Below are 54,817 nucleotides of genomic sequence, written 5' to 3' on the forward strand. Positions count from 1 at the left end.
CGGCGGTAAAGGCCACCTCAAAGTCGTGAAATGAAGTAGAATCGCCGACTCACGCCGGCTTAGCTCATCTGGTAGAGCAGTTGATTTGTAATCATCAGGTGGCGGGTTCGAGTCCTGCAGCCGGCACCAATACCGAAGCGGATCCCAGAGATGGGGTCCGCTTTTTTTTGTTCTACAAATACTCGTTTGTTCTACAATTGCCAGCACGGCGGCACTTCGGAATTTTCCGAAAGCCGTTTCGCTCCGGTCGGACGGGGGTAGGCATGGCGACCGGGGACGGTTCAATCGCTCCAACAATACCTACAACGCAATGTCTGCCACGATCCAACTTACGCTTGACGGCTCGCTCGTGCGCGAGCGCCACCAAGTCTCGCTCCGTGTTCTCGGCCGGTCTATGGTTTCGATACAGGCCGCCGTTGATCGAGCCTACCTCGATGTGAGGTACGGGAACGTCTGGAAGCACGCCCGCCTGCCAATTGCCTTTTATGACGCTGCCGACTTCCTCGTCGGCGACCCCGAGGAAGGTAGCTACGTCATCGAATTCCTCTCGGCACAGGGGGCGGCAATTGTTAAGCGACTCAGAGAAGCCATCTCAGACCCCTACCGGCAAGCGGTTGAGGGAGGCGAGCAAGAGATCTTTGCAATCAACCGGCAAATAGAAGCTCGAAAAAATCAGATCGAAAATGAAATTTTGATTCCGCAGCCGTTTCAAGAATTTCTTGAGACGCCTGACCAACTAGCAACACGTGCGTATGGCGACAAGTCGATCAACAAAAATATCGATCAAATGCTGAGTCCTGTGAGAAAGGACGGTGAGGCGATTCTGAAGTTGGCGTTGAAGCCTAGCTACCATGAACGAACGGAGACGTTTGTTTTCACCAAGCGTGAAGCCGTGGCATTCAAGAAGGTGATCGGTCAACGACAATTGGGGAATCCAGTCATTTATCGTGGCAAGCTTCGCGCGCTCGATAGAGGGCATAATCAGAGGGCAAATTTTCGGGGGAAGTTCATAAATGCGGAAAACGATCGGGATTTGAATATATTTATTCAGAGTGAAGATGATTACTCCGATCTTGTTCCCTACATGGATCGTGATGAGATGACTATCGTTGCGTGCCCCATTATCGAATACGACTCCTTTGATCCGATGGCGGGCGATATTCAGTTCGTGAAGATCGTTGGTGATGGCTGAGAATACTCTCGATAAGGTGAAGGAGCAATGCCTAGAACTGGTCCTGAACATCATCCCGATGAGTCAGGTGGGATTCGTATTTGTGACTGCTGTTGTCGTGAAACGGATGAGCGAACAACATGCTCGATCGGCATTCGATGCGCTTACCAATCTTGGCATAAGGAACATGTTTGGTCCAGATAGTGGCATGTTCTGGACTGTTGATATTTTGAACATCGGCGCGTGCTTCTTTCTCGCTCTGCTCAATGCCCGCGTTATAAAGGCGGCTCTCCGTCATTCATTCAAATCTAGCAGGATATCGGGCAAACTTGAGCACTGGATAGGTGCTGCCACCAGCGCGATAACAGACCTAGATAAAGATGAGCGGGCGCCGTTGCGCGAATCAATTGCAGCGGAGCTCGAAAAAAGGATGAAAAGGTATTACGCAAAGCGTCTCTTGTGTGAAGTGCTTTTTTCTATACCGGCTGTCCTTGTCTATACGTCCGCATATTTGGTGGCGTTGTGCCATTTTAAGATTGCAATTTTAAATATATCGTGGATCGAATGTATTGTCGGTGCAATCGGCGCAATTCTTTGTTTCGTTAGCCATCGTGACTCTGTGCGATATGCACTCGCAAAAATAGTGCCGTTGCAAGTTTATTTGACGGCAACAACCGGGCAGGTTGCGTTTTTTATCGATGCGGATTAATCGGGTGACGAAATGTCCACGGCAATACTATGAAATCTAAGCATAATGCAGTCGAAGCCAACGATTGTGCGAAATATGAAGCGGAGATTCTGAAGACGGGCTTTCCGCTGGAATATGAGACTGCCCGTATGCTGAGAGAGGCTGGTTGGTCCTATATCAGCAATAAGTTCTATATCGACGACTTAGAAGAGAACGTCCGCGAGATCGATATTGTGGCTTATAAGGTTACTCACACTTCGAACTTCGACGTTTATACGGTATTGGTGGTTAGCTGCAAGAAAAACGATATGAATGCGTGGGCTGTCCTTTCGCGTAATCTGGATCGTGCCTCGCCGAACAATAATCTCACGCCGGTGCATGCCTGGACCAACGACAGGGCATTGAAATACATGATGCAGCCTATTGCTAAGTGGGAGAAAGTCTACCATGATCGCGTCAGAGGCCTGGGGGTAAAAGAAGTTTTATCTGAGCCAACGTCAGATATCTTTGCTTTCCAAGAAATGAGAAAGTCGTCCGGGGCTCCAGATAACGATAAGCAAATTTTTTCGTCAATTACGTCTTTGATGAAGGCTCAGGCGTATGAAATAGATTCGCTTGGTGTTCGAAAAACTACGCCCTGTGTTTATCAATTCAATCTTGTCTCGGTTATCGATACTGATCTGGTTAAGTTGAATTTCTCAGATCAAGGTATAAAGGCCTCATCTGTAGAATATGAGCATTATATTGCTCGTTACATAATAAAAAAGCGTGAAATTTTTTCGAGAATAATATTTTCTCGGGTTGGCGCTTTTCCTGCTCTGCTAGAGGATTATGGACGGCTCCATGCGGCGAATACGAAAATGCTGTCGGAGACTTGCAGTAGTTTCTATGATGGAGTGCTCAAAGATTATTATCGGCGAAAGGTGTTCTTGAAGGATTTCATAAATGCTGCTGGGTGGGAGCTTCGTTGGGAGGTGAGAATTGGAATGGGGCATGAAATCGATGTTGAAAAGATTACTTTGAGCTTTAATGAGAGTGATGATTGCGCAATCGTCGGGGTTGATGCGCCCGACGCGGCTGTCGACATTCTCAATAAGAGTGATCGCGCTAAAAAACAAGTGAAAGAGGTGCTGCTTAAATTATATCGATATGATGGTCCTTTCCGTTTTGAGGTGGACGATATTCCGTTTTGAGTCGTTGAGGCGAAACGCCTATCGTGTAGGAGTTGCCGTTTTCCCGCGCTTCCGAACATAGTGCTCGGTCATCGAGACGCTTCCATGTCCGAGCAGCGACTGTGCCCCCCTTAGGTCACTGACGCTCTCCTTGTCGGTACCTGCTTTTGCCCGCAAATCGCGAAACTGAAAGTCGTCTTTCGCAATACCTGCCTCTTCACGAGCCCGGTCGAACCGGAACCGTAACGCTGCACGTCCCAGCGGCCTTCCGTGCTCGTCAACAATCAGACGCGTCGAGCGCGGGTTATGCGTCGCTTTCCTCCGTACCAACCGATCGAGGAGCTGTGCAAGCTCTCCAACGACCTCGATCCGAAGCCGCGTCCCCGTCTTGTTTTGCTTAACCGAAACAACACCGTCTCGAACGTCGCGCTCGTCCATCTTCAACACGTCTGCCGGCCGTTGTCCGGTTAGGTACGCAAGATCCATCGCCTCTCGTAACGGTGTATCGGCCTTTTCCCAAACTGCTTTGTATGCGTCATCGCCCACGTACACGTCGCGGCCTGATTCTCGATGCTTACGCACACCGACGCACGGGTTGGGCCGGTCGGTTGCGCCCCACTCTCTAGCCTTATTGAAGATGTGAGAAAACAAGGCAATTTCACGGTTGGCCGCAACTGGCGATGCTTTCCGCCAGTCCAGATACTTTCGAATATGGATAGGTTTGATCGCATCCAAAGGCGCGGGTGGAGAGTCGAAGAAGGAGTACAGCTTCTCTAGCTGCAAGACATTGGTCCGTCGTGTTTCAGCGGCCTTGCTCGGCAACACTTCTGCCAGGTAGCGTTGCGCTACGTGGCGAAACGTTACGAGGGCACCCGCCGTGCCGCTGCACTGCTCCAAGTCAACGTATAGACGCAATGCCTCCACAAAATCGCCGCCAAGCGCTTTCCATCGACGCGGCTTGCCGCCCATGTCGTAGTAGTAGTACGTCTTCCCGCGCAAAGTCTTCTTGATCCGCATTCTCGGCGGCAAATGCAGATTCTTCGTCGGCTTGCGTCCCATCTCTCACCCTCCCAGGACTGCGGGATTCCAATGCGAACGCGCACCAGTTGGCGTGCCACGCTCGAGCTGCGCACGACCCTCGACGACAGCACGAGTAACGACGGCGCGACCGCAGGCGTTGACAAAGAACGGCACCCCCATTCTTCGAAGCGCCTCGACTTGCTTAGACTTGACCTTTCGACCGGTAAGCACCGCCAGCTCGACCGGAGACAGAAACATGTCCACCACGTTCAGGCCTCCCGAGTTGATAACCAAAAGCACCCCAACGCCTCATTCCAGTATGTTTGGCAACGATCCAGCGAGGAACCGACCTTGAGTGCCGCATCGAACACGCGCTTGATCGCCTCAACAGGGTTGTTTTCCAACAGATGGTCGATTGGCTGTTCCTCGGGCACGACGATCCCCCTACTGGTCCAGTACCGCTTCTCGTTAATCGCGTGCTCTGCAAAGTCCTTCGTCATGTACTTGCACAGATACGACGCTAGCTTGTGCCGTAGCCCTTTTTCCTTGAACGGATTCCGAACGTCGATGTTGCCGTTGTCGTGGCCGACAATGCTGCGCCAGATTGCTCGCAGGACACGATAGTTCTGGCGCCCCTTGACTGCGACATGAAGGTGCCATGCACCGCGCTTTTGCCGCTCTGCGACCGCGACGTAGTGAAAATTTCCCAACTTGCCGAGCCGTCGGCGAAGTGCATCGTAGTCCTTCTTCAATCGCATTTTGTCCACCATGTTCTCGCGATAAGTAAGCGTGATCATTCGATCTGCGCCGATCGCCTTGCATCGAAGACGGACCTGCTTCTTGGCCCGCTTCGCGGCATCCATCTGGTTTTGCTCCGTGTTTTCTGACTCACCCCGCTTCGCACGTGGAAATGCGCTGAGAGCCAGAGCGCCCATGTACCGATCGAACCGAGTGGCCGTGACCTCAACCTGACCGTCGCCGAAGTTCCGTCCACGGATGACCCACTCTCTTCGGAAGCTCGCGAAATCGCCTATACTGTCGTCGTGCATTGCAACTGTCCTTGTAATGCTGTTGTGCAAAGCCTCGAACCGCTGCAACGGTCGGGGCTTTTTCTTTTCCTCGGCGGTTATGCCGTACGCCTGTGGTGCTGTGTTCCGCTCCTCTTCCGTTAAGTGTCCCTGATATAAATCTAGGCGCGCTGCGCGCGCCCGGCTGTCCTCGCTAACGCTGCGGGCAGGCGGTCGCACGCGCGGTGGACTTGCGCGCCTAAATCCGCGATACCTGCAAGACAAGCACGATGTCCGAGCGCGAGCCCGATACGTTGCGCCCGTCCATAAACGACGGGAGCCAGCGAATACCGCTGGTTACGATCGAGTCTTTGTCTTGGCTCAGTCCGCCCATTACTACAACTTCGCCGTCATGAAGCGCCATGCTTGTCTCCGACTTCCGCGTGTTCTTTGTCGGCGAGTTATTGACGCCAGTACTGGTCTTCTGGAAGTCCGAAATCTCGACAGTCACGTCGGTGTCGATCACGTCATCCTTAACGCTTGGAGCGACGTCGAAAATCACACCAGCGTCCTCGTACGTTACCGCCTGCACAGGCGCAGCGCTCGTGCTCGGATACGACACCGAGCCGATCACCGGCACGGATTGCCCGACATTCAAACGCCCATGCTTGCCGGACTCGACACGCAGGTTTGCGGAAGTCACGACATGAAAACGGCTGTCCGAATCCAGCGCTGCGATCGCCGCGTCAAGGAAGCTGGTATGCAATCGAAGGGCGTTAGCGCTCTGGTCCACCGTGCCGCTACCGAGGGATATGCCGAATCGCCCGCCTAAGATGCCAGCCGCGAGCTGAAACCCCGTTGTGCGATCGTTCTCGGTCGACACCTCATACACCCACGCGCGGATCGCTACCTCACCAGTTTTCGTGTCGACCTCGGGCAACACGGACTTGAGCAGCGCGATTTCTTTGGTCGAGCCGACAAATACCAAAGTGTCCGACGACTGATCGACCATTGCTGCGGCCGACGTTGGCGGTGCATCCGAACGTGAGCGAGCACCGGAAGGCGCGGCCACGGTGCGATTCATCGTGAACTTTCCATCGAAAAGCGGCTGAACGAGCCGCGCTAGATAGTCCGCCGTCCGATACTTTGGTACGTACACGAACACTTGCTTGTCCAACTCCTTCTGCTCGTCATCCTTGCGCTTGAACACATAGTCAACACCGTTTCTCGTCACCACCCCAAACCCGAGGGACGCCAGGAAATCGCTCAGTTCTCCGCGAATATCGCCTTTGGAGCGGTCGAACCGGAACGACACCATGCGCGTATCGGCCAGCACCTCGGGGGCGATTACGTACTGCGACTGGAGCATGTCGGCATACACAAGGTCGATCACCTGCGCGACGTTCACGAAGCGAAGATCCACGGACTTCGCGTTACCCATCTTTAGCGGTACAACCGGAGGCGCGGCCAGCGGAGCAGCCGGTACCGCGCCCAGCGATGACCCCGACGCAAACGTCGGCAGCGGCGGCAAATTTAGTGTCGCCGCTGGGACGGACGAGCCAGCGGCACTAGCCAAGCAGGGCACTAAAAGCATGACAAGGGCAGCCCGTCTCATTTCGCCGCTCCGCCAAGTACGGGGCCAACGCTGTTTGCACCGGGCTTCTCGCCAGAAAACGTTGACACACGCTCTCCATCGACAGTGCCAACGCGTACGACCCCAGTGTTTTGGAACATCGAGGGACTTTCCATGCGCAGTTGCCCAGCGTTGTCTGCCAGCACAACCCACGAACGGCCCGGTGCGGTGTAGCTGCCAACGATGCGCCAACGTTCCGAAAACGATGGCTTCACCGCGACACCGGCGGGTTCCGACGATGGTGACGATACCGGCGCGTGGGCAGTTGCTGTCGAGGTGGAATCGACCGCCGTCGTTCCATGTGACGCGCGATGAAAAAACGACCAGAGAAAGCGCAACGAAACGATCGGCATCACAGCCATAACGGCAACCACGAGCCACAGCCGCTTATTTCTGAGAACGTTCTGACGCTTGTCCACCACCGCCTCGTTGCCGCCGACACCGGCATAGCTCTTGTACAGCGGGAAAATCTCTTTGCTGTACTTGCGGACATACGTTCCTACTCGCGTCTTGCCGTTTTGTTTCCAGCCTTCGTACTGCTCGACTCGATAGCCCGATGACAGACCCAGCGATTTGAGCTTGTGCATGCGGAACGACAGCTCAACGACCTCCTTGAGCTTGCGGTGAAGATCGCCGATGCCCTGAATCATGAGCACTACATCGCACGCAACGCCGGTCTGCTGATGCGTAAAGTGCCTATGCATCCGAAAGAAGGCCATGTGCTCGTCGGAAATCTTCTTGTCCGATGCCCATAGCTTCCACGCCTCATCAACTACCAACAGATCGCCGGGCTGGACGAAACCAGGCGTGATCGACGCTCCGTCCGACGACTCGCGCTCGATCGGAAAGAAGCCAGCCTTCGGTATGTCCTCCGTGCGGACATGCACTACTGCCCCAAACTTTGATCGCTCTCCGCGCCCCTTGCGAAGAAGGTAATCGTAAATGCGGTCCTCGTTGATGCCGTCCACGTTCGTAACGACGCGGCGTCCATTGGCAATCGCATCGAGCAGCGGGCCTTGCACCACCTCGTACGACTTGCCCGAGCCCATGACGCCGCAATAGGCATTGATCGCCATGTTTCACCCGATGATCGGCAATCGCCGGATGATGAATCGAGTCACGTAGGCCGACACCAACAGCGGCGCACCGTAGCTGAACGCACACAGGTCAAGGAAGTACCACACGTCGCTACCGATCGAACCAAATGCGCCCGCGAGCGACGCCGCCGATGGCAAGATGTTCGCCGACTGCAATAGAGACACGGCCTCGGTGACGAAGAAGTAAAGGCCGAAGTACAGCAAGAACTTCGCGATCACGGAGCGCACCAGGAAGCCAAGTGCAACGTTCGCGGCAGATACCAGAATCGCAAACATAGGGACTCCTTAAGCCCGCAGTACGACGAACAGCGCCGCGAGCGTGAACATCGCGGCGAACGCTGTGTAGATAGCCGTACGGTTCGACTCCGCCAAGTCGCATTGCGTGGTCAGCGTGAACGAATGACCAAAGGCAGTAAACGACGGCTCCGGACAAACCGAACTGTGGGCTGGCACCGCCCAATGCCTCAGGTCGGGTAACAGGTTCAGAAGCGGCGACAGGATCATCGAAATCGTTGGCGTCGCCTCAAGCGCTGGCGACTGGACGCCCGGATCGCTACCAAGGTCGACCGACACCTTGTTCACCACATTGACGTTCGGCGTGTTGACGACATTCACGTCGTTACCAGCGCTCGTCGTAGGGCTACTGCTTGGATTTGGCGACGACGCTTGCCCAGGCTGGACCGTTGGGCTGATCGTCACTGTCGACGTACCGGGGGCCGCAGCAGGGGTGAAAAGATCGCCAACGTTCGGCATATCACCAGGATTCGACAACGCCCACGGCTGCACATCCTGCGGGCTGACCGGCTGCGTGACCGAATACGGCAAGCCTTGATAGTCGGGCTGTTGCGCCGCCTGTTGCCATGTTTGGTTGGTCAACTGCGCAAGGGTGCTCGGGTCCAAAGGCTGGTTGAGCGACGCCTGGGTGAGTTGCGGGTACACCTGCGACAAGTCACCGCCACTAATAGGTTTCACCGCAGGCCCAGCCGCCCACCATGTGACCGGCTGGGTCCCCGTGTCCGTGGATTTATAGAGATTTCCGTTTAGATCGGTCTTCCAAGTAGTCAAAGTCCGACTTTCCATCAACGTGTAATTCGTATGGTCGGCGTTCGGCTGCCAGCTCACCGACACGTCTACTACGTCGTATCCGAGGCCGCTCGTCGCCGTGCCCCCACCAATCACTCCGCCAGCGCCGTTGTACTGCTGCTCATACAGGTCATATGCCTGCACAGCAGCGAGTGATGGCAGAACCAACATCGCCGTTTCTGAGTCGCGCACAAAATTCAAACCGGGCGTGGTCAGCGACGGCATTGGCGGATACTTGGAACATCCGGCATCGGTAGCCATGCACGCGCTTGTCCGATATACCTGCATCCCGAGAGTGCCGACGCCGTACTCAAACGGCGTCTGCATTTGTCCTGCGGCCGGAGCAGTCGGTTGATCTACCGGTCCGGTATATGACGGCAACGCTGGCATCGGTTGTTGCGCTGAAATCGTCTTGCCATCGGACGACCGCGCCAACGAAACGCCACCCGCGTATAGCGCGGACCCAGCCGCGAGAATTCCCAATCCAGCAGCAATCGTTAGCCAAACCGGCGCACCGGCGAATCCAAGTCCCACGGCAGTCCCCGTACTCACAATGTTAAGCGCCGTCGAAGCCTCGCCCATACCGGTCAACGTCGCTGCAATTCGCGGATCGTTGGCCGCAAAACCGCGTGAAATTGCCACGCGCGTGATGATGGCCGCCTCCGCTCGATTGATGACAAAGCTTTCCGCCGGTGCGAGCAACGCCTGCGCATGCACAACCTGCGCCCCCAGCAAGCAACTTAGCGAGACGAACAAAACGAGTTTTCTGATGCGCATCACGACTCCTTAAAGCCGACGATCACGGCCCACGCACAGACCATCCCGAAGACAAACATCACCAGATACCAAGCGCTGTTTGTATCCATGAAACCTCCGCAAATAAAAGCGGGGGCCGCGGCCCCCGTGCGAAATCGCCGCGAACGGTTTCGTTACGCTCCGCGAACCATGCCCATCAGGATCTTTGCGCCCTTAATAGCGACGTAGACCGTGATGAGCGTGGCCGCGACTGCAAGCACGCCGGTCGTGACCGTCGAAAAATCGATGCCAGTCGTCAGGGTCGAGAAGTCCGTACCGGCTGCATGCGCTTGCATAGCCGCCGCAGCGGCTCCTACGGCGACCGACCGCGTACCGATCTTCTTGAGTTGTTGCAGCTTCATCTTCAATGCTCCTAAAAGTGCGGTTTGATCCGCGAAAAATCAGGCGCGACGTACGAAATTGACGATCGCGCCCGCTCCATGGCTCACCAACCACAAAGAGATCACGGTGGTGAATGCCAATCCCCAAAAGCCAGCCGCCTGCACATAATCGAAAGGCTGAGCTATGGCATCGATGTACGAAGCGCTCGACGGCGTGAGCACATACGCTTGCATCGTCGTTACGTAGAGCGGGTTGCCGCTCGCATCGGTGCCGCACGAAATGGAACGTCCTGCCGTATTGATTGGCCCAATCGCAGGGCCACAGATCGCGATGGTCTGAACGGAACCCGCAGCCATGTCCGATCAGGCCGCCTTAGCGTCAGCCTTAGGCTGCGCACGCGGGAGTCCAAATGGCAAAAGAGAGACGATGCGCGGCACGAGGCGACCGGCGTCTTGGCCGTTGCCTTGCGCAAGCGCGAATTCCGCGAGGTACTCGCCAGCGGGGCGGTCAGCCAGCGATTCGGGCAAGTTGATGACACCGACGACAACGTTTTGCAGCCCGTCCACCGTTTGTTCCAAGATGCATTGCGCTTCGCGGATGGTGTACTGGCGCTGCGTCTTCTGAGAGACGCCGCTGCGCACGTTGATTGAAAGAATTGTTAGTTTTTGCTTGCTCATGTGTGACAGCCCTTAGCGAAATTGGTGATCCGGTGGATAATCAGCGTGCAGAAGCAATTTGAGCGCTTCACGTTGCGCGCTTAAATATAAGCGCGCAACGTGAAGCGAATGTAGAACAAGGAGAGGCCCATGTCAACACCCGATCAGCTGTCGATACGAGAGCGCGTCCTACTAGTGATCCGCGCCGTGACCACGGACGCGCGGAGGTTCAAAGAGATGGAAGAGCGGACCAGGGTTCCGGCTCAGACCTGGCGCAGCTTTTTTAACCGGGACGGCGCGTTGCCGAGCGGAGTAATGCTTGAAGAGCTGGGCCGCGAATGGCCGCAGTTTGCTTTTTGGACCATGACCGGCATCGACGACTGGGAGGCGGGACATGTCGCCCCGCCAACAGCGCTCCACCTTGCTCTGGAACGTCGATCTGAGTCGACTGCCGCGACCGCATACTTCGCTGCACGGGTGAAATTGGAAAACGGTCGTCGCTCGAACCTTCCCGCCGACGTATCGCAAGCGTTGAGCGCTCACGCTCTGAGGCACAAAGCTGCGGAGCTGTTGGGCGGCCACGTAGCCGTTGACGAGGTACGGAGGGAGCTTGAAGAGCGTGGGGTGATAGAAGCAACAGAAAGGAAGCTGCCGTCACGTTTGAGCGACCTATTGAAGCACAGGGCCGATCCTGTTTTAGATCGCGCCGTAGCAGCATTGGAACGCGAACTTGAGCAGCAGACGGCAACCGAGCTTGCCTCCTTGAAAGCCGCCCGTGACTCAGAATTGCTCGGTCGTAGAAGCACCCGGACCAGTAGAGGGACCGAGAAATGAAGTGCCCCGATTGTGGAACTGCTGAGTTGAAACAGGACACCCGCGACGTGCCCTTTTCCTACAAGGGCAAGACCACCGTCGTTCCGCGGCTAACGGGCCAATTTTGCGATGCGTGTGGGAACAGTGTTCTAACGAAGGCAGACCAAGATCGATACGCCGCAGAGGCTACCCGCTTCAGGCAGGTAGTCGACAAACTACCTGTGCGCTGAAAGCCTTCGGAGGCGTTGATATGCGCCGTTCTACAAACGCAAGAGGGTTCCAGCACTGGCGGCCCTCAACGAGCAGCTCCCAGATCGGGTTTGTAGACCACATTTCCATCTAAGCCCTTGTTTTTGCTTGCGATCAACGAAGCTTTGTAATCATCAGGTGGCGGGTTCGAGTCCTGCAGCCGGCACCAAATAAGACAAGGGCTTAGCTTCGGCTAAGCCCTTGTTGCATTTTGGGGCTATGAGTCGAACGTCAGCGGTGGCATTTGCCGCCCTAGCCGGGACCATCGCTCGCAGCGGCTAAAAGTGGGACGACGAGATCGCTGATCGGCGTAGGGACCCCGTGCAATCGACCATATCGCTGCACGACCCCGTTGCGGATGTCCCATTCGAGCGGGCGACCCGCCTCGCGGTCGGCGAGAATCGAAGTGCCGAGATCGGCCGGGTAACTTTGGAGCGCGTCGAGAATCTGGTGCGGGACCTCGTCGCCGAGCGCCGCTCCCTCTGCCCGGGCAACCTGCAGACATTCGTTTAAATAAGCCAAAGCCAGCTCGGCGATGTCGGCTCGAGCGTACATGCCGGCGCGGCGGCCGGTCAGAACCATCAGCCCCGCCACTGCATTTTGCAGGAGCTTGCGCCACGCGACCGAGGCGAAATCCGCCGCGACGTCGACCGCGCATCGTGTACCGCTCAATGCCGCGAGAACGAGGCGCGCGTCAGGCGTATCCGGAAGGGTAAGACGCGCGTTGCCTCGTAACCGGACCGAGCCGTCGGGCTCGCGCTGGGCCGGAAACCATACGACCGAGGGCAGGACTGTACTGCCGGGCACGTGCCGCGCAAGTTGCATCTTCTGCTCGACGCCGTTTTGCAGCGCGCAGACGACGGTCCGCTCATTGCACAAGGCGGCGAGCCAGGGCGCCGCAGCGTCCACCTGCGTCGACTTCACCGCGACGAAAACCAAGTCGAACGTGTTTTCGACCGTGGCCGGATCGGTTCGCACAGGTCCCGGCACCACGACCTCGCCACCTTCGAAGCGTAATTCCAAGCGGTCGTGCGCCGAGCGTCCGAAGATCGCCGGTGTGCGCCCGACCTCATGAAGCGCCGCCGCCACCGTCGTGCCGATCGCTCCTGGACCGATAAGGGCAATGGTCGGTTTTTCTGACATCGTGGTCATGATTCGCTGCCTTTAGAACTTCCGATAGCGAGCGTCAAAACAACCCATGCCGCGCGCCGCGCATGATCCGGCTCACCGATGCTGAGTCGCCACCTTGAGCCCGAGCGAAATGAAAATCGTGCCGATGATCTTGCCTTGCCAGCGGGCGATCCACGAAAGGCGCTTGACCATCCGCCCCAGCGGCCGAATCGACAGCACGATGAGCGTCGTGTAAATCGAGCTGAGTCCGACGAAAATAAGCCCGAGCGTCGCGAACTGAACGAACGTCGAGCCATGTTCGGGGTGGACGAACTGCGGCATGAACGCGAGGAAGAACAACGCCGTCTTCGGGTTGAGGACCTCGGCCGGAATCGCTTGGAAGAAGGCCTTGGCGGGCGTGACGGATGCGGTTTTGGGTAATGACGGGTCGCTCGGCTTTTCCATCAACGCACGTACACCGAGGTAGACGAGATACACGGCGCCCACGATCTTGACGACGTTGAAAGCCAGCGCCGAGGTCATCAACAACGCGGACAATCCGACCGACGCAAACAGCGTATGGACGAAGTCTCCCGTTGCGACGCCGAGTCCCGTGAGGATGCCGGTTTTGCGCCCGCCTTGTACCGTCCGGCTCAGCACCAACAGGACAGCGGGGCCGGGAATGAGAAAAAGGCCGAGAACCACCGCTACGAATGTGCTCAACGTCGAAAGATCGAACATAGGGAATCCGCTGTTGGAATGGTGAAAGACGCCCGGAAAGCAGGGCACCGGGCCATTCTAACCGGATGAATCGGCGCTCGCTTTGCGTGACGGCCGGATTGCTCGGAGCGGCATTGGGACCGTCGTTTCACATCCAATCGGTCGGAGCAACCTTCCGTTTGGCTTAATTTTTTTCGTTGCTCCGTTCGGCATGGCCGCTCACCTCAGAATGCGCGCAACGAGAACCCGGAGGAGCCCGCTCGTCGCGCCGCTCACGTTGCTGGAATGGCCTCGGTCCTTGGATCGACGCGTCACGCAAGGCAATGATGTCCGCCTAACAAAATGACGCTCACGCGCATTCACAGCTTGATTTGTTGTAGCCCAGTGGCTACTATCGACATGAATGAACTTCGCATTACCCCCGAATTTGCCGACTGGATCGATACCTTGCGTGACCTTCGGGCGCGTGCACAGATTCAGGTTCGTATTCAACGCCTCGTGGACGGTAATCCGGGAGATGTAAGGCCTGTCGGTTGCGGTGTCTCCGAGTTGAGGGTTCACTGCGGTCCGGGATATCGGGTGTACTACACAGAAAGGCGGGGTGTTTTTCTTCTGCTTCTTTGTGGCGGCGACAAGAGCACTCAGGACAGCGATATCAAACAAGCGCTGCGTATGGCTCGCGAATTGGAGGGTTGAAGATGGCTACGACTACGATGAGGTATGACGTTGCCGATCATCTACGCAACGAAGAGGAAATGCGGCTGTATATAGAAGCCGCGTTCCAGGAGGCGGGCGACGATGCTGCATTCATCGCCAGGGCGTTGGGCGATGTGGCCCGCGCCCGAGGGATGACGCAGATTGCGCGCGACGCCGGACTTTCTCGAGAGAGTCTGTACAAGGCGCTATCCGGGGAGCGCAGCCCGGATTTCTCCACGATGCTCAAAGTCCTGCGCGCGCTCGGCCTTCGTTTGCATCCTGAGCCATTGACTGCGTGACCCGCGGCGCCGAAAAGTCTCCACCGTCGTTCGCAAACTGCCGCTGCCATCGCAGGACGTGATGACTAGCGTGCGCCGGCATGGCCCATACACCGTTCGGGCCGAAGTCCTATCTGGCGAACGAGGAAGGCTGGCTCATTTGAGCTGTCGTGACATCTCCCACCGTTCCCGAGGCCATATTCGCCGCGCTGCTCGAATATTCGATCGTGCCGCGATTCACGCCAACTAGTCCGCCCGCCGTCACGACGCTGCCCATGCCGAATTGGTCATTGATGTTGCCCAACGCATTGACTCGCAGGATTGCTCCATCGTTCTCGACGGCTAAGAGCCCTCGACACCATCGGCCTAATTGAGGTCGTCTTGTTGCATCGACGCATTGCCGTTTAGGTCGAGCGCGCGTGCGACCACACTGGTGCCGAGCTTGCCGAACCTGCCCAGAGGCGCGTCGGTCCCTTGCAACGTCAGCCGATCCCTCGCCGTATAATCAATGTGGCAAAATGTGGCGATAAGTGGCATTATGCGCGTCGACTCCTTCGACGCGGCCCCTGGGCCGACTGTGTTCTCGCCCGCTTATCTTCACGCCATGACATCCATTCCTTCGCATTCGCGCGTCGTAATCATCGGCGGCGGCATCATCGGCTGCTCCGTTGCTTATCACCTAGCGAAAGCCGGCTGGTCCGACGTCACGCTGCTGGAACAAGGCCAGCTCTCGTGCGGCACGACGTGGCACGCGGCCGGGCTCGTCGGTCAATTGCGTTCGCAAGAAAGCATGACGCGATTGATCCGCTATTCGACGCAGCTCTACGCCGATTTGGAAGGGGAGACCGGGCTCGCCACGGGCTGGAAGCAATGCGGATCGTTGTCGGTCGCACGCACCCGCGAGCGGATGACGCAACTGCAACGCACGGCCGCAACGGCACAGGCGTATGGCGTGGCTTGCGAGATCGTCTCGGCGAAGCAGGCCGGCGAGCTTTGGCCGCCGATGCATACGGGCGATTTGCACGGCGCGGTGTGGCTGCCGGGAGACGGTAAAGCCAATCCGACCGATCTCACCCAATCGCTCGCTCGCGGCGCACGGATGCGCGGCGCGCGTATCGTCGAAAACGTGCGGGTCACCGGCATTCGCACCGAGCGTTCAGATGCGGGCCGACGAGCAACGGGCGTTGCGTGGCAGGCTAAGGACGGCACGGCGGGAACGATCGGCGCCGACATCGTCGTCAATTGCGGCGGTCAATGGGCGAAGGCCATCGGGCGGCTATGCGGGGTGACCGTCCCGCTTTTCTCTGCGGAACACTATTACATCGTCACCGGGGCCGTGCCCGGCGTTCATCCCGATCTGCCCGTCATGCGAGATCCCGATGGCTTCATCTACTTCAAAGAGGAAGTGGGCGGCTTAGTGATGGGCGGCTTCGAGCCCAATGCCAAACCGTGGGGTATGGACGGCATTCCCGACGACTTCGAATTTCAATTGCTGCCCGACGATTGGGATCAATTCGAAATTCTCATGCACAACGCGCTGGAACGCGTGCCCGCGCTCGAATCGGCCGGCGTGCGCCAGTTCTACAACGGCCCCGAATCGTTCACGCCCGACAATCATTTCATCTTGGGCGAAGCGCCGGAGCTCAAGAACTTCTACGTCGGCGCCGGGTTCAATTCGATGGGGATCGCGTCGGCCGGCGGCGCGGGCATGGCACTCGCCGAGTGGATCATGGCCGGCGAGCCGACCATGGACCTATGGCCCGTGGATATTCGCCGCTTCGCGCGTTTCAACGGCAACGACGCATGGCTGCACGATCGCGTGAAAGAAACGCTGGGCTTGCACTATGCGATGCCCTGGCCGAATCGGGAGTTGGAGACGGCGCGTCCCCTGCGCCGCTCACCGCTTTACGGCGCCCTGCGCAATAGAAACGCATGCTTCGGCAGCAAGATGGGCTGGGAGCGGGCGAACGTGTTTGCACCCGCCGGCGTGGAGCCGATCATCGAATACGGCTTCGGTCGGCCAAACTGGCATGCCTGGAGCGCGGCGGAGCATCGAGCCTGCCGGGAGCGCGTCGCGCTGTTCGATCTGTCCTCGTTCGGCAAACTCTTGATCAAGGGGCGCGATGCGCAAGCGGTGCTGCAATACCTCTTCGCGAACGATGTCGCCGTCGAGCCCGGCACGTCGGTGTACACCGGCATGTTCAACGAGCGCGGCGGCTATGAATCGGACGTTACGCTGCTGCGTCTCGCCGAGGACCAGTATCTGCTCGTCACCGGATCGGCCCAGTCGACGCGCGATCTCGCCTACCTCGAACGCCATGTGCCGATCGACCGGCATTGCATCGCGGTCGACGTGACCGGCCAATATGCCGTGCTGGCCTTGATGGGACCGCTCGCGCGTGCATTGCTGCAATGTGTATCTAGCACCGACTTCTCCGACGAGGCGTTTCCCTTCGGTGCATGCCGGCAAGTCGATCTCGGCTATGCCACCGTCCTTGCTTTGCGGCGCAGCTATGTCGGGGAACTCGGCTGGGAGCTGTATGTTCCGGTCGAGTTTGCTGTCGGCGTCTATGAAACGCTGCACGGCGCCGGCGAGCAATTCGGTCTCATCGATGCCGGTTATTACGCATTGGAATCGCTGCGAATCGAAAAGGGCTATCGAGCGTGGGGCCGAGAGCTTACGCCCGAGCGCAATCCGTTCGAAGCAGGGCTGGCATTCGCCTGCAAGCTCGATGAAGACATTGAATTTCGCGGACGCGAGGCACTGCTCGCATATCGAAACCAACCGTTGATGAGGCGTCTGGTCGGTTTCACCATCGATGGTCATCCGGACAAGATGCTCTGGGGCGGCGAGGCGATTTTGCGCGATGGTGAGCCTGTTGGTTCGGTGAGCTCGGCCGCGTTCGGTCACACCCTCGGGTGTCCCGTGGCGCTCGGCTATGTCGGTGCCCAGGGCCGCCCGATCGACGACGTCTATCTCTCTACCGGCCGATACCACATCGATCTAGCGGGAGAGCGGCTCGATGCGACGCTGCACATGAAGGCGCCTTGCGTAGCGGCGTCCAATTGCATGAGAGATTCAGCGTGAATTTTGTCAGGGGCGTTGAATTAGGAACGCCCGATTCATTTAAAAAATGGACGTAACGTTCCATCTATCTCGGGCAACGTCTAGTTGCGGATTCGTAAAAAGCCGAATAAGCAAGTCTTGCGTTAAAAACTGCCGAAAGTTAGTGTTTCGAAAGATTGCTGCTGTCCGGCGGCAAACCGTGCTGATCGATGCACCGAGCACGTCGCCGCGCAAGCGGCAATGCGTGCCGGCTCGAGACGAGATGCATGGCCATTCGGAACTAATGGCACAACGATGGTGAGCCCCGACTTCAATCTGCTAGTCGTCCTCGACGCGCTTCTGTCCGAAAACAGCGTGCTGCGTGCGGCCGATACCCTTGGACTCAGCCCGTCGGCCTTGAGCCGGTCGCTGGCTCGGCTGCGCCTCATGACCGGCGATCTCCTCCTTGTTCGAGCGGGGCGCGATCTCGTGCCCACGCCGCGCGCGATCGAGTTGCGTGCGAGAGTGCGAGCCGTCGTCGAAGAGGCGCAAGCCGTGTTGTGCCCCGGGGAGCACATCGATCTGCATACGCTCAAGCGTACGTTTTCGATCCGCGCGAACGACGGTTTCGTCGAAACCTTCGCCGCACAGTTGCTCGCACAACTATCTCGCACGGCACCGCACGTGCGTTTGCGGTTCGCGCCCAAGCACGACAAGCATGTCGATGCGCTGCGAAGCGGCGAACTCGATCTCGAAGTGGGCGTGATCGGCCATTCCGGCCCGGAATTGCGCGTCCAAGCCCTGTTTCGCGACCGCTTCATCGCCGTCGTCCGAGCCGGGCATCCGTTGTGCCAAGGTGAGATCACAGCAGCGCGTTACGCTTCGTTCGGCCATATCAGCGTGTCCCGACGCGGCCTCGCGAACGGCGTAATCGACGAACAGCTCGGCCGGGCCGGCCTCGAGCGCGAGGTCATGACTGTCGTCTCGAGCTTTCCCGCCGCGCTTGCGCTCGCACGCGACTCCGACCTCGTGGCGAATATACCGGAGCGCCAAACCGAAAAGTCGCGCGGCGGCATGTTCAGTTTCCCGCTGCCGGTGCCGACCACTTGCTTGACGGTCTCTCAGATCTGGCACCCGCGCTTCGATCGCGATCCCGCGCATCGATGGCTGCGCGATTGCATGCGGCGCGTCTGTGCGCCGCCGGATGGAAGCGCGATGGAGCCCGATCTATGCGACGCCTCCCAGGGGTGCCATTGAGCGGCCTGTCGCACTCCTGACCCGCGGTGCAGCAAGCGCGATTCGCGGGCGGCGCAGCTCGATTCCGCCCAGATTGCGTCGTACTCAAGGATATATTGCGTTTCGCGCTCTTCCGGAGGAATTACCGGTTGGGTATGCTGGGTGCGTGAGGTTGCAGTGCGGCAATCCCGTCGGATTGCCCGAGCCGGATAGCCCTTGGCGATTATCCGGCGTTCGTGGCAACAGTCACATTCCTGCTCGTCTATCCGATCGTTGAAAAATCGCTCCCATTGGCATGGGATGCGTTCTCGTGCGGTTGCTGTTTAATATAATTTTTATTATTGGCATTCGAGGGCCTCATGAAACCATGGTTTGCGATCCAATTCCTGCGTTTTTTGGTAGTTTTCTTGGGCGAAAGCGGTGGGAGGTTCGAATGATTTCGAATGCGCTGGAAACACACTTTGCTTCGAAGGCCGTATTGAGCAATCGCGAGTGCGAAGTTTTGCGCTGGGCGGCGGAAGGCAAGACGTCGTACGAGATCGGTTTGATTCTTGGGTTGACGGAGCGCACCATCAATTTTCATATCGCCCGTTCCATCGTCAAGCTCGGGGCATCGAACAAGACGAACGCGGTGGTGAAAGCGATGCAAAGAGGTTTGATCGAATTCGCGTAGCGAGCGCGGGGCGGGGCGCCGACGGCACCCCGCTCGCATAGTGTCAGACCGCACCCTGAAACGAGAGCACGCGGGACTTGAATTCTTCCGGAACGGCCTGCGTCGAGTGGCTTTCGTAGTCGTACATGACGTGCGTCGAATAGGCCCGCGCAACGATCGCATCCTCGTCTTGCGGGGCGCCGTCGCGAACCATCAAATGCTCCAACTCGAAGCTCTTCGAGCCGAATCGCGTCACGCTGCTGCGCACCGTAATCGTGTCGCCGTATTGCGCCGGTTTCAAATATTCGCACGAAGTCTTGACCATGATATGCGGCAATTTTGCCGAGTGCGGCAAGCCCAGCAAATCATGCATGTAGGTGAGATAGGCATGCTGCAAATAATCGTAATAAACGGGGCTGCTGACATGGCCAGTCGCATCCGTCTCCCGATACTTCACGGCAATATTCGTTTCGTAGCATTTTTTCGTCATGACGCGCTCCCTTGGTGGTGAGGTCGAAGGCGACCTTGGGTGCGTGAGAATTTAATGGCAATTTTTCACTCGCGAAACTGTTGGAAATGGCAGATGCCGGATGTCTGCTATAAATGACAGTATCAAATTGACGTTTATCAAGTTCTAATTGCCGCCGTAAATCGACTATGCGAAACGAGAGCGGAGCGTCAACATGGATAGATCGGTTCAGGCATCCTCGGCAAGTGGAGCGGCGGTGGTCGGCGCGGGCCGGTTACGCAGTGAGTTGCCGCGCGATGTGGCCTCCGCCCGCCTCGTCGACGATACGCGCCACGCCCTCGCACGCATCCTCGCGGGCGACGACGATCGTTTGGCCCTGATCGTCGGGCCATGCTCGATTCACGATCCGGAGGCGGCCTTCGAGTTCGCTCGACGCCTTGCCCCGCTGCGCGCGCGGCACGCGGACACGCTCGAGATCGTCATGCGCGTGTACTTCGAGAAACCGCGCACGCGCGGCGGCTGGAAGGGTTTGATCAACGATCCAAGGCTCGACGACAGCTTCCAGATCGAGCAAGGACTGCGGATGGCGCGCGGCATCTTGCTCGGCGTCAATGCGCGGGGCGTGCCGGCGGCGACGGAATTTCTCGACCCCATCATCACGCCGTATCTCGAGGATCTCGTTTCCTGGGGCGCCATCGGCGCGCGCACGACCGAGTCGCAAATCCATCGGCAGGCGGCCTCCGGCGTCGGCGCGCCGATCGGCTTCAAGAACGGCTCGGACGGCAACGTCAAGGTCGCGATCGACGGAGCGCTCGCTTCGCGCGCTGGGCACCGTTACTTGCGGCCCTCCGAGCGCGGCGGCATCGAGGTCGTGGCCACCACGGGCAACCCCCATACGCACGTCGTGCTGCGCGGCGGCAAAACACCGAACTACGACGCGCAAAGCGTCGCGAGCGCATGTTCGGCGCTCAGCGAGGCGCGCATGCCGCCGTTCGTCGTCGTCGACGCCAGTCACGGCAATAGCGGCAAACAGACGCGCGCCCAACTCGACGTCTGCGAAAACCTGGCCTCGCAACTGGAAGCGGGCCAACGAGCGATCGCGGGCGTGATGCTCGAGTCGTTTCTCGTGGAGGGGCGGCAAGACATCGTGCCGGGCCGTCCGCTCGTTTTCGGTCAAAGCGTGACGGACGCGTGTCTCGGCTGGAACGACACCGCCCAGGTCATCGAGCAGCTTTCCGCCGCGATCGCGGCACGCCGGCGATCGCACTCCGGCTTCGTCGCACGGCGCATCCCCGGCATTGCCATCGACGCTGTGTCTTACTAAAAGGAGTTGTCTTGAACGCACCGAACGATATTGCGCACACCCTCGACTGGAAGGGGGAAGGCGCCAGCAGAACGCCGTATGCGGCCTATACGAGCGAAGAGCTTTATCAACGAGAGCTGGAGCGGCTCTTCTACGGCAAGCATTGGTGCTATATCGGCCTCGAAGCCGAGGTGCCGGCGCCGGGCGACTTCCAGCGCACCGAAGTGGGCGAACGTTCGGTCATCATGACGCGGACCGAGGACAACGAAGTCGTCGTCTTCGAAAACGCCTGCGCGCACCGCGGGATGCAGTTCTGCCGCGAGCGGGCCGGGAAGGCGAAAGACTTCCACTGCCCGTATCACCAGTGGAACTACGATTTGAAGGGCAACCTGATCGGCGTGCCGTTCCGGCGCGGCGTGCGGCAAGCGGGCAAGATCAACGGCGGCATGCCGCCCGAGTTCGATCCGAGCCAGCATTCGTTGCGCCGGTTGCGCGTGTCGACGCGCGGCGGGGCGGTGTTCGCGTCGTTCGACCAGGACGTCGAATCGTTCGAGGATTTCCTCGGCCCGAAGATCCTGCATTACTACGACCGCCTTTTTCACGGCCCGAAGCTCACGTTGCTCGGCTATACGCGCCAGCGCGTGCCGAGCAATTGGAAACTGATGGTCGAGAACATCAAAGACCCGTATCACGCCGGCCTGCTGCATACGTGGTTCGTCAATTTCGGGCTCTGGCGCGCGGACAATCCGGCACAGCTCGTGACCGATGCGCATCACCGGCACGGCGCGATGATCTCGATTCGCAGCGGCGGCGGCGGCGGTGAAGTGACGCACAACGTGACGAGCTTCAAGGAGCGTATGACGCTGCACGACGATCGTTTCCTCGATGTGGTGCATGAACCCTGGTGGGGCGATCCGACGGTCGTCATGCTGACGCTGATGCCGAGCGTGATCATCCAGCAGCAGGTGAACGCGCTTTCGACGCGGCGCATCCGTCCCGTGAGCCCGGGCGTGTTCGACTACGTCTGGACCCACTTCGGATTCGAAACCGATGACGAGGAAATGACGCGCCGGCGTTTGCGGCAGGCGAATCTGTTCGGTCCGGCCGGCTTCGTGTCGGCCGACGACGGGGAAGTCATCGAGTGCGTGCAGCAAAACTTCGACCATATCCCGGAGGGCAACGTCTACAACGAACTGGGTGGACGCGGCGTGGACGATCACACCGATCACATGGTCAGCGAGACCCTCGTGCGCGGTATGTATGAATACTGGCGCAAAGTGATGGAGGCCTAAATGACGACGATCGCCACATTGGCTCATGTTCATGCTCAGGCGAACGCGCCGCGCGCGACGGAAGTGACGTTCGCCGACTACTATGCCCTCGTCGAGCTCAACGCACGCTATGCGTCGGTGCTCGACACCGGCGATTGGGACGCGTGGCCCGAGTTCTTCGAAGAGGTCTGCCGCTACGAGCTCGTGCCGCGCGAGAACCACGAGCGGCGTCTTCCGCTCGCGCTGCTCGCCTTCGAAAGCAAGGGGATGCTGAAGGATCGCGTGTACGGCATCAAGGAAACGCTGTTCTTCGATCCGTACTATCAGCGCCACATCATCGGCACGCCGCTCATCACCTACATCGACGATTCGGTCATCGAGGCGCGGACGAACTACGCGGTGCTGCGCACGAAGTCGGAACAGGCAACGGACGTCTACAACGCGGGCTTCTACATCGATCGCATCCGTCGCACGGAACAGGGGCTGCGGTTCGAGTCGCGCATCTGCGTGTACGACAGCGAAATGGTTCCGAACTCGATCATCTATCCGATCTGACGGGAGCGCGCTATGAGCAACGAGTGGATCGATGTCGTCGATCCGGACGTCGTGCGTGCCGAGGGTCTGGCGGGCGTGTACGTCGCCGGGCGGGACATCGCGCTGTTCGCGGTCGGCGATGAAATTTTCGCGACCGATAACCGGTGCCCGCACGGCGAGGCACGCCTAACCGATGGCTTTTTGCTCGACGACGAGATCGAGTGTCCGCTTCATCAAGGGCGTTTCAGCGTGCGCACGGGGATGGCGATGTGCGCGCCCGTGACGGGTTGCATCCGGACCTATCCCGTGAAAATCGAGAACGCCAGGATCTTGCTGCAACTCGAGACGGACGACGTCTCGGCGCAATCGGGAGAGCAATGATGAGCGCTTATGTCGTGGTGGACGTGGACGTGCTGGACCCCGACGGCCTCGCCGCCTATCGCCAGGCGGGCGTGCCGACGATCGCCGCGCACGGCGGCCGCGTGCTGGCGCGCAGCGACGATGTGGTCGTGTTGGAGGGCGAATGGAAGCCGCGGCGGGTGGTCGTGCTCGAGTTCGACGACATCGAGACCGTGCACCGCTGGCATGCCTCGCCCGAGTACCAGCGCGCACGGCTGTTGCGTCTCGAGGCGGCGCGGACGCAGTCGATCGCGGTGCCGGGCGTATAGCGCCCGGCCCGCGTTTCCCACATCACAGGAGAAAACATGTCCGCATTCGTGATTTTCGATATCGACGTGCACGACCCCGAAGCCTATGAGGGATACCGCCGAATCGGCGCGCCGACCGTCGCCGCATTCGGTGGGCGTTTCCTCGTGCGCGGCGGCGAGACGGAAACGCTCGAAGGCGATTGGTCGCCTAAGCGCGTGGTCGTGCTCGAATTCGAATCGGCCGAGCGCGCCCGGGCCTGGTATCGCTCGGAGTCGTATCAGGAAGCCAAGCGGTTGCGCGAAGGGGCCGCGCATACGATCGGTATCCTGACCGACGGCTATGCGCCCGCGCCCGTTGCGGCCGAGGTATCGACCCCGGTGTCGTAACGATCGGCGGGCGATGAGCGGGTTCTATCCGATCGTCCTCGTCTTCGTCTAACAGCTAAGTGCGGTGCTTGCGGCGGCCTCGCGTCATGCGATGCCGCCGCTCTCGTTTGAGAGCCGTTCGACGTTCAGACTCGCCGGTAGCGAATGGACCACACGAGCGCCAGCGTCGCGACGAATAGCAGCACGGAGCCGAACGAAAAATCGTTCAAGGCCAGCATATGGGCTTGGATCTCGATCGAATGCGCGACCGACGCCAGCGCGCCGGCCGGCGACATGCCGCTATGTTCGAGTTTGGCGAGCCAGTCGCTCGTGCCCGGATCGAATGGCGTGATGCGATCGACGAGGTAGGTGCGATGCACGCGGGCGCGGCGTTCGAAGTAGGTCGGTGCGATCGAGGTCGCCATACTCGTGCCGAGCCGGCGCAAGGCGTTTTGCAGGCCCGAGGCCGCCGGCAGCCGGTCGCGCGGCAGGCCCGCGATGGAAAGCGAGACGAGCGGCGTGATGAAGAAGGCGGTGGCCGCGCCCATCAGCAGCGAATTGGCCGCGATGTCGCCGATCGTCACGTCGGTGGTAAATCCCATCCGCCAAAACGAGGCGGCGCCCCAGCCGACGAGTGCGATCGTCGCGAGCCCGCGCGGATCGGTGCGGCCCTGGAAGCGGCCGAGGAGCGGCGCGATGACGATCCCGGCGATACCGAGCGGCGCGGTCGCGATGCCGGCCCAGGTGGCCGTGTACTCCTGCTGCGTCTGCAGCCAGAGCGGTACGAGCACCAGCGCGCCGTAATAGACCGCGAACCCGACCATGACCGAGAGCGTGCCGGCCGTGAATTCGCGATTCGCGAAGAGCCGCAGGTCGACGATCGGGTGTGCCTCGGTCAATTCCCATACGATGAGCGCGCAAAAGGACACGACGCACACGAGCGCGAGCGTGCGAATCTCGGTCGATGCGAACCAGTCGAGGTTTTCTCCACGATCGAGCAGCAACTGCAGCGAACCGAAGGTTGCCGCGAGCAGGGCGAGGCCCACCATGTCCACGGGCAAGCGCCGTGTGGGATTGTCGCGCCCCTTCAAAAACCGCATCAGCACGAGCAGGACGGCGGCGCCGGTCGGAACGTTGACGTAAAAGATGTACGGCCATGTGATGTTGTCGGTGATCCAGCCGCCGATGATCGGGCCGAGTACGGGGGCGACGAACGTGGTGGTTTGCCAGACCGCCAGCGCGACGTTACGGCGCGAGGGCGGAAACACGGCCATGAGGAGCGCTTGCGATAACGCCGTGATCGGACCCGACGCCGCGCCCTGCAACGCGCGGAAAACCAGCAGCGATTCGAAGTTGGGCGCGAGGCCGCAGAGGATCGACGTCGCCACGAACAGGATCAGCGATACGCGAAAGAGCAGCACCTGCCCGAAACGCTGGGCGAGCCAACCCGTGAGCGGCAGCGTGATGGCAAGCGGCGTCGCGAACGAGGTCAGCATCCACGTGCCCATGTCCGGTGCGACGCCGAGGTCCCCCGCGATCGTCGGCACCGCGACGTTCGCGATCGTCAGGTCGAGCGTCTGCATGAAGTTCGCCACGCTGATGGCGACGGCGACGAAGACGAGCGCCGTGCCCGTCATGGGTTCGAGCGGCTGCTTGGGCGCCGCGATGGAGTTGATCGACGCCATGGTCACGCCCCCGGCTCGTGCGCGCCGGCACCGCTATTGGCGCGAATCGTTTCGGTCACGAGCGCGTCACCCGCCTCGTCGTCGCCACGGTAGACGGTGGTTTGGTCGATCGGCGCGGGCGCGGTGGCGAGCGCGGGCGGCGTCGATGCCGATGCCGTCCCTGCTCGATGGCCGAGCGGTACCGATGCGGTCATCGACAACCCGATGCGCAGCGGATGCGCGCGCAACTCGGCCGGATCGAGCGCGATCCGCACCGGCACGCGCTGCACGACCTTGATCCAGTTTCCGGTTGCGTTTTGCGCCGGGACGGAGGCGAAGGCCGCGCCCGTCCCCGCTTCGATGCCGTCGATGCGGCCGTGAAAGACGACATCGGGGCCGTACAGGTCCGAGCGCAGCTCCACGGCCTGCGCCGGCTGCATCTCGCGCAACTGCGATTCCTTGAAGTTCGCCTCGACCCAAACGCGGTCGAGCGGCACCAACGCCATGGCGATCGTGCCCGGCGCGACATGCTGGCCGACTTGCACGACGCGGTGCGTAATGAGCCCGCCGACGGGCGCGCGCGTTTGAACGCGCCGCAGCGCGAGGGCCGCGCTGCGCACGCGGGCGGCCGCTTCGCGCACGAGCGGGTTCGATTCGATCGACGTGCTGTCGGTTTTCGCGAGCGCGGCCTCGTACGACGCTTGCTGCGCGCTCAGCGATGCCGAGGCGCTCGTCATCGCATCGCGCGCATGACGGATGTCCTCGCGCGAGACGCCGCCGTCTTGCGCGAGGCTTTCGCGCCGCCGCAAATCGTCGCTCGCTTTCGCCAGCTCGGATCGTTGCAGTAGGATCTGGGCGGTTTCGCGCGAGACGTCGGCGCGCGCGGTCCGGTATGCGCGCACCGCATGCGCAAGCTCGGCGACGGCGGCATCGAGCGCGAGACGCGCGTCGGTACTGTCCACGCGGAAAAGGGGATCGCCGGGATGGACCCATTGGGCGTTTTCGACCATCACGGCATCGACGGTGCCGTTCACGAGCGACGAGACTTGCACGACGTCGCCGGCTACGTAGGCATCGTCGGTCGTTTCGACGCCGCGCGTCGCCGACCAGTAGGCCACACCGGCGCCGGCCGCCACGGCCAGCGCGACGAAGAACAAGCGGAAGCGGCGCCGCCGGGCGGCGCGCAGACCCGCGGCGAGCGCTTCTTGCTCGGCCGCGGACGTTTCGATGACAGTCATGGTTGGACTCCAACAGGCGTGCTGGCGCCGCCGAGCGCGGTGATCAACCGGACATGCTCGATGGCGAAAGAGGCGTCCGCTTGCGCAACGGACGTACGGTCTTCAAGCAAGCGGCCTTGCGCGAGCAAGACGTCCAGATAGCCGGTGATGCCTTTGGCGTACCGGCGTGTTTCGACGTCGTAGGTTTGCTGCGCGCGCTCGAGTGCTTGCCGCTGCCAATCGCGCTCGCGCGAGAGCGCGTCGATTTGCGTCAGGGCGTCGCTGACCTCGGCGAGTGCGCCCACGACGGTGTCGTCGTAAGCCGCGACGGCCGCGTTGTAGGCCGAGTTCCGCGCGCGCAGCGCCGCCCGCAAGCGGCCGCCTTCGAAGATGGGCAGGGTCAGCGCGGGGCCGGCGCCGAACGTTCCGCTATTGCCGTGCAGCAGCGCGCGAAAGCCGAAGCTCTGCACGCCCGCGAAGGCGAGCAGATCGATATCCGGGTAGAACGCCGCGCGCGCCGCCTCGATGCCTGCGGCGTTCGCCTCGACGTCGTAACGCGCGGCGAGCACGTCGGGGCGCCGCCCGATGAGCGAGGCGGGCAGCACGGCCGGCAGCGGCATGCGCGCGGCGAGTATGCCGGCCGGCGCGACGAGAGTGTCGGCGTAGCCGGGGCCGCGGCCGACGAGCGCCGCGAGCCGATGCCTGAGCCCGGCCACCGCGGCGCGGTGCCGCTCGATGCCGGCCCGCGCGAGCGGTACCGGCTCCCCCGCGCGCAGCGCGGCCGTCCGCATGTCAATCCCGGCATCGACGCGCGCCGTCGTCAGCTTCAATAAATGCTCGTGCTGAGTGAGCGTGTCTTGCGCAATCGCGAGCAACTGCTGCTCTAGCGCGAGTTGCAGATACGTTTCGACGATGGCGGCCTCGAGGGATACCGTCGCCGCGGTTTCGAGCGCTTGCTGTTGGTCGGCATGCAAGCGCGCGGCGCGAGCCGTCGCCCGTAGACGGCCGGCCAAGTCGAGATCGAAAGACGCGGTAACGAGCGCCTGCGTATCGACTTGCCAATGTCCGGCCGCGGGCGGCGGCGTGCGATAGCTCTTCGACAAGCGTTGCGGGATGGCATCGGCCTTCGCATCGACCATCGGCAAGCCGGCGGCTCGCTCGACATCCGCCTCGGCGAGCGCTTGTTGCACGCGCTCGTGCTGCACGCGTAGCGAAGGCGCGCCAAAGCGTGCGTCGTCCACGATGCGATCGAGTTGGGCGTCGCCGAACGCATCCCACCATCGCGGCGCGGGCTGCTCGCCGGCCGAGGCACGGCGGATGGCGGCGCCGGCATCGAATCGTTCGACAGGAGTGATGGTGGCGGTGGGCGGTTGCTCGCCGAACGGTGCGCAGCCCGAAAGCGCCGCCGCGGCAAGCGCGGCGGCGAGTCGCGCGCTTCGAGGTCGCGCTCTGAATGTTCTCGTGAGCATGGGTCGTGGACTCCGCTCCCCCGTGGGTGATTGTCTTAAGATATATCTTTAGACAATACGACCAACTCGGCAACTGCTAGAAATGTCAGTCGCGCCGCCCGCGAAGGGCGGGACGCAGGGCGTGGCGGATCGAGCGCGTACGAAGAGCGCCGCCGCTCAACCAAGCGGCTTGGGGCTGCGAAGGGCCCCGGCTTCTTAAAGCTTGCTTCGAAGCGACGGTGCCCGGCGCGTGAAAGCCGCGATGCGGCGCGCGCGTACGCCGTTGGCCAATCGGTCGAGCGCATCCGCGATGTCGGTGCGCGACACGCTGGCACCGGCGGCCGTGCCGAGCATCGTGCCGAGCGCTACACCGGCGATGTCGATGTCGCCGCCGACGAATGCATCCGCGAGCGTGGCGACCGATGTGCCGAAATGCGTATGTGGACCGGCCACCTCGAGCACCACCCGGCGGCACGACGCATCCGAGCAGGCGGGAATGTGGGCGGGCAACGGCCACGGCACCAGCAGTCCGCTGGCTTTGGGCCGGATCGCGTCGGGCGTACTGCGGATGCTGTCGTGTTCGCACAGCGTCCAGCGATCCGTGGCCAGCGGCGCCAGCAATGCGCGCCAGCGGCCGTAGGCGGTGGCCGACGACTCGACGATGACGGCGGGCGGTATCCTGAGCCGGACCAGCCGCCGCAGCAACGCGTCGATCGCGGCGGCGTCGGGCGCCGGGCCGAGTCCGCTGTCGTCTCGAACGCCATGCACGAACGGCACGAGCTCTAGCTCGTCCTCGTACTCGCTGCGCAGCGCGCGCAGCCACTTGCCCATCGCGAGCGGCAAGGACCACGGCGCGGCGACGCCGCAGAGCACGAGCAACCGATCGTCGCGTCCTTCTCTGATCGCGCAAATCCGCCTGGCGACGATCGACACATCCGGTATGAGCGTCTGCATGGTCAGTGTCCGGACGAAGAGCGGCACACGGCGTCGGTCAGCCGTGCGCGCGGATACGCGCCCAACACACGCAAGCCCGAAAGGGTGGGGGCGAGATCGTCGAGCGCCGCCCGCACGTGCGGGTCGCTGGCGTGGCCGTGCAAATCGGCAAAGTAGCGATACGGCAAGCCGGCCGCGCGGGCCGGACGCACCGCGAGCCACAGCACGTCGATTTGACGCTGGGCGAGCACGCCGAATAGATGGGCGAGTTCGTCGGTGCCGTCGCTCGGGGCGAACGAAAGACTCGTCCGATCGTTGCCCGTCGGTTCCGGCGAGGGACCGCCGAGCACTAAAAAGCGCGTGTAGTTGTTGGGATCGTCCTGAATCGCGCGGGCCACGATGCGCAACCGGTAGCGCAGCGCGGCGGGCTCGCCCGCGATCGCCGCGCAATGGCCGTGCTCGGCGGCTTCCCGCGCGGCCGCCCCGTTGCTCGACACGGCGATGCGCCGCAACCGGGGCGCATGCGCGTCGAGCCAGCCCCGGCACTGCGCAAGGGCTTGCTCATGGGCCAAGACGCAATCGACGCCTTCGAGCGAGCCGCTCGCACTCAGCAGACAGTGAACGATCGCTTGCTCGATCTCGCCCGTGATCGGCGCGGCATGCTGGGCGAGCAAATCGACGGTACGGGTGATGGTGCCTTCCGTCGAGTTCTCGATCGGGACCACGGCGAATTCGGTCTCGCCCTCGCTCAACGCGGCGAATACGCCCTCGAGCGTTTCGCGCGCGTCGGTGCGTACCGCGTCGCCGAAGAATTGCCGCGTCGCGGCTTCCGTGAACGTGCCCGCCGGACCGAGAAACGCGGCCGAAGGCGCGCCTTGCAACGCTCGGCTGGCGCTGAACAGCGCGCCCCAAATGGAAGCGACGTGATCGTCGCGCAGCGCGCCGTGCGAGCGCGCGCACAGGTTGGCGATGATCGAGCTCTCGCGCGCGGGATGGTAGACCGGCAGCCCGCCGCGCCGCTTCAGCCGGCCGATTTCCGTGGCGCATTCGACTCGTTGCACGATCAGCGCGAGCAGATCGGCGTCGATCGAGTCGATGCGCGTACGGCAAGCGGCGATGGCATCGTCGACCGTCGGCGGCGGCGCAAGTTCGAGAGGCGTCATGGCAATGCGTTCCCTGGCGAGCAATGCGGTAAATGCTTCGTGCGCGTGTGGCGCCGCGGCTGTGCCGAGCGGCGGCGCTCAGTGCGGCATCACGGTGTGCGGCGTCGAACGGCCGAGCGGTTCCAGCCGAGCGATTGCCGCGCGGTATTCCGCGTCGAGCCGCTCGACGATTTCGGCCACGCTCAGCACGGTATCCATCGAGCCCACGCCTTGCCCCGCCCCCCAGATGTCGCGCCATTGCTTGGCGCCCGATTCCGGCGAAAAGTCCATGCGCGCGCCCTCGACACGAGTGAGCGTGCGCAGATCGATGCCGGCGGCCTCGATGCTTTGGCGCAGATAGTTGCCGTGCACGCCGGTGAATGCGTCGGTATAGACGATGTCGGCGGCGGTGGCTTGGACGATGGTGTCCTTGTAGCCGGACACGACATTCGCTTCGCGCGACGCGATGAAGCGCGTGCCGATATACGCGCAATCGGCGCCGAGCGCGCAGGCCGCGGCAATCGCGTCGCCGGTCGCGATCGAGCCCGCGAGCGCGACGAAGCCCGAGTAAAAGCGCCGCACCTCGGGCACGAGCGCGAAGGGGGACAGCGTTCCGGCATGACCGCCCGCGCCGGCGGCCACGAGAATCAATCCGTCCACGCCGGCTTCCAGGGCTTTCTCCGCGTGGCGTATCGTCGTCACGTCGTGCAGCAAGATGCCGCCGTATCGATGGACTTCATCGACGACCTCTCGAGCCGGCGCACGCAGGCTCGTGATCATCACCGGCACGCGCCGGTCGATCGCGATACGCAGATCGGCCTCGAGGCGCGTGTTCGACGGATGGCAGATATGGTTGAGCGCATACGGGCCGAGGATCGACTCGGGCAGCGCGGCCCGATGCGCTTGCAGATCGGCGTCGATCATGCCGAGCCAGTCGTCGAGCTGCGTGCTCGAGCGTGCGTTCAGCGCGGGAAACGAGCCGACTATCCCGCTCTTGCATTGAGCGAGCACCATGTCGGGATAGCTCGCGATCAGCATCGGTGAGGCGATCACCGGCAGCCGCAGCGATTGAAGGAGAGCGGGCGTCGCCATCGATGCCTCCGGGGGTTATTGTGCGAGCGCGGCGCTGTCGCGCCGCTCGGCTAGGCGCTGATGAAAGCCCGAGCGGCTGACCGCGCAGCGCGTATGAATGCCTTCGCCGACCACGCCAACGGCGTCGCGCACGCAGACGCGATAGGTCATCATCCGCCCGTCCACTTCGATCAACTCGGCGTCCACGGTGACTTCCCATTCCGGCGGAGTCGGTGCGAGATGCTTGATCTCGAAGTTGTAGCCGACCGTCATTTGATCTTCGGGCAGCAGATGATCGGTCGCTTTCATGCAGGTCTGCTCGATGAAAATGATCATGATCGGGCTCGCAAGCGCATGCGCTTCTCCCCCCCATTGATCGGCGAGGGAAATGGTATCGACGCGATGCGTCGCTTGGGCGCTCAGCCCTGGCTGGATAGTCAACTTGGACTCCTTGATCGGGGTAGGAAAGCGAGGGTCAACGGATGCCGGCGGTCGTGGCGGCGGCACGCTGCATCTGGCCGAAGATGTTCCGGCTGTGCATTTCTTCGGTGCCTCCGGCCGATCCCATCGCGAGGGCGTCGGCAACGAACGTGGCGAGCGCGCCCCGGCGGTAACCGTCGCTGCCGTGGATCGCGAGCAGATGCAGCGCCGCTTGTGCGAGATCGCGCGCGCCGCCGAGCTTGGCGATCGAGCAATTGGCCAAGGCGGCCGGGTGATGCGAGAGCAATTGGTCGAGCGCCGCGAGCGCCATCCAGCGTGTGCGCTGTACACCGATCTCGATTTCGACGAGCCGGCGCTGCACGTGCTGATGTTTGTCGAGCGTGGTGCCGAGCGTCGCACGCGAGCCGACGTACTGGAGCGCATCGGTGAGAAACGGCCGCACGACGTCGGCGCACAGCAGACCGAACAGCGCGCGATTCATCGACGCGATGTCCATCAGCAAGCGCAAGCCGGCCGCCGGCTCGCCGAGCAGATCGTGTTCGCCGATGCGCACGTTCGCGAGCGTGATATCGCCGATCGGCAGATCCGCCACGCCGAACGTTTCCTGCGGGGCCGTGCGGCTCACGCCTTCGCGCGTGGGATCGAGCAGGACGAGTGCCGTCGCGGGTTTATCGCCGCTCGTGCAGGACGCGACGACCAACACCAACCGCGCCTCGGGCGCATGGCTGATGTTGTACTTGTGGCCGTCGAGCCGATAGTCGTTGCCCTCGCGCGTCAGCCGCGTCTCGAGCGCGCGCACTTCGGTGCCGGTGCCTTTCTCGGAGATGGCCGTGGCACCGACGGCGCCCGCCATGAGCCGCGGCAGATGGCGATCGAGTTGCGCGGGCGAGCCATGCGCGAGCACGGCGCGTATCAACGTCGCTTGATTGGCGAGCGCCATCGCGAAGCCGACCGAACGCAGCGTCGAGACGATTGCCTCGAATGCATCGACGAACTCGCTCCACGTTCCGCCGTCACCGCCGAGATTTTCGGGTACGGGTAGCCGCCATAGACCGGCGTCGGACACGGCCTGCCACGCGTCCCACGCAAACGTGCCCGCGGACGCGTCGTGGCGAAACGATTCGGCGATGCCGCGAAACTTGCTCGCGACATCCGGATGGGAAACGTTGGCTGCAAGGTTCATTGTCGTCGCGCGTCACGTTTGGATGTGGCGCTAATCTAAACAAATCAGCGTGTGGGAGAAACTGTCATTTCTCTCATACGCGCGACGGCGGCCGAGATATCACGAGAGGCAGCCGAGTCCGCCGAGGGTCGCTTCGACCGCGGTCTCGAGCGGCGTGTGCGGCTCGTGACCCAATGTCTTGCCAAGGCGCTCGTTGCTCATTTTCACCGGCACGCGCCACAGGTAGCGCATCTCGAGCAATTCGCGCAGCGTCGTCGCAAAAGGCGCGGCCAACGTGACGAGCCACCAGGGAAAGCGACGCATGCGCGCGAGCGTGCCGTGACGCCGCGCAACCGAGCGGATCGCTTCGGCCATGCGCATACCGTCCTCGTCCCAATGACCTGCCATGTGAAACGCCGCGAATGCGTCCAGCGTATGTCTGCGTTCGATGAGCAGGCGCATGGTTTGGGCGACGTCCGGTACGTAGGACCATAGATGGCCCACTCCGGGGTGCCCGGGGAGTTGCACGACATCGACCGGGCGGCCGCCTTTGACGAGCCCTTGCGAAAACCAGCTATTGCCGGCCTGCGGACCGAAGAAGTCGCCGGCGCGAACGACGATCGCGCGCACGCCATCTTCGGTCGCCGCGCGCAGTCTGCGCTCGAGTTCGACGCGGATCGCCCCTTTGCGCGTGGTCGGTCGTTGCGGCGAGTCTTCCGTGAGCAATGGAAAGGCGTCGGGGCCGTAGTTGTAGACGGTGCCGGGCAAAACGATCGTCGCGCCCACGGCGCGTGCCGCCGCGATCGTATTGTCGATCATCGGCAGCACGAGTTCGGCCCAGCGCCGATAGCCGGGCGGATTCACCGCGTGCACGATCACGTCGCAGCCTTGCGCCGCCGTCACGACGGCTTCGCGATCCATGGCGTCGCCTCGTATCCACGTGATCCCGTCGGCCGTCGTGCCGGCATCCGGCCGGCGTGCGAGCGCTTTCACCGTCCAGCCCGCCGCGCGCAGTTGACGCGCGAGTTCGCCGCCGATTCCGCCGGTCGCGCCGAGCACGAGTACCTGTTGATTTTCCGTTTGCCGCATCGCTTCCATGGCCGCTCTCCTTGCTCGCGTGGTCTGTTTCGTTTCTTTCGATGGGCCCATTGTCGGGTGCCGCGCGATATAAAGGAATTGGCGAGAATGATCTATCCGCTATACATTTATGTATGACCGAAAATCTTAGTTGGGAACTTTATCGAACCTTTCTCGCCGTGTTGACGGAGGGCTCGCTTTCGGGCGCCGCCCGCGCGCTCGGCATCACGCAGCCGACGGCGGGACGCCATGTCGCGGCGCTCGAGGCCGCGTTCGGCCAGACGCTGTTTACGCGTTCGCAGTCGGGGCTTTTGCCGACGGAGGCCGCGCTCGAGTTACGTGGCTATGCGGTGGCGCTGCGCAGTACGGCCGCTGCGCTGGAGCGGGCCGCGGCGAGCCACGGCCCCGGCGTGCGGGGCGTCGTGCGCGTGTCCGCCAGCGACGTCATCGGCGTGGAGGTGTTGCCGCCGGTCATCGGCGAGCTGCGGCGCACGCACCCCGAGCTCGTTGTCGAATTGGTGACTTCCAATCGGCTCCAAGACTTGCTGCAGCGCGAGGTCGATATCGCTGTGCGCATGACGCAACCCTCGCAAGATGCGCTCGTCGCGCGCCGCATCGGCGATATTGAGTTAGGGCTCTATGCGCGGGCCGATTATGTCGCGCATCATGGCGCGCCGCAGACGTTGCCCGAACTCGCCCGTCATGCACTGATCGGCTTCGATCAATTGACGCCGTTCATCCGGGAGGCCGGAAAAGCACTGCCCGCATGGCGGCGCGAGGCATTCGCGTTGCGCACGGATAGCGATCTCGCCCAACTCGCGTTGCTGCGCGCGGGCTGCGGAATCGGCTTTTGCCAAACGGCGATCGCTCGACGCGATGGGCTCGTACGCATCCTGCCCAAGGCTATTTCGCTGAAGTTGCCGACCTGGGTCGTGATGCACGAGGACCTGCGCGGCAGCGTGCGTTGTACGGCGACGTTCGACGCACTCGCGCGCGGCTTGCAGGCCTATATCGCCGATGCGCGAGCAGCGCCCGCAGTGCCTCCAAGGCGCTCGGCCAAGAAATCGACGAACACCCGCAGCCGTGGCGGCACGTGACGATTCGCCGGCCATAGCGCGCGCAAAACGCCTTCGAGCGTGGTCGAAGCGTCGAGCGCCGTTTGCAGATGTCCCTGCGCGATGGCTTGGCGTACGAGGAAGTCCGGAAGGTACGCGAGCCCCAGCCCTTCGGTGGCCGCCGCCAATACCGCCTCGGCGTTGTTGAAGACGAGCGGTGCGCGCGCGGCGTCGCCGCACGATGCCGCCGCGCCGTCGATCAGCCAGTCTTGCAGCTTCCCGCTCGATTGATACTTGAAGCGCAAACATACGTGCGCGCTCAATTCCTGCGCCTGCCGCGGGACGCCATGCCGCACAAAGTAATCGGGCGACGCGCAGACGACGAAGCGATACGGGGCCACCGGCCTCGCTTTCAGACTGGAGTCGGCCGGCTGGCCGCCGCGAATGACGACATCGAAGTTTTCCTCGATCACGTCGACGTGCCGATCGCTGAAATCCAGATCGAGCTCGACCTCCGGATAGCGCGCGCGAAACTCGCCGATAACGGGCAGCACGAGCCGATAGCCGATCGTCGGCATGCTCACGCGCAAACGGCCGCGCGGCGCGTCGCTGGCCTGCGAGAGCTGCGCTTGCGCATCCTCGATCTCCTGCAGCGCGTGGCGGCAACGCTCGAAAAAGATCGCGCCTTCCTCGGTGAGCGCAATGCGCCGCGTGGTGCGATGAAAGAGCCGCACCCCCATGCTTTGCTCGAGCTTCGCAATGCTCTTGCCCACCGCCGACGCCGAGATGCCGAGCGCGCGGCCGGCTGTGACGAAGCTCAGCGTTTCGGCGGCGCGAACGAAGACGGCAAGTCCACTAAGCGTATCCATCGAGGGTCGATTACGGAAAAGTTGTCCTGAAAGTCCGGAAAGCGGGCCCATTTAAACACGATTGCGCGGCCTCTACTATTTCGCCCTGTGCCGATCGAAGCGCGGGGATAGGCCACTTCTCGCGGCAATTCTCATTCGGCGATCAGACAACCCGTCCGTCGTTGAAGGAACCCATGAACTCGAGTTTGCATGACATCGACGTGGTGCCGCCGCGTGCTACCCGCGCCGGCGAGAAGCGGCTGATTCTAGGCGCCGTTTGTTTGGCTGGACTATCGATGCCGCTGAGCTTCACCGGCCCGGCGTTGGCGCTGCCGGCCATCGCGGGGGTGCTCGGCGGTTCGCCGTTGGCACTGGCGTGGGTGACCAACGCCTTCATGCTTGCGTTCGGCAGTTGCCTGCTCGTGGCCGGGACGCTCGCCGACCGCTATGGCAGAAAACGCGTGTTCCTATGCGGCACGCTCGCGTTCGCGCTCTCGTCGATGTTGGCCGCGCTTGCCCCGAGTCTTATCGCGGTCGATCTCGCGCGGGCGGCGCAAGGCATTGGCGGTGCGGCTGCCTTATCGGCCGGCGCCGCGGCGCTCGCGCAAGAGTTCGAGGGCGATGCGCGCACGCGTGCGTTCAGCCTGCTCGGCACGACGTTCGGCGTGGGCCTCGCATTCGGGCCCGTCGTGGCGGGTGCGTTGGTCGCGCATTTCGGCTGGCGCTCGGTATTTGCGATGGTGACCGTCGTGACGACGATTGCCTCGGGGCTGGGCGCGAAGTGCATGCGCGAAACGCGCGACCCGCTCGCAAGCAGCGTGGACTGGCTCGGAGCCGCGACCTTCACGTGCTCGCTGGCGCTTTTCACGTATGCGGTGCTGCGCGTGCCGGACGCCGGCTGGACGAGTCGGCCCGTGCTCTCGCTGCTCGCGGCGTCGGCGGTTGCCGGGGCGGCGTTCGTCATCGTCGAATTACGCAGTACGCGTCCGATGCTCGAGCTCACGCTGCTGCGCTATCCGCGGTTCGTCGGCGTGCAATTTCTGGCGGCGGCGCCGGCCTATTCGTACGTCGTGCTGCTCGTGCTGCTGCCCGTTCGGCTCATCGGCATCGAGGGATTCGACAGCGTGGCCGCGGGGCGGATGATGTTCGCGCTCTCGGCGCCGATGCTCGTGGTGCCGCTTCTCGCCGCCCGGCTCGCCCGCACGATCGCGCCGGGCGTCATCGCGGGCTTGGGGTTGTTGCTTTGCGCGTGCGGACAACTGTGGCTCGCCCAATGCGCGCCCGGCCAACCCGTCGGCAATCTGCTCCTGGCGATGGCGGTCATCGGTACCGGGGTGGGGTTGCCTTGGGGCTTGATGGATGCGCTGGCGGTGAGCGTCGTGCCGAAGGAGCGTGCCGGGATGGCGGCCGGCATTTTCAACACCACGCGCGTGGCCGGCGAAGGGATAGCACTGGCCGTCGTCGCGGCGCTGCTCGCGAGCCTGACCGAGTCGAACCTGCGCGGTGCTTCACCGAGGGCGGCGAGCGACGCGGCGCTCGCGCATGCCGCCAACCGTCTCGCGATGGGCGATGTGCCGGCCGCGGTGGCCTGGATGCATGGCGTGGCGAGCCGCGATCTCATTCACTTTTACGGCCTGGCGTTTCACTCGCTGCTCCACGTGCTCGCCGCGGTGACCGTACTTTCCGCGTTGCTCGTGTTCGGTTTTCTCGGCCGCACGGCGGTGCATGAAGATCAGGAGCGAACGAAATCCCAGATGTCCGCGTGCAACTGATCCATGTGCGTATAGAGCAGCCCATGCGGCGCGCCCGGATACACCTTGAGCCGCGCGCCGCGAATCAATTCCACCGAGGGCAGGCCACCGGTCTCGAGCGGCACGGAGCGATCCCGATCGCCGTGCACGATCAGCGTGGGTACGTCGATGCGGCGCATCTCTTCGCGGAAGTCCGCCTCGACGAGCGCTCGGCTGCAGGCGAGCGCGACCGGCACCGACGCTTGCAACAGCGTCGTGCCCCACTGCATCATCGCAGGCGACGTCTCCGGCACGAAAAACGGTGCGACCGCGCTCGCGACCCAGCCTGGATAGTCTCGGCGCCATAGCGCCCAGAGCGCTTCGAATTGCTCGCGCGGCAACCCCGCCGGATTGTCTTCGGTTTGCGCGATCATCGGGGTGGTCGGTGCCAGCATGACGATGCGCGCGACGCGGGCGCCGCCATGGCGGCTCAGATATCGGACGATCTCGCCGCTGCCCATCGAATGCGAGACGAGCGTGATTTCCTTCAAATCGAGTGCATCGATGAGCGTGGCCAGGTCGTCGGCGAACGTGTCGAAGTCGTAGCCTTGCGCGCTTTGATCCGAGCGTCCGTGCCCGCGCCGATCCAGGCAAATACACCGCATGCCGCGTTCGCCGAACTCCGCGAACGCGTAGTCCCACATCGCGCTGCCGCATCCGAGGGCGCTCACGAACACCATCGGGGCGCCCCGGCCCCATTCGCGCCAATACAGTTGCGTTCCGTCGTTTGCGGTGATGAAGGGCATGGTGGTTCTCCTCGGGTTGTCGATGCGTTGGTCGCCATCGTATGTGGCGGCACGCGGCAAATCGATTACCTCCGAGGTCAAGCGAACGTCAATACCGCCGATATGATCGCCGCGATCTTGCGCAGCTACGAGTCGCCGGCCGAAATCGCTGCTGCGTTCGCCGCCTTTTGGCGATATCAACTCGCGGGCCTGCAAGCCCTGATGGCAGGTATGAATCGGAGCAGCGCATGGCCTATGCCCCCTATTAATTGAGCGTCTTCGCTTTCTTACCGGCGCGCGAGGGCGGCTGGCACATGACACAAGCCTTCGCGCGGGGCAGGTCGTGCTTGTACGAGACGAATTTGCCCTTGCAGCGGCAGCACTGATGCATCTCGAGGATGCCGCCGTTGAAAAAGCGCACGAGCGTCCAAGCGCGTGTCAGATCGAGGTGAACGTCCAGCCCGCCGTTGGCGCAATGTTCGCGATACAGACGGTAACCCTTGGTCAGCGCATCGACGTGCGAGCAGCGCGCCTCTTGTTTGAGAAACGAGTACGTGTGATAGAACAGCGACGCGTGGATGTTGGCTTGCCAGGTCATGTACCAGTCCGCCGAGGAGGGCAGCATGCCTTTCGGGGGCGATTCCGATTTGACTTCGCGGTACAGGCGAATGAGCCGTTCACGCGAGAGCGAAAGCTCCGATTCGAGCACCTGCATGCGGGCCCCCAGCTCGATCAGCGCGACGGCGCGCGACACTTCGTTGGCTTCTTCGATCAGGCTCGTCTTCGGCATGGCTGGCTCCCTATTAGGCGAATTGGCGTGCAGGTTGCGCGGCAAGCAAGATCGCCGCATGCGTGGCGGTGGCGTCCAGCCCCTTGTCCATCGTCGTCAGCGCCGTGACCATGGCGGCATCGTCGAAGCGAAAGTCGCAGACGATGTCTTCCGATTGCGCCAGCTTGATCGTTTGCGCGGGCGTCAGCATGGAGACGAGGTCGGCCATTTGCGCCGACAGCCCGAGTTTGAACATTCCCTCGGCGTAGTCCTCGTTGAGCATGTGCTGCGCAAGCATCAGATACGACAGGTTGATTTCGCGTACCGATTCGAGCACTTCACGATTGTCCAAGTTGCGCCTCCGCAGGGGTGATTACGGGTTGCATGCCTCGCCGATCGGACCGCCTTTCGCGTTGCGCGGTGTGGTGCATGCGTCTGACGAAAGTATTGTTCAGATTGTTGTTTGCACCAATCAGCGGCGGCGGAACATGATGTCGTCCGCACCGATGCGCTTGTCAGCGTTTTCCTACGCGATCGGGCATGCGGTTTGAGCGCCGCTATGCAGCACGCCGTAGGCGTTTCGCGCAGCCTGGCCAAACGGGCGTTTGAAGGTGGAGTCGAACCGCGGCTCGCCCCACCGGATGGTCATGCCCAGCCTTCGAGGCGCAGTGTCGAACGCACGAGCCGCTGCTCCTCAAGTTCGATCTCGCGCAGGCCCTCTACGTTGCTGCGGATGTGCTCGCTTGCCGCGCGCCGCGCCTGATCGGGCAGCCGCCCCACGACGGCGTTGTACAAGCGAGCATGCTGCCGGTCGATCTGGCGCTTTTGCGCCGCCCGGTGATAAAGGTTGTTGACGGAAGCGAACACCGAACTCAGCAGCAAATCGTTCAGCGAACTCAACGTATGCACGAGCACCGGATTGTGCGACGCCTCGCAGATGGCCAAATGAAAGGCGTAGTCGAGGCGGGCGAGCGCCTCCGGCGGCGTGCTTTCGATCTCGGCGTGGACCATCTCCTCATAACGGCGCGTGATCAGCACGAAGTCCGCCGGCGTTCCGCGCTGCGCCGCTAGCCGCGCAGACTCGCCCTCGAGCATCTGGCGTACTTCGAACAAGTCGTAAAGCGTGCGCGGTTGCGATGCGAGCAGATGCAGCATCGGCATCGTGTGCTCGCGCGGGGTGAGTTCGGCGACGAACGAGCCGCGGCCGTGCTGCGTGTCGATGACACCTCGCGCGCGCAGCAGTTTCAGTCCTTCGCGCAATGCCGCTCGGGACACGCCGAGCTTTTCCGTGAGCCGGCGCTCGGACGGCAGCGCCTGTCCCTGTTTCAATACGCCATCGACGATCAATTGTTCGATGCGTTCCGCCACGACATCCGCGACATGGCGCGGCGACGTCGAAATCTCTTCGATCATAGTGGTCTGACCACCTGTAAAAGCCATGCGACGCCCGGAGCTTACGCTTTTTCGTCAAGCATTGCTGGCGTTAGCGGCAGGGGATGGGAAAACCCTAAGCAAAAAGTGGTCTGACCTGTGGGTTGGCGAATAGACACCGGCGCGCGGGGCGTGAACAATCCTGTCAGCCGTGAGCGTGCCGACCGCATGCGGGCGGCGCAATTCACAGGATTCTCGGATGAGCTTCACCTACGACGAAAAGATCGACGGCGCGCTGCCTTCGGTCGATCGCAACACGCTGATTTCGGCGCTGCGCGCTTTATCCCCCGACCTCGAAGTGCTGCACGAAGCGGAAGAGTTGCGCCCGTTCGAATGCGACGGGCTGGCCGCGTATCGGACGGTGCCGCTTTGCGTCGTCTTGCCGAGCACCGTCGAGCAAGCGCGCGGCGTGCTGCGTGTGGCCGCGGCGCACGGCGTACCGGTGGTGCCGCGCGGCGCCGGCACGGGTCTCTCGGGCGGAGCGATGCCGATCGAGAAGGGCATCTTGCTCGTGATGGCGAAGTTCAACCGGATCGTCGCGCTGGACCCCGTGGCCGCCACGGCGCGCGTTCAGCCCGGCGTGCGCAACCTCGCGATCTCGCAAGCGGCCGCCCCGTATGGTCTCTATTACGCGCCCGATCCGTCGTCTCAGATCGCGTGCTCGATCGGCGGCAACGTAGCCGAAAACGCGGGCGGCGTGCATTGCCTCAAATACGGCCTCACCGTGCACAACGTTCTGAAGGTCGACGTGCTGACGATCGACGGTGAACTCGTCACGTTCGGCGGTGAATCCCTCGACAGCCCCGGCTTCGATTTGCTGGCGCTATTCACGGGCTCCGAGGGCATGCTCGGCATCGTCGTGGAAGTCACCGTCAAGCTGTTGCCGAAGCCGCAGTGCGCGAAGTTGTTGATGGCCAGCTTCGACGATGTCGAAAAGGCCGGGCGGGCGGTGGCCGATATCATCGGCGCCGGCATCATCCCCGGCGGGCTCGAGATGATGGACAACCTCGCCATTCGCGCCGCGGAGGACTTCATCCACGCGGGGTATCCGGTCGATGCCGAGGCGATTTTGCTCTGCGAACTCGATGGCGCCGAGAGCGACGTCGACGAGGACATCGCGCGCGTGCAGACGTTGCTCGCCGAGTCGGGATGCGGACAGGTGCGAGTGGCGCACGACGAGGCCGAGAGGCTGCGCTTATGGGCCGGGCGCAAGAACGCTTTTCCGGCCGTCGGCCGCGTTTCGCCCGATTACTACTGCATGGACGGCACGATCCCGCGCCGTGAACTCGCACGCGTGTTGCGCGGGATCGCGGCGCTCGGCGAGGAGTACGGCCTGCTCGTCGCCAACGTATTTCATGCGGGCGACGGCAACATGCATCCGCTGATCCTATTCGACGCCAACCGGCCGGGCGAGCTCGACCGCGCCGAGGCGCTGGGCGGAAAGATCCTCGAGCTGTGCGTGCAGGTTGGCGGCAGCATTACGGGCGAGCACGGCGTCGGCCGCGAGAAGATCAATCAGATGTGCGTTCAGTTCACGCGCGACGAGATCACGTTCTTCCACGCGGTGAAGGCCGCGTTCGATCCGTCGGGCCTGCTCAATCCGGGCAAGAACATTCCGACGCTGCACCGCTGCGCCGAATTCGGCGCGATGCACATTCACCACGGCCAACTGCCGTTCCCGCACCTGGAGCGCTTCTGATGGGACGTGATTTCGAAGCGGCCGATCACAGCGCCGCGCTGATCGAACAAGTGCAAGAGGCGATCGCCGCGCGCACGACGCTGCGCATTCGCGGCGCGGATACGAAAGCGGCGCTCGGACGGCCGATCGAGGGGCGCACGCTCGATACGCGCGCGCACCGCGGCATCGTCAGCTACGACCCGACGGAACTCGTCGTCACGGCGCGGGCCGGGACGACGCTCGCGCAACTCGAAGCCGCGCTCGATGCGGCCGGCCAAATGCTGCCGTGCGAGCCGCCGGCCTACGGGGGGCAGGCCACGGTCGGCGGGATGGTCGCGGCGGGGTTGTCCGGAGCGCGCCGGCCGTGGGCGGGCGCCGTTCGCGATTTCGTGCTCGGATGCCGTGTCGTGACGGGGCACGGGAAGCATCTGCGCTTCGGCGGCGAGGTGATGAAGAACGTTGCCGGTTACGACGTCTCGCGATTGTTGGCGGGCAGTTTCGGCTCATTGGGACTCATTACCGAGGTGTCGCTCAAGGTGTTGCCCAAGCCGCGCGCCGCGTTGGATACGGCGCTCGAGATGCCCGCGCAGGACATGCCGTGCAAGCTCAGGCAATGGCGCGACGCCGGCTTGCCGATCACGGGCGCCTGTCATGTCGACGGCATCTTGCATCTGCGGCTCGAAGGCGGCGAGGGTTCGATCCGCACAGCGCAGGCCGTGCTGGGCGGGGAACGAGGCGACGGCGCCTTTTGGGTCGCGCTGCGCGAAGCGACGTTGCCGTTCTTCAACGATCGCCGCGCGCTTTGGCGCATATCGGCGGCGCTGAGTGCGCCGCTCGCGCCCTTGCCGGGGCAGGCGCTGCTCGATTGGGGCGGCGCGCAGCGTTGGCTCAAAACCGACGCGAGCGTGGAGACGGTCCGCGAGATCGCCGAGCGCCTCGACGGCCACGCTACGTGTTTCACAGCCGGCGTCGCGGACGAACCGTTTCATCCGCTCCCCGACGGCTTGCTGCGAATCCATCGGCAACTCAAGGCGCAACTGGATCCGCACGGCATTTTCAACCCCGGCCGCCTTTATGCGGCGATTTAGGCGCGGCGAGTACTCGATCGATGCAAACCACTCTTAGCGAACAAGCGCGCGCATTGCCGCGCGCGGACGAAGCCGAGTCGATTCTGCGCGCCTGCGTGCATTGCGGCTTTTGCAATGCCACGTGCCCCACGTATCAATTGCTCGGCAACGAACTCGATGGCCCGCGCGGACGCATCTACCTGATCAAGCAAGTGCTCGAAGGCGCCCCGGTGACCGAGAAGACGCAAGCTCACCTGGACCGCTGTCTGACGTGCCGTAGTTGCGAAACGACGTGTCCCTCGGGCGTGCGCTACCACTCGCTGCTCGATATCGGCCGCGCCGAGGTGGAACGGCGCGCGCCGCGGCCCGCCAGACAGCGTATGTTGCGCGCCGCCTTGCGCCGCGTCGTGCCCGAGCCCGAACTGTTCGGGCCGCTCCTGAAGACCGGGCAGGCGTTGCGGCCCGTATTGCCGCGCGTCTTGCGCGAAAAGATTCCGCGCGCCATGCCCGCGCAAAAGGGTGCGAGCGATGAGCGTCCGCCGCTGCGGCATGCACGGCGCGTGCTGATGCTGGAAGGATGCGTGCTGCCGTCGCTGTCGCCCAATACGAACGCCGCGGCCGCCCGCGTACTCGATCGTCTGGGCATCAGTGTGGTTCCCGCCAAGGAGGCCGGCTGCTGCGGCGCCACCGAATACCACTTGAACGCGCAAGACGACGGCCTGGCGCGGGCGCGGCGCAACATCGACGCATGGTGGCCCGCGGTGGCGGCCGGCGTGGAGGCGGTGGTGCTGACCGCCAGCGGCTGCGGGGCGTTCGTGAAGGAGTACGGCCATTTGCTGCGGCACGACCCTGTATACGCGCAGAAGGCGAAGCGGATCAGTGAACTCGCGCTGGATCTCGTCGAGGTCGTCGGCCGCGAGCCGCTTGATGCGCTGCACAACGGTAAGCCGCGCCGCATCGCCGTTCATTGCCCGTGCACGTTGCAACACGCGCAAAAGCTCGGCGGCGCTGTGCAATCGCTGATGCTGCGCATTGGGTTTGACCTTACCCCGGTCGCCGATTCGCATCTATGCTGTGGATCGGCGGGGACCTATTCCATCACCGAGCCGGCGCTTGCCCGGAAGTTGCGCGACAACAAGCTCGATGCGCTGGAAGCGGGAGGTCCCGACGCCATCGTCACCGCCAATATCGGCTGCCAGACTCACCTGAACGGCGCGGGCCGTACGGCGGTGAGCCATTGGATCGAGCTCGTCGACGCGCTGCATAGCGCCTGACGCCTGGCTCACCCTTCACCTTGGGAGTTTTCACGATGCAAACGAAATCCGTACTCGGGCTCACCGAAATCGACGCCATCATGGCCGCGGCACGTGCCGAAGCGCTTAAGCACGGCTGGGCGGTCGCGATCGCGCTCGTCGACGACGGCGGTCATGCGCTCGCGCTCGTGCGCCTGGACGGCGCGTCGCCCGCGAGCGCGGCGATCGCGATGGAGAAAGCGCGCACGTCGGCGCTGGGCCGGCGCGAGTCGAAGGCTTACGAGGATATGATCAACGGCGGCCGCACCGCTTTCCTCAGCGCCCCGTTGGCGGGTACGCTGGAGGGCGGCGTGCCCGTCGTCGTCGATGGCCAGGTGATCGGCGCGATGGGCGTGTCCGGTGTCAAGTCGGAGCAAGACGCACAAGTCGCCAAAGCCGGGATTCAGAGCATCACGGGCTGAACTCGCGGGCGGGTTTCCCACGCAACGATACTTCTCGCAACATGAACATGACCGACCACTATGGGCTGCGCGTCGACGCGGCGCTCAGCCAATTCATCGAACGCGAGGCGCTGCCGGGTACCGGCATCGACCCCCAGGCATTCTGGCAGGGCTTCGCCGCCCTCGTGCACGAGCTCGCCCCACGCAACCGTGCACTGCTCAGCGAACGTGACCGGCTGCAAACCGCGCTCGATGAATGGCACCGGGCCCATCCGGGTCCGGTGCGCGATCTGCGCGCGTACCGCGCGTTTCTCGAACAAATCGGCTATCTCGTCGCGGCGCCGGCCGCGGTGAAGGTCGGGACGGCCGATGTCGATAGCGAGATTTCGGAGCAGGCGGGCCCACAACTCGTCGTGCCGTTGTCGAACGCGCGCTATGCGCTGAACGCCGCGAATGCGCGCTGGGGCAGCTTGTACGACGCGCTGTACGGCACCGACGCCCTGCCCGAGGACGGCGGCGCGACGCGCGCCGGCGGCTATAACGCCGTGCGCGGCGCGCGCGTCATCGAATACGCACGCGCGTTCCTCGACCGCGCGGCGCCGCTTGCCGGTGCATCGCACCGCGACGCGACCGGCTACGCCGTGCGCGACGGCGCGCTCGTCGTGCGCACCGCCGCGGGCGAGGCGAGCCTGGCGTCGCCCGCCCAGTTCGCAGGCTATCAAGGCGAGCCCGCGGCGCCTTCGTCCGTTCTCTTGAAGCACCACGGCCTGCACATCGACATCCGATTCGACGCGAACGCGCCGATCGGCAAAACCGATGCCGCGCACGTGAACGACGTGGTACTCGAAGCGGCGGTCACGACCATCATCGACTGCGAGGATTCCGTCGCGGCCGTGGATGCGGCGGACAAAGTGGACTTGTATCGCAACTGGCTCGGACTCATGCAAGGAACGCTGACCGAGGAAGTGACGAAGGACGGCAAGACGTTCGTGCGCCGCTTGAACGAAGACCGCACGTACCATGCGCCCGACGGCGGCACGCTGAGCCTGCATGGCCGTTCGCTGCTGTTCGTGCGCAACGTCGGGCACTTGATGACGACGGGCGCCGTGCTCGATCGCGACGGCGGCGAAATTCCCGAGGGCATTCTCGACGCCGTCGTGACGACCTTGTGCGCGCTGCACGACCGGCAAAACCGGCGCAACTCGCGCACCGGTGCGATCTACATCGTGAAGCCGAAGATGCACGGCCCCGCCGAAGCGGCGTTCGCCGACGAACTGTTCGCTCGCGTCGAAGCGCTTTACGGGCTGCCCGCGAATACGATCAAGATGGGGATCATGGACGAGGAGCGCCGCACGAGCGTGAACCTCGCCGCCTCGATCGCGGCGGCCGGCGCGCGCGTCGCGTTCATCAATACGGGCTTTCTCGATCGTACGGGCGACGAAATGCACTCGGCGATGGAGGCCGGGCCGATGTTGCGCAAGGGCGATATGAAAAGCTCGGCGTGGATCGCGGCCTACGAGCGCAACAACGTGCTGGTCGGCCTTTCGTGCGGCTTGCGCGGGCGCGCGCAGATCGGTAAGGGGATGTGGGCGATGCCCGATCTGATGCACGCGATGCTCGAGCAAAAGGGCGCGCAACTGCGTGCGGGAGCCAACACGGCTTGGGTGCCCTCGCCGACGGCGGCGACGCTGCACGCGCTCCATTATCACGAGGTCGATGTGCAGGCGGTGCAGCGCTCGCTCGAGCAAATCGACTACGCGAGCGAGCGCGATGCGCTGCTCGACGGCCTGTTGACCGTGCCCGTCGTCGAACGCGCGCAATGGAGCGATGAGGAGATTCGCAACGAGCTCGAGAACAACGCGCAGGGCATCCTCGGTTACGTCGTCCGTTGGATCGACCAGGGCGTGGGCTGCTCGAAGGTGCCCGACATTCACAACGTCGGCTTGATGGAGGACCGCGCAACGCTGCGGATCTCGAGCCAGCACATCGCGAATTGGCTGCGCCATGGCGTCGTCACGCCCGAGTATGTCAAGGAGACGTTCGAGCGCATGGCGCTCGTCGTCGACAAGCAAAATGCCGGCGACCCGAATTACCGGCCGATGGCGCCCGACTATGCGGCGTCGCTGGCGTTCAAAGCGGCCTGCGCGCTGGCGTTCGAAGGCCGGACGCAGCCGAGCGGTTACACGGAGCCGTTGTTGCATCGATTCCGGCTCGAGTGCAAGCGCGCGTTGCAGGGCGGCTAGCAGGTGAAGCCGATGCGCCGCCTCTCGGGGCGGCGGCGCATCGGCCGCGTCGCGCGTGTGGGATTTGCGCGCGACGCGAGAGTGGTTTGCCCCGCAGACGAAGCAACGCTAGCGTGCTTTCAATTCATCAGTAGTCCTACCCATCCTTGGAAGAATGGGTCGGCTCGAAGGCGTTGAATTGGAAGCGCGGCCATATCGGCACCGCTCGTCTTTACAACTATATCTTGGAGACATGATGAATCCCACTGTGGCGCTTCCGCCCGGAACGGTGTACGCACAACCGCTTACACCCGTCGGGCACTCTCTATTGCTGTCGTTCCTCGTCGCGGCATTGCCGATTGCCGTCGCGCTGGTCATGCTCGGCATCTTGCGCCGGCCGGCCTGGCAGGCCTCGCTCGCGGGCCTGATCGCCGGGCTCGTCATCGCGATCGGCCTGTGGGGGATGCCGGCGGGCCTGGCCCTCGACGCCGTCGGCGCCGGCATGGCGCTCGCGCTCGTGCCGGTCATGTGGATCGTCTTCAATGCGCTCCTGCTCTACAACATCGCGGTGAAGACCGGGCGATTCGATCAGTTCCGGCAATGGATGCTCGATCATCTGCCCGACGACCGGCGCCTCGTCTTGCTCGTCGTCGCGTTCTCGTTCGGCTGCTTGCTGGAAGGCATTTCGGGCTTCGGCACGCCGGTGGCGATCACGAGTGCGCTTTTGATCGCGCTGGGCTTTCCTGCACTCGAAGCGCTCACCTTCACGCTGATCTTCAATACGGCGCCCGTTGCGTTCGGCGCGCTGGGGGTACCGATCACCGTGCTCGGCGCGGTGACGTCGCTGCATCCGGCCACGCTCGGTGCGATGGTGGGCCGTCAGTTGCCGTTTTTCGCGCTCTTGCTGCCGTTTTACGTCGTTGGCGTCTATAGCGGCGTTCGTTCGATCGGCAAACTCTGGCCCGCGCTGCTCGTGTCGGGCGGTAGCTTCGCGCTGGCGCAATTCGTCACGTCGAACTACCTCAGCTATCAGTTGACCGACGTGCTCTCGTCGCTAACCTCGCTGATCGTGACGATCGCCTTCCTGAAGGTTTGGCGTCCCGAGCCCGATCCGCAGTTCGCCATCGCCCGTAGCGGCGACACGCTCGTCGGCGTCGGCGCCGCGCAAAAACGCAGCGGCTGGGGCGGATGGCTGCCCTGGATCGTCGTGTCGGCCGTCGTGATTTTCTGGGTGCACGCGAACGTCGCGATGATCGGCGACGTGAAGATCAAGTGGCCGGGCCTGCACAACGCGGTGTTCGTCTCGCTGTACAACAAGCCTTATGCTGCGATCTGGGACTTCCAGCCGCTCGGAACGGGCACGGCGATCTTGCTGTCCGCGATCGTGACGGCGGCCCTCTCGCGGATGAGCGTGGGCGCATTCTTTTCCTGCATCGGCGCGACGTGGCGGCAAACGCGTATCGCCATCGTCACGGTGATGATGATCGTCGGCCTCGCGTACCTGCTGAACTACTCGGGCATGAGCTACACGCTCGGCACGGGTGTCGCGTCCACCGGCGCGCTGTTCCCGCTCGTGTCGGCCTCGCTCGGGTGGATCGCCGTGTTCTTGTCGGGTAGCGATACGTCGGGTAATGCGCTGTTCGGCAACCTGCAAGTCGTGGCGGCCCGGCAACTGGGCCTGGACCCCGTGCTGATGGCGGCGACGAATTCGTCGGGCGGCGTGATGGGCAAGATGATCTCGCCGCAAAACATCGCGACGGGTGTCTCGACGACCGACCTCAAAGGCCAAGAGGGCGTGGTGTTCGCGCGCACGTTCTGGCACAGCGTGTTCTTGACGCTGCTGCTCGGCGTGCTCGTGTTCCTGCAACAGCACGTGTTGACGTGGATGATTCCTACCTTGCCGCAATAGCGACCGGGCGGGCGTCAGCCCTCGCCGACGGCATCGCCGGATTCGATGACGGGCACCGTCCGCACCGCCAGCGCACGCGCCGGCATATCCTTGAAGTTGCTCTCGATGTGGGCGCCGCCGAAGTTGCGGCCCCACGCCAGCAAACGCGATTGCTCCGTGCTCGACCAATACCAGGCGGTTTCCTCGAATGTGTCGCGGATCGTTTGGTACATCACGTCGAGTTCTTGCCTGGACGGTAGATAGAAATCCTTGTGGCCGTCTCTTTCGTAGCCCGAGGCAAAGCGTGCCGCGTCATGGGCGTGCGCGAGTTGATGGCAATTGACGAGATCGCGCGTGTTCGATCGACCGTCGCCTTTATCGCGCGCGCCGCCCTCGACGTTGCCCGCGCCACCCCAAACGAGATCGACGGCTTCGTGCTCGCCGACGATCAACACGCGGGGCTCGTGACCTTCGTAGTCGGGGAGCACGCCGGCATACAAGCCGCCTTGCCCTTGCCAATATTCGCCGAGCGCCGGGGCGTCGGCGAGCCGCACGCCGTTGGAAACGTCGAACACACTCTCTCCTTTCGATGACCGGAAACGAATCGCCCACGCTTTCGCGCGGGCCTGATTTGCGCGATGCGCGATGCGTGAAATCAAGTGCCGGCAGGCTCGGCGGCGGACACCGGCAAAGAACGCACGGGCCGTGAGCGGCCGTCGATTTGCTTGAGCATCGCCGTCAATTCCAGATCGCCGAAATTGCGTCCGTACGCGCTCATCCTCGATTTCTCGGTGCTCGACCAGTACCAATCGGTAGCGTCGAACGTATCGCGAATCGTTTCATACGCAAGATCGAGCTCGCGCTTGGACGGTAGGTAAAAATCGTCGTGTCCGTCTTTCTCGTAGGTCGCCGCGAATCGCGCGGCTTCGTGCACGTGTGAGGGTTGGCGGCATTCGGCCAGTTGTTCGGTGTTGCCCCGCCCGTAATCGCCGTTGCGCGCTCGCTCTTCCTGCGCGGCGACGCCGCCCCATCGCGCGCCTCCCATCTCGTCGGCCGCAAAGATCAGAAAGCGTGGCTGCGTGCCTTCGTAGTCGGGCATGATGCCCGCGTAGATACCGCCTTGTCCTTCCCAATACTGGCCAATGGCTGGTGCGTCGGCCAGCGTGAAACGTCGTGTCGTCGCTTCGGTCATGGTGTGCGTTCCTTTTTGCGTGAGTCCGGGAATGGTTGGGCGGTGCCGGCTGTGCCGACGCCGCGCCGTCGCGTTCAAATCTGTTTGCGCCCCTTAGCGATCATGAGACATAGATTCGCCTCACCGCGCGAGCTTGGCCTGCCAGGGACTTGAACATGTGCCGCATTTCCATCCCGTTGAAATTGGCGCCCCGCGCGTTTTGAGCGGTGTTTTCGGTGCTGGACCAGTACCACTTGGAACGAGAAAATTCATCGGGGAGAGGTGATAGGACGAGGTGCCGGCGTAGTCAGGCATGATGCCTGCGTAGATTCCACCTTGCCCTTGCCAATATTCACCGATGGCGGGCGTGCCGGCGGCGGGATGCCGATTGAACTCGATCATGGTTCGTACTCCTTACTTTTTACGGTTCGAAGAGGGCGTCGACTGATCGAGTAGGAAATTCCTTCCGATGACGAGGAGATCCGGCAATGAAATGCAGCGTCATTCCACGAGCGCACGCGACCTCCTTTTCGTCACTGCGAGACGTCGATGGCGGATATGCACCTTCGTTCGCCGACGGTGCCCCACCTATCCAGAATCGATTCGGCGATCCTGCGGTACGTGGTGCGCCGCGCATCATGCGCCGCTAGGCGTGCGGCAGATCTTTTGTCTAAACTTTTAAGACCAGCGGCCGTTAGTACATAGAGCACCCCGCTCCGATGCGTCATCGCCCCGGAGCGCTAATGCGCTGCACTCTCCTCGACATGCCCGATCAGTCGCCAAGTTCGACCGCAGCTCCTACCGCTTTACGGGCGGATGCCCCTCGTACGGGCGCCCGATTCGTGCGCCGCATCTATGTGCTGCGGCTGTTCGGCTTTGCGGTCGGCTTTTTTCCGCTCTTGATTTTGCTGCGCTCGCAGCATGCGGCGACGTGGGTGGTCGCCGCCGTCGCGATGGCCTGCTTCGTGTGGCCGCATGTGGCGTATCTACGGGTGCGTCACGCGCCCAAGCCGCTCGAACGCGAGCGCTGGAACTTCATGGTCGATTCGATCAACGGCGGCTGGTTCGTCGCCGCGGTGCATTTCGCGCCGATCGCGAGTGTCGTGGTGTTTCTGATGTTCGCCATCGACAACATGGCGGCCGGCGGATGGCGGTTGTTCGGCGCGGGTTTGCTCGCCACCGCATTGGGGGCCACGTTCGGTGTGCTCGTCTTCGGCGGCCACATACAAAGCACAATGGATACCCATGCTGCGCTCGCCTGGGTGCCCGTCGTCATCGGTTATCCGCTCGTATTGGCGAAAACGACGTATGACGTTTACCTCAAGCTGACCGAGCGTTCTCACCGCCTGCGCGAGCTTAGCGAGCGCGACGGCCTCACGGGGTTGGCCAACCGCATGACGATCACCGCCAAGCTGCAAGCGATGATCGCCCGCGCCGAACGCGTGCACGTCTTGTTCATCGATCTCGACGCGTTCAAGACCGTGAACGATGCGCTGGGGCACAACATCGGCGATCGATTGCTCGTTCAGGTGGCCAAGCGGCTCGCGGCTTGTATCGGTCACGACGATGTCGTCGCGCGCTACGGCGGCGACGAATTCGTCATCGTCAGCGAATCATGCGACGACGAAGCGCTGGCCGGGGCTGTCCTGCGTTCGCTGGCTCAGCCGGTCACCGTCGCGGGGCATGAGCTCGTCGTGGGAGCGAGCATCGGCATCAGCGCTTTTCCCGACGACGGCGCCGACGCCGAATCGCTGATCCGCGCGGCCGATATGGCCATGTACGTGGCCAAGGGGCGCGGGCGCAACTGCTTCGAGTTCTATCGGCACCGCATGCGCAGCGACGCCGACGCCCGGCTCAAATTGTCGGGGCGCCTCAGAAAAGCGATCGAGGGCGGGCAGTTGCATTTGAACTATCAGCCGCAGGTGGACATGCGTACCGGCGAGGTACGCGGGCTCGAAGCGCTCGTGCGGTGGCGCGACGAGGAGCATGGCATCGTGAGTCCGGTCGATTTCGTGGCGGTGGCCGAAGCATCGGGGCTAGTGACGGCGCTCGGCGAGTGGGTGCTGCGTGCCGCGTGCCAGCAGGCCGCGGTGTGGCGCGAGTTGCAACTCGTCCCGGTGCCCATCTCCGTCAACGTGTCTCCACTGCAATTGCAGCGTGCCGATATCGTCGCGACCTTCCAGCGCGTATTGCGCGAAACCGGCACCGATCCCGCGTTGCTCGAACTCGAGGTGACCGAGACGGCGCTGATGAAAAATCCGGAGGCGTCGGCACGGCGCCTTGCGGAGTTTCGCCGCCTCGGCATGCGCGTGGCGATCGACGACTTCGGCATGGGTTACTCGAGCCTAGGTCAACTGCGGGCCTTACCGGTGGATCGCATCAAAATCGATCGGGCTTTCGTGCGGGGCATCGGCGCGGGTGATTCGGGCGCGATCGCGACGGCTGTCGTAACGCTCGCCAATGCGTTCGGGCTGGCCGTCATCGCGGAGGGCGTGGAGACGCAAGCCCAACGCGCGTTTCTCGTCGGCCTCGGCTGCGTCGAGGCGCAAGGATTTCTCTTCAGCAAGCCGCTCGATGCCGATGCGGCCACGCGATTGTTGATGCAAGGCGCGGTATTGCCCGTGGCGACGGGCCACGAGCATCGCGGCCGGCATCGCGGCCTAGCGGCAATCTAACGCGCAGCCGCCTCTCGCACGGCGCGATTGCTGTGTTGCGTCACGTGAGAATTTCCAAGGGTGGTCCGCGGCATAAGCTGCGAATGCCTTTTGCGCCGCAGCAGCAAACGATCGGCGTTGCATCGCAGCAAGCCTGCGCGGCCGGTGCTTTCGAATGCTGCTTCTAGTGTCCCTCGTTATTTATCTTCAAGACGGGCAATCATCTGCCGATAGACAGTCTGATTCTTCGACTACCCCTTCTCGACAATAACTAGATGAAAGCCCCCGCGTCCACTCAGACCCGCTTTACCATCGTCGCATGCGTCGCTTTCGCCGTTTTACTGATTGCGACCTTTGCCGTGATCCGGCTATACGTGACCCCCAAGCTCGCCACGCTCGAGGGCAAGGTCATCGCCGCGAAGGTCGATCAAATCTCCATACGTATCAGCGAACAACTGCGCCAAGTGGAAGCGCAACAGCGCAGCATCACACAGACGGTCGCACAACTCGACAGCGATCAGATCGATAAGTTGCTGCCCGCGCTCGTCGATCAGTACGGCGACCAAAACGTCTTCGGCGGCGGCATCTGGCCCTTGCCGAACAAGCGCGAAGCCGGCCGCGACAAGTTCAGCACCTTCTTCGCGCGCGATGCCCAGTCGGGGCAGCTCGCGGTGAACACGCATTGGAATTCGCCCGAGTCGCTCAACTACTGGGAACAGCCCTGGTACGAGAACGGCAAGACGGCGCCGAAGGGCCATTGCAAGTGGGCCAAGGCCTACCAGGACGACGCGAGCCCGCAGCCGCGCACCAACTGCGCGATGGCGATCTACAAGGGTGACGAGTTGTACGGCGTCGCCACGATCGACGTGACGCTCGGCTTCTTCAACCGTCTAGTGGCCGATATGGAGGAGAAGATCCATGGCCAGATCCTGATCGTCGAAGCCGATGGGAAGATCGTCAGCAACAGCACGAAGATCCAAGGCAACATCGTCTTGAAGAACGTGTCGGACATCGCGCAAAGCTCGCCGATGGCCGCCGAGATTCAAAAGCTGTTGCCCGAGGTGCAATCGGGTGGCGAAGCGAGCGGCCGTTTCGATACGAACGACGGCGAGCAAACGCTCTTTCTGACGCCGATTCCCGGCAGCCCCTGGTTCATCGCCACGAGCGTGCCTTCTTCGATGCTGATGGCCAACAGCAACCGCATCCTCGCGGGGCTCGCTTCGGTGCAGGTGCCGGGGGCGATCGCGCTGCTCATCGTCATGATCGCCGGTATCCGGGCGTTCATGGGGCGGCTTGCCGCGCTCAAACGCAACATCGACGAACTCTCGGCCGGCGAAGCCGATCTCACGCGCCGTCTGCCGGAAACGGGCGGCAAGGAATTCGGCGCCGTGGCGCGTAGCCTGAATCGCTTCGTCGCTCGCCTGCAAGGCGTCGTGCAGGAAGTCGTGACGGGGGCCGCGTCGCTCGCGTCCGCCTCGCGCGAAATTTCCAGCGGCAACCAAGACCTGTCGGCGCGCACCGAAGCGCAAGCGGCGTCGCTGCAGGAGACGGCGGCTTCGATGGAAGAGATCACCGGCACGGTCAAGCAGAACGCCGAGAACGCGGGCGAAGCGAATG

58 protein-coding genes and 1 tRNA gene (2 of these 59 cut by a window edge) are annotated in these 54,817 nt (G+C 62.7%); 28 read left to right on the forward strand and 31 right to left on the reverse strand.

The window, feature by feature from the left end:
• The 5 genes from C0Z18_RS09695 to C0Z18_RS09715 all read left to right on the forward strand — a co-directional run.
• Nucleotides 1-34, forward strand: partial view of a ClpXP protease specificity-enhancing factor gene (locus tag C0Z18_RS09695; RefSeq protein ID WP_102645187.1) — the 3' end only. 473 nt of this gene lie to the left of the window's left edge; the window shows 34 of its 507 coding nt (coding positions 474-507); its start codon lies off the left edge, out of view; the stop codon is at nucleotides 32-34.
• Nucleotides 35-53: 19 nt separating this feature from the next.
• Nucleotides 54-129, forward strand: a tRNA-Thr gene (locus C0Z18_RS09700).
• Nucleotides 130-310: 181 nt separating this feature from the next.
• The gene (locus tag C0Z18_RS09705) at nucleotides 311-1,192 is read left to right on the forward strand and encodes a hypothetical protein (RefSeq protein WP_102645188.1); all 882 of its coding nucleotides are present in this window, start codon (nucleotides 311-313) and stop codon (nucleotides 1,190-1,192) included.
• A complete protein-coding gene (locus C0Z18_RS09710) occupies nucleotides 1,185-1,880 on the forward strand; it encodes a hypothetical protein (protein ID WP_102645189.1) in 696 nt (231 codons plus the stop codon). Before C0Z18_RS09705 ends, C0Z18_RS09710 begins: the two co-directional genes overlap by 8 nt.
• 29 nt (nucleotides 1,881-1,909) lie before the next feature.
• On the forward strand, nucleotides 1,910-3,052 hold the full coding sequence (locus C0Z18_RS09715) for a hypothetical protein (RefSeq protein ID WP_102645190.1): 1,143 nt from the start codon (nucleotides 1,910-1,912) through the stop codon (nucleotides 3,050-3,052).
• Nucleotides 3,053-3,070: 18 nt separating this feature from the next.
• Here the strand turns inward: C0Z18_RS09715 and C0Z18_RS09720 are convergent, their stop codons facing one another.
• From C0Z18_RS09720 to C0Z18_RS09765, 10 genes are all read right to left on the reverse strand, one after another.
• Complete coding sequence (locus C0Z18_RS09720) at nucleotides 3,071-4,090, reverse strand: tyrosine-type recombinase/integrase (protein WP_102645191.1); 1,020 nt, start codon at nucleotides 4,088-4,090, stop codon at nucleotides 3,071-3,073.
• A 3-nt stretch (nucleotides 4,091-4,093) separates the two neighbouring features.
• Entirely contained in the window at nucleotides 4,094-4,309 is a 216-nt protein-coding gene (locus tag C0Z18_RS09725; RefSeq protein ID WP_199189421.1) for a DUF4224 domain-containing protein, read from the reverse strand.
• An 11-nt stretch (nucleotides 4,310-4,320) separates the two neighbouring features.
• Nucleotides 4,321-5,100 (reverse strand): rolling circle replication-associated protein, encoded by a 780-nt coding sequence (locus tag C0Z18_RS09730; RefSeq protein ID WP_102645192.1) that lies wholly within the window; start codon nucleotides 5,098-5,100, stop codon nucleotides 4,321-4,323.
• Nucleotides 5,101-5,317: 217 nt separating this feature from the next.
• The gene (locus C0Z18_RS09735; RefSeq protein WP_233217251.1) at nucleotides 5,318-6,481 is read right to left on the reverse strand and encodes a type II secretion system protein GspD; all 1,164 of its coding nucleotides are present in this window, start codon (nucleotides 6,479-6,481) and stop codon (nucleotides 5,318-5,320) included.
• Between the two features lie 188 nt (nucleotides 6,482-6,669).
• Nucleotides 6,670-7,767: a zonular occludens toxin domain-containing protein gene (locus C0Z18_RS09740; protein WP_102645194.1), complete on the reverse strand. Its 1,098-nt coding sequence runs from the start codon at nucleotides 7,765-7,767 to the stop codon at nucleotides 6,670-6,672.
• Between the two features lie 3 nt (nucleotides 7,768-7,770).
• Nucleotides 7,771-8,064 (reverse strand): DUF2523 family protein, encoded by a 294-nt coding sequence (locus tag C0Z18_RS09745; protein WP_102645195.1) that lies wholly within the window; start codon nucleotides 8,062-8,064, stop codon nucleotides 7,771-7,773.
• Between the two features lie 9 nt (nucleotides 8,065-8,073).
• Nucleotides 8,074-9,648, reverse strand: coding sequence for a hypothetical protein (locus tag C0Z18_RS09750; protein ID WP_102645196.1), 1,575 nt, complete (start codon nucleotides 9,646-9,648; stop codon nucleotides 8,074-8,076).
• 152 nt (nucleotides 9,649-9,800) lie between these two features.
• Nucleotides 9,801-10,028 (reverse strand): hypothetical protein, encoded by a 228-nt coding sequence (locus C0Z18_RS09755; protein ID WP_233217252.1) that lies wholly within the window; start codon nucleotides 10,026-10,028, stop codon nucleotides 9,801-9,803.
• Between the two features lie 39 nt (nucleotides 10,029-10,067).
• A complete protein-coding gene (locus C0Z18_RS09760; protein WP_102645198.1) occupies nucleotides 10,068-10,364 on the reverse strand; it encodes a hypothetical protein in 297 nt (98 codons plus the stop codon).
• A gap of 6 nt (nucleotides 10,365-10,370) precedes the next feature.
• Nucleotides 10,371-10,685: a cellulose synthase gene (locus C0Z18_RS09765; protein ID WP_102645199.1), complete on the reverse strand. Its 315-nt coding sequence runs from the start codon at nucleotides 10,683-10,685 to the stop codon at nucleotides 10,371-10,373.
• A gap of 129 nt (nucleotides 10,686-10,814) precedes the next feature.
• Between C0Z18_RS09765 and C0Z18_RS09770 the strand changes: the two genes are divergently transcribed.
• On the forward strand, nucleotides 10,815-11,498 hold the full coding sequence (locus C0Z18_RS09770) for a hypothetical protein (protein ID WP_102645200.1): 684 nt from the start codon (nucleotides 10,815-10,817) through the stop codon (nucleotides 11,496-11,498).
• Nucleotides 11,495-11,707: a type II toxin-antitoxin system MqsA family antitoxin gene (locus tag C0Z18_RS09775; RefSeq protein ID WP_102645201.1), complete on the forward strand. Its 213-nt coding sequence runs from the start codon at nucleotides 11,495-11,497 to the stop codon at nucleotides 11,705-11,707. Before C0Z18_RS09770 ends, C0Z18_RS09775 begins: the two co-directional genes overlap by 4 nt.
• Before the next feature lie 271 nt (nucleotides 11,708-11,978).
• On the opposite strand, the gene C0Z18_RS09780 is transcribed toward C0Z18_RS09775, so the two are convergent.
• A complete protein-coding gene (locus C0Z18_RS09780; protein ID WP_408646981.1) occupies nucleotides 11,979-12,878 on the reverse strand; it encodes an oxidoreductase in 900 nt (299 codons plus the stop codon).
• Between the two features lie 72 nt (nucleotides 12,879-12,950).
• Nucleotides 12,951-13,577, reverse strand: a complete 627-nt coding sequence (locus C0Z18_RS09785) for a LysE family translocator (RefSeq protein ID WP_102645202.1) — start codon at nucleotides 13,575-13,577, stop codon at nucleotides 12,951-12,953.
• Nucleotides 13,578-13,955: 378 nt separating this feature from the next.
• Here C0Z18_RS09785 and C0Z18_RS09790 point away from each other — a divergent pair, with 378 nt between their 5' ends.
• Both C0Z18_RS09790 and C0Z18_RS09795 read left to right on the forward strand, forming a co-directional pair.
• Nucleotides 13,956-14,252 (forward strand): type II toxin-antitoxin system RelE/ParE family toxin, encoded by a 297-nt coding sequence (locus C0Z18_RS09790; RefSeq protein ID WP_102645299.1) that lies wholly within the window; start codon nucleotides 13,956-13,958, stop codon nucleotides 14,250-14,252.
• 2 nt (nucleotides 14,253-14,254) lie between these two features.
• Nucleotides 14,255-14,551: an addiction module antidote protein gene (locus tag C0Z18_RS09795; RefSeq protein ID WP_102645300.1), complete on the forward strand. Its 297-nt coding sequence runs from the start codon at nucleotides 14,255-14,257 to the stop codon at nucleotides 14,549-14,551.
• A 109-nt stretch (nucleotides 14,552-14,660) separates the two neighbouring features.
• On the opposite strand, the gene C0Z18_RS33160 is transcribed toward C0Z18_RS09795, so the two are convergent.
• Nucleotides 14,661-14,834 carry a hypothetical protein gene (locus C0Z18_RS33160; protein ID WP_199189422.1) on the reverse strand — a complete coding sequence of 58 codons (174 nt, stop codon included), beginning with the start codon at nucleotides 14,832-14,834 and terminating at the stop codon, nucleotides 14,661-14,663.
• 300 nt (nucleotides 14,835-15,134) lie between these two features.
• Here C0Z18_RS33160 and C0Z18_RS09800 point away from each other — a divergent pair, with 300 nt between their 5' ends.
• The 3 genes from C0Z18_RS09800 (at nucleotide 15,135) to C0Z18_RS09810 (ending at nucleotide 19,485) form a co-directional block, all read left to right on the forward strand.
• Nucleotides 15,135-17,618, forward strand: a complete 2,484-nt coding sequence (locus C0Z18_RS09800) for a GcvT family protein (RefSeq protein ID WP_102645301.1) — start codon at nucleotides 15,135-15,137, stop codon at nucleotides 17,616-17,618.
• Nucleotides 17,619-17,891: 273 nt separating this feature from the next.
• Complete coding sequence (locus tag C0Z18_RS09805) at nucleotides 17,892-18,833, forward strand: LysR family transcriptional regulator (RefSeq protein ID WP_102645203.1); 942 nt, start codon at nucleotides 17,892-17,894, stop codon at nucleotides 18,831-18,833.
• 289 nt (nucleotides 18,834-19,122) lie between these two features.
• Entirely contained in the window at nucleotides 19,123-19,485 is a 363-nt protein-coding gene (locus C0Z18_RS09810) for a response regulator transcription factor (RefSeq protein WP_233217253.1), read from the forward strand.
• Nucleotides 19,486-19,528: 43 nt separating this feature from the next.
• On the opposite strand, the gene C0Z18_RS09815 is transcribed toward C0Z18_RS09810, so the two are convergent.
• Entirely contained in the window at nucleotides 19,529-19,954 is a 426-nt protein-coding gene (locus C0Z18_RS09815; protein ID WP_102645205.1) for an acyl-CoA thioesterase, read from the reverse strand.
• A gap of 193 nt (nucleotides 19,955-20,147) precedes the next feature.
• On the opposite strand from C0Z18_RS09815, the gene C0Z18_RS09820 reads away from it, so the two are divergent.
• From C0Z18_RS09820 to C0Z18_RS09845, 6 genes are read left to right on the forward strand one after another with little or no spacing between them, the layout of a single operon-like run.
• Nucleotides 20,148-21,257, forward strand: a complete 1,110-nt coding sequence (locus C0Z18_RS09820; RefSeq protein ID WP_102645206.1) for a 3-deoxy-7-phosphoheptulonate synthase — start codon at nucleotides 20,148-20,150, stop codon at nucleotides 21,255-21,257.
• Between the two features lie 11 nt (nucleotides 21,258-21,268).
• A complete protein-coding gene (locus tag C0Z18_RS09825; RefSeq protein WP_102645207.1) occupies nucleotides 21,269-22,528 on the forward strand; it encodes an SRPBCC family protein in 1,260 nt (419 codons plus the stop codon).
• Complete coding sequence (locus tag C0Z18_RS09830; protein WP_102645208.1) at nucleotides 22,529-23,062, forward strand: aromatic-ring-hydroxylating dioxygenase subunit beta; 534 nt, start codon at nucleotides 22,529-22,531, stop codon at nucleotides 23,060-23,062.
• Between the two features lie 12 nt (nucleotides 23,063-23,074).
• Nucleotides 23,075-23,422 carry a non-heme iron oxygenase ferredoxin subunit gene (locus C0Z18_RS09835; protein ID WP_102645209.1) on the forward strand — a complete coding sequence of 116 codons (348 nt, stop codon included), beginning with the start codon at nucleotides 23,075-23,077 and terminating at the stop codon, nucleotides 23,420-23,422.
• The gene (locus C0Z18_RS09840) at nucleotides 23,419-23,709 is read left to right on the forward strand and encodes a DUF1330 domain-containing protein (RefSeq protein WP_233217254.1); all 291 of its coding nucleotides are present in this window, start codon (nucleotides 23,419-23,421) and stop codon (nucleotides 23,707-23,709) included. Before C0Z18_RS09835 ends, C0Z18_RS09840 begins: the two co-directional genes overlap by 4 nt.
• A gap of 36 nt (nucleotides 23,710-23,745) precedes the next feature.
• Nucleotides 23,746-24,075, forward strand: a complete 330-nt coding sequence (locus C0Z18_RS09845; RefSeq protein ID WP_102645210.1) for a DUF1330 domain-containing protein — start codon at nucleotides 23,746-23,748, stop codon at nucleotides 24,073-24,075.
• A gap of 125 nt (nucleotides 24,076-24,200) precedes the next feature.
• On the opposite strand, the gene C0Z18_RS09850 is transcribed toward C0Z18_RS09845, so the two are convergent.
• The 9 genes from C0Z18_RS09850 to C0Z18_RS09890 form a co-directional block, all read right to left on the reverse strand.
• Nucleotides 24,201-25,739: a DHA2 family efflux MFS transporter permease subunit gene (locus C0Z18_RS09850; protein WP_102645211.1), complete on the reverse strand. Its 1,539-nt coding sequence runs from the start codon at nucleotides 25,737-25,739 to the stop codon at nucleotides 24,201-24,203.
• Between the two features lie 2 nt (nucleotides 25,740-25,741).
• Nucleotides 25,742-26,956: an HlyD family secretion protein gene (locus C0Z18_RS09855; protein ID WP_102645212.1), complete on the reverse strand. Its 1,215-nt coding sequence runs from the start codon at nucleotides 26,954-26,956 to the stop codon at nucleotides 25,742-25,744.
• Nucleotides 26,953-28,404, reverse strand: coding sequence for an efflux transporter outer membrane subunit (locus C0Z18_RS09860; RefSeq protein WP_102645213.1), 1,452 nt, complete (start codon nucleotides 28,402-28,404; stop codon nucleotides 26,953-26,955). Before C0Z18_RS09860 ends, C0Z18_RS09855 begins: the two co-directional genes overlap by 4 nt.
• A 195-nt stretch (nucleotides 28,405-28,599) precedes the next feature.
• Nucleotides 28,600-29,337: a hypothetical protein gene (locus C0Z18_RS09865; RefSeq protein ID WP_102645214.1), complete on the reverse strand. Its 738-nt coding sequence runs from the start codon at nucleotides 29,335-29,337 to the stop codon at nucleotides 28,600-28,602.
• 2 nt (nucleotides 29,338-29,339) lie between these two features.
• A complete protein-coding gene (locus C0Z18_RS09870) occupies nucleotides 29,340-30,479 on the reverse strand; it encodes a bifunctional chorismate mutase/prephenate dehydratase (RefSeq protein WP_102645215.1) in 1,140 nt (379 codons plus the stop codon).
• Between the two features lie 78 nt (nucleotides 30,480-30,557).
• Nucleotides 30,558-31,550 (reverse strand): NAD(P)H-dependent flavin oxidoreductase, encoded by a 993-nt coding sequence (locus C0Z18_RS09875; RefSeq protein ID WP_102645216.1) that lies wholly within the window; start codon nucleotides 31,548-31,550, stop codon nucleotides 30,558-30,560.
• Nucleotides 31,551-31,565: 15 nt separating this feature from the next.
• Nucleotides 31,566-31,970, reverse strand: coding sequence for a thioesterase family protein (locus C0Z18_RS09880; RefSeq protein WP_102645217.1), 405 nt, complete (start codon nucleotides 31,968-31,970; stop codon nucleotides 31,566-31,568).
• A 34-nt stretch (nucleotides 31,971-32,004) separates the two neighbouring features.
• Nucleotides 32,005-33,153, reverse strand: coding sequence for an acyl-CoA dehydrogenase family protein (locus C0Z18_RS09885; protein ID WP_102645218.1), 1,149 nt, complete (start codon nucleotides 33,151-33,153; stop codon nucleotides 32,005-32,007).
• 99 nt (nucleotides 33,154-33,252) lie between these two features.
• A complete protein-coding gene (locus C0Z18_RS09890) occupies nucleotides 33,253-34,230 on the reverse strand; it encodes an NAD-dependent epimerase/dehydratase family protein (RefSeq protein ID WP_102645219.1) in 978 nt (325 codons plus the stop codon).
• A 113-nt stretch (nucleotides 34,231-34,343) separates the two neighbouring features.
• On the opposite strand from C0Z18_RS09890, the gene C0Z18_RS09895 reads away from it, so the two are divergent.
• Nucleotides 34,344-35,306 carry a LysR family transcriptional regulator gene (locus C0Z18_RS09895; RefSeq protein WP_102645220.1) on the forward strand — a complete coding sequence of 321 codons (963 nt, stop codon included), beginning with the start codon at nucleotides 34,344-34,346 and terminating at the stop codon, nucleotides 35,304-35,306.
• Here the strand turns inward: C0Z18_RS09895 and C0Z18_RS09900 are convergent.
• Complete coding sequence (locus tag C0Z18_RS09900) at nucleotides 35,216-36,133, reverse strand: LysR substrate-binding domain-containing protein (protein WP_102645221.1); 918 nt, start codon at nucleotides 36,131-36,133, stop codon at nucleotides 35,216-35,218. The two genes, C0Z18_RS09895 and C0Z18_RS09900, sit on opposite strands and share 91 nt — an antisense overlap.
• 173 nt (nucleotides 36,134-36,306) lie before the next feature.
• On the opposite strand from C0Z18_RS09900, the gene C0Z18_RS09905 reads away from it, so the two are divergent.
• On the forward strand, nucleotides 36,307-37,884 hold the full coding sequence (locus tag C0Z18_RS09905) for an MFS transporter (protein ID WP_102645222.1): 1,578 nt from the start codon (nucleotides 36,307-36,309) through the stop codon (nucleotides 37,882-37,884).
• Here C0Z18_RS09905 and C0Z18_RS09910 read toward each other — a convergent pair.
• The 4 genes from C0Z18_RS09910 to glcC all read right to left on the reverse strand — a co-directional run bounded on the left by C0Z18_RS09910 (nucleotide 37,845) and on the right by glcC (nucleotide 40,809).
• Nucleotides 37,845-38,648, reverse strand: coding sequence for an alpha/beta fold hydrolase (locus C0Z18_RS09910; RefSeq protein ID WP_102645223.1), 804 nt, complete (start codon nucleotides 38,646-38,648; stop codon nucleotides 37,845-37,847). The genes C0Z18_RS09905 and C0Z18_RS09910 overlap by 40 nt on opposite strands.
• A gap of 244 nt (nucleotides 38,649-38,892) precedes the next feature.
• Nucleotides 38,893-39,417, reverse strand: a complete 525-nt coding sequence (gene flhC, locus C0Z18_RS09920; protein ID WP_102645225.1) for a flagellar transcriptional regulator FlhC — start codon at nucleotides 39,415-39,417, stop codon at nucleotides 38,893-38,895.
• A gap of 13 nt (nucleotides 39,418-39,430) precedes the next feature.
• On the reverse strand, nucleotides 39,431-39,748 hold the full coding sequence (gene flhD, locus C0Z18_RS09925) for a flagellar transcriptional regulator FlhD (RefSeq protein ID WP_102645226.1): 318 nt from the start codon (nucleotides 39,746-39,748) through the stop codon (nucleotides 39,431-39,433).
• A gap of 293 nt (nucleotides 39,749-40,041) precedes the next feature.
• Nucleotides 40,042-40,809 (reverse strand): transcriptional regulator GlcC, encoded by a 768-nt coding sequence (glcC, locus tag C0Z18_RS09930; RefSeq protein ID WP_102645227.1) that lies wholly within the window; start codon nucleotides 40,807-40,809, stop codon nucleotides 40,042-40,044.
• Between the two features lie 217 nt (nucleotides 40,810-41,026).
• On the opposite strand from glcC, the gene glcD reads away from it, so the two are divergent.
• From glcD to C0Z18_RS09960, 6 genes are all read left to right on the forward strand, one after another.
• Nucleotides 41,027-42,526: a glycolate oxidase subunit GlcD gene (gene glcD, locus C0Z18_RS09935; protein WP_102645228.1), complete on the forward strand. Its 1,500-nt coding sequence runs from the start codon at nucleotides 41,027-41,029 to the stop codon at nucleotides 42,524-42,526.
• Nucleotides 42,526-43,593 (forward strand): glycolate oxidase subunit GlcE, encoded by a 1,068-nt coding sequence (gene glcE / locus C0Z18_RS09940; protein WP_102645229.1) that lies wholly within the window; start codon nucleotides 42,526-42,528, stop codon nucleotides 43,591-43,593. The genes glcD and glcE overlap by 1 nt, the downstream gene beginning before the upstream one ends.
• Before the next feature lie 20 nt (nucleotides 43,594-43,613).
• A complete protein-coding gene (gene glcF / locus C0Z18_RS09945; RefSeq protein ID WP_102645230.1) occupies nucleotides 43,614-44,846 on the forward strand; it encodes a glycolate oxidase subunit GlcF in 1,233 nt (410 codons plus the stop codon).
• 35 nt (nucleotides 44,847-44,881) lie between these two features.
• Nucleotides 44,882-45,286 (forward strand): heme-binding protein, encoded by a 405-nt coding sequence (locus tag C0Z18_RS09950; protein WP_102645231.1) that lies wholly within the window; start codon nucleotides 44,882-44,884, stop codon nucleotides 45,284-45,286.
• Nucleotides 45,287-45,333: 47 nt separating this feature from the next.
• Entirely contained in the window at nucleotides 45,334-47,508 is a 2,175-nt protein-coding gene (locus tag C0Z18_RS09955) for a malate synthase G (protein WP_102645303.1), read from the forward strand.
• A gap of 235 nt (nucleotides 47,509-47,743) precedes the next feature.
• Nucleotides 47,744-49,396, forward strand: a complete 1,653-nt coding sequence (locus C0Z18_RS09960; protein WP_102645304.1) for an L-lactate permease — start codon at nucleotides 47,744-47,746, stop codon at nucleotides 49,394-49,396.
• A 14-nt stretch (nucleotides 49,397-49,410) separates the two neighbouring features.
• Here the strand turns inward: C0Z18_RS09960 and C0Z18_RS09965 are convergent, their stop codons facing one another.
• The 3 genes from C0Z18_RS09965 to C0Z18_RS32670 all read right to left on the reverse strand — a co-directional run bounded on the left by C0Z18_RS09965 (nucleotide 49,411) and on the right by C0Z18_RS32670 (nucleotide 50,948).
• Nucleotides 49,411-49,950 carry a DUF1566 domain-containing protein gene (locus C0Z18_RS09965; RefSeq protein ID WP_102645232.1) on the reverse strand — a complete coding sequence of 180 codons (540 nt, stop codon included), beginning with the start codon at nucleotides 49,948-49,950 and terminating at the stop codon, nucleotides 49,411-49,413.
• A gap of 80 nt (nucleotides 49,951-50,030) precedes the next feature.
• Nucleotides 50,031-50,567: a hypothetical protein gene (locus tag C0Z18_RS09970; RefSeq protein ID WP_102645233.1), complete on the reverse strand. Its 537-nt coding sequence runs from the start codon at nucleotides 50,565-50,567 to the stop codon at nucleotides 50,031-50,033.
• Between the two features lie 120 nt (nucleotides 50,568-50,687).
• Nucleotides 50,688-50,948, reverse strand: a complete 261-nt coding sequence (locus C0Z18_RS32670; protein ID WP_146013978.1) for a hypothetical protein — start codon at nucleotides 50,946-50,948, stop codon at nucleotides 50,688-50,690.
• Between the two features lie 440 nt (nucleotides 50,949-51,388).
• Between C0Z18_RS32670 and C0Z18_RS09975 the strand changes: the two genes are divergently transcribed.
• On the forward strand, nucleotides 51,389-53,221 hold the full coding sequence (locus C0Z18_RS09975) for a putative bifunctional diguanylate cyclase/phosphodiesterase (RefSeq protein WP_158244215.1): 1,833 nt from the start codon (nucleotides 51,389-51,391) through the stop codon (nucleotides 53,219-53,221).
• 254 nt (nucleotides 53,222-53,475) lie between these two features.
• Nucleotides 53,476-54,817, forward strand: partial view of a methyl-accepting chemotaxis protein gene (locus tag C0Z18_RS09980; RefSeq protein ID WP_102645235.1) — the 5' portion only. The gene runs 572 nt beyond the window's last position; 1,342 of the gene's 1,914 nt are visible here — the first part of the coding sequence; the start codon lies at nucleotides 53,476-53,478; its stop codon lies beyond the right edge, outside the window.

Origin of the sequence: Trinickia dabaoshanensis (assembly GCF_002879885.1) — a bacterium.
GTDB lineage: Bacteria > Pseudomonadota > Gammaproteobacteria > Burkholderiales > Burkholderiaceae > Trinickia > Trinickia dabaoshanensis.

What these genes read in the sequence shown, in the direction of transcription:
- C0Z18_RS09900 (WP_102645221.1), bottom strand. Translation starts at nt 36,133, where the DNA reads ATGGATACGCTTAGTGGACTTGCCGTCTTCGTTCGCGCCGCCGAAACG.
- C0Z18_RS09745 (WP_102645195.1), bottom strand. Translation starts at nt 8,064, where the DNA reads ATGTTTGCGATTCTGGTATCTGCCGCGAACGTTGCACTTGGCTTCCTG.
- C0Z18_RS09955 (WP_102645303.1), top strand. Translation starts at nt 45,334, where the DNA reads ATGACCGACCACTATGGGCTGCGCGTCGACGCGGCGCTCAGCCAATTC.
- C0Z18_RS09710 (WP_102645189.1), top strand. Translation starts at nt 1,185, where the DNA reads ATGGCTGAGAATACTCTCGATAAGGTGAAGGAGCAATGCCTAGAACTG.
- C0Z18_RS09870 (WP_102645215.1), bottom strand. Translation starts at nt 30,479, where the DNA reads ATGACGCCTCTCGAACTTGCGCCGCCGCCGACGGTCGACGATGCCATC.
- C0Z18_RS09750 (WP_102645196.1), bottom strand. Translation starts at nt 9,648, where the DNA reads ATGCGCATCAGAAAACTCGTTTTGTTCGTCTCGCTAAGTTGCTTGCTG.
- C0Z18_RS09835 (WP_102645209.1), top strand. Translation starts at nt 23,075, where the DNA reads ATGAGCAACGAGTGGATCGATGTCGTCGATCCGGACGTCGTGCGTGCC.
- C0Z18_RS09840 (WP_233217254.1), top strand. Translation starts at nt 23,419, where the DNA reads ATGATGAGCGCTTATGTCGTGGTGGACGTGGACGTGCTGGACCCCGAC.
- C0Z18_RS09890 (WP_102645219.1), bottom strand. Translation starts at nt 34,230, where the DNA reads ATGGAAGCGATGCGGCAAACGGAAAATCAACAGGTACTCGTGCTCGGC.
- flhC (WP_102645225.1), bottom strand. Translation starts at nt 39,417, where the DNA reads ATGCCGAAGACGAGCCTGATCGAAGAAGCCAACGAAGTGTCGCGCGCC.
- C0Z18_RS09885 (WP_102645218.1), bottom strand. Translation starts at nt 33,153, where the DNA reads ATGAACCTTGCAGCCAACGTTTCCCATCCGGATGTCGCGAGCAAGTTT.
- C0Z18_RS09790 (WP_102645299.1), top strand. Translation starts at nt 13,956, where the DNA reads ATGAATGAACTTCGCATTACCCCCGAATTTGCCGACTGGATCGATACC.
- C0Z18_RS09720 (WP_102645191.1), bottom strand. Translation starts at nt 4,090, where the DNA reads ATGGGACGCAAGCCGACGAAGAATCTGCATTTGCCGCCGAGAATGCGG.
- C0Z18_RS09895 (WP_102645220.1), top strand. Translation starts at nt 34,344, where the DNA reads ATGACCGAAAATCTTAGTTGGGAACTTTATCGAACCTTTCTCGCCGTG.
- glcD (WP_102645228.1), top strand. Translation starts at nt 41,027, where the DNA reads ATGAGCTTCACCTACGACGAAAAGATCGACGGCGCGCTGCCTTCGGTC.
- C0Z18_RS09820 (WP_102645206.1), top strand. Translation starts at nt 20,148, where the DNA reads ATGGATAGATCGGTTCAGGCATCCTCGGCAAGTGGAGCGGCGGTGGTC.
- C0Z18_RS09845 (WP_102645210.1), top strand. Translation starts at nt 23,746, where the DNA reads ATGTCCGCATTCGTGATTTTCGATATCGACGTGCACGACCCCGAAGCC.
- C0Z18_RS09950 (WP_102645231.1), top strand. Translation starts at nt 44,882, where the DNA reads ATGCAAACGAAATCCGTACTCGGGCTCACCGAAATCGACGCCATCATG.
- C0Z18_RS09910 (WP_102645223.1), bottom strand. Translation starts at nt 38,648, where the DNA reads ATGCCCTTCATCACCGCAAACGACGGAACGCAACTGTATTGGCGCGAA.
- C0Z18_RS09780 (WP_408646981.1), bottom strand. Translation starts at nt 12,878, where the DNA reads ATGACCACGATGTCAGAAAAACCGACCATTGCCCTTATCGGTCCAGGA.
- C0Z18_RS09860 (WP_102645213.1), bottom strand. Translation starts at nt 28,404, where the DNA reads ATGCTCACGAGAACATTCAGAGCGCGACCTCGAAGCGCGCGACTCGCC.
- C0Z18_RS09855 (WP_102645212.1), bottom strand. Translation starts at nt 26,956, where the DNA reads ATGACTGTCATCGAAACGTCCGCGGCCGAGCAAGAAGCGCTCGCCGCG.
- C0Z18_RS09795 (WP_102645300.1), top strand. Translation starts at nt 14,255, where the DNA reads ATGGCTACGACTACGATGAGGTATGACGTTGCCGATCATCTACGCAAC.
- C0Z18_RS09725 (WP_199189421.1), bottom strand. Translation starts at nt 4,309, where the DNA reads ATGTTTCTGTCTCCGGTCGAGCTGGCGGTGCTTACCGGTCGAAAGGTC.
- C0Z18_RS09775 (WP_102645201.1), top strand. Translation starts at nt 11,495, where the DNA reads ATGAAGTGCCCCGATTGTGGAACTGCTGAGTTGAAACAGGACACCCGC.
- C0Z18_RS32670 (WP_146013978.1), bottom strand. Translation starts at nt 50,948, where the DNA reads ATGATCGAGTTCAATCGGCATCCCGCCGCCGGCACGCCCGCCATCGGT.
- C0Z18_RS09705 (WP_102645188.1), top strand. Translation starts at nt 311, where the DNA reads ATGTCTGCCACGATCCAACTTACGCTTGACGGCTCGCTCGTGCGCGAG.
- C0Z18_RS09800 (WP_102645301.1), top strand. Translation starts at nt 15,135, where the DNA reads ATGACATCCATTCCTTCGCATTCGCGCGTCGTAATCATCGGCGGCGGC.
- C0Z18_RS09715 (WP_102645190.1), top strand. Translation starts at nt 1,910, where the DNA reads ATGAAATCTAAGCATAATGCAGTCGAAGCCAACGATTGTGCGAAATAT.
- C0Z18_RS09960 (WP_102645304.1), top strand. Translation starts at nt 47,744, where the DNA reads ATGAATCCCACTGTGGCGCTTCCGCCCGGAACGGTGTACGCACAACCG.
- C0Z18_RS09785 (WP_102645202.1), bottom strand. Translation starts at nt 13,577, where the DNA reads ATGTTCGATCTTTCGACGTTGAGCACATTCGTAGCGGTGGTTCTCGGC.
- glcC (WP_102645227.1), bottom strand. Translation starts at nt 40,809, where the DNA reads ATGATCGAAGAGATTTCGACGTCGCCGCGCCATGTCGCGGATGTCGTG.
- C0Z18_RS09755 (WP_233217252.1), bottom strand. Translation starts at nt 10,028, where the DNA reads ATGAAGCTGCAACAACTCAAGAAGATCGGTACGCGGTCGGTCGCCGTA.
- C0Z18_RS09805 (WP_102645203.1), top strand. Translation starts at nt 17,892, where the DNA reads ATGGTGAGCCCCGACTTCAATCTGCTAGTCGTCCTCGACGCGCTTCTG.
- C0Z18_RS09850 (WP_102645211.1), bottom strand. Translation starts at nt 25,739, where the DNA reads ATGGCGTCGATCAACTCCATCGCGGCGCCCAAGCAGCCGCTCGAACCC.
- C0Z18_RS09865 (WP_102645214.1), bottom strand. Translation starts at nt 29,337, where the DNA reads ATGCAGACGCTCATACCGGATGTGTCGATCGTCGCCAGGCGGATTTGC.
- C0Z18_RS09815 (WP_102645205.1), bottom strand. Translation starts at nt 19,954, where the DNA reads ATGACGAAAAAATGCTACGAAACGAATATTGCCGTGAAGTATCGGGAG.
- C0Z18_RS09770 (WP_102645200.1), top strand. Translation starts at nt 10,815, where the DNA reads ATGTCAACACCCGATCAGCTGTCGATACGAGAGCGCGTCCTACTAGTG.
- C0Z18_RS09765 (WP_102645199.1), bottom strand. Translation starts at nt 10,685, where the DNA reads ATGAGCAAGCAAAAACTAACAATTCTTTCAATCAACGTGCGCAGCGGC.
- C0Z18_RS09970 (WP_102645233.1), bottom strand. Translation starts at nt 50,567, where the DNA reads ATGACCGAAGCGACGACACGACGTTTCACGCTGGCCGACGCACCAGCC.
- C0Z18_RS09740 (WP_102645194.1), bottom strand. Translation starts at nt 7,767, where the DNA reads ATGGCGATCAATGCCTATTGCGGCGTCATGGGCTCGGGCAAGTCGTAC.
- C0Z18_RS09905 (WP_102645222.1), top strand. Translation starts at nt 36,307, where the DNA reads ATGAACTCGAGTTTGCATGACATCGACGTGGTGCCGCCGCGTGCTACC.
- glcE (WP_102645229.1), top strand. Translation starts at nt 42,526, where the DNA reads ATGGGACGTGATTTCGAAGCGGCCGATCACAGCGCCGCGCTGATCGAA.
- glcF (WP_102645230.1), top strand. Translation starts at nt 43,614, where the DNA reads ATGCAAACCACTCTTAGCGAACAAGCGCGCGCATTGCCGCGCGCGGAC.
- C0Z18_RS09875 (WP_102645216.1), bottom strand. Translation starts at nt 31,550, where the DNA reads ATGGCGACGCCCGCTCTCCTTCAATCGCTGCGGCTGCCGGTGATCGCC.
- C0Z18_RS09760 (WP_102645198.1), bottom strand. Translation starts at nt 10,364, where the DNA reads ATGGCTGCGGGTTCCGTTCAGACCATCGCGATCTGTGGCCCTGCGATT.
- C0Z18_RS09730 (WP_102645192.1), bottom strand. Translation starts at nt 5,100, where the DNA reads ATGCACGACGACAGTATAGGCGATTTCGCGAGCTTCCGAAGAGAGTGG.
- C0Z18_RS09830 (WP_102645208.1), top strand. Translation starts at nt 22,529, where the DNA reads ATGACGACGATCGCCACATTGGCTCATGTTCATGCTCAGGCGAACGCG.